This window comes from Streptomyces sp. NPDC107546 (assembly GCF_055639175.1).
In genome coordinates, this window is sequence record NZ_JBVKBA010000014.1 from 111273 (window position 1) to 167373 (window position 56101).

Annotated in this window: 52 protein-coding genes and 5 pseudogenes (1 of these 57 running past the window's edge); 36 read left to right on the forward strand and 21 right to left on the reverse strand. The window is 70.3% G+C overall.

Annotation, left to right across the window (positions count from 1 at the left end; genetic code table 11):
- The first annotated feature begins 42 nt into the window (after window positions 1-42).
- The 5 genes and pseudogenes from ACZ7L1_RS21730 (at window position 43) to ACZ7L1_RS21750 (ending at window position 6260) form a co-directional block, all read left to right on the forward strand.
- The gene (locus ACZ7L1_RS21730) at window positions 43-1590 is read left to right on the forward strand and encodes a cytochrome ubiquinol oxidase subunit I (RefSeq protein WP_471439337.1); all 1548 of its coding nucleotides are present in this window, start codon (window positions 43-45) and stop codon (window positions 1588-1590) included.
- A gap of 21 nt (window positions 1591-1611) precedes the next feature.
- Window positions 1612-2559: pseudogene (gene cydB, locus ACZ7L1_RS21735) on the forward strand (cytochrome d ubiquinol oxidase subunit II); the annotation flags it as partial.
- Between the two features lie 108 nt (window positions 2560-2667).
- Window positions 2668-4005, forward strand: coding sequence for an NAD(P)/FAD-dependent oxidoreductase (locus ACZ7L1_RS21740; protein ID WP_471439478.1), 1338 nt, complete (start codon window positions 2668-2670; stop codon window positions 4003-4005).
- Between the two features lie 45 nt (window positions 4006-4050).
- Window positions 4051-5562 (forward strand): MFS transporter, encoded by a 1512-nt coding sequence (locus ACZ7L1_RS21745; RefSeq protein WP_471439339.1) that lies wholly within the window; start codon window positions 4051-4053, stop codon window positions 5560-5562.
- A gap of 110 nt (window positions 5563-5672) precedes the next feature.
- Complete coding sequence (locus tag ACZ7L1_RS21750) at window positions 5673-6260, forward strand: TetR/AcrR family transcriptional regulator (protein WP_471439341.1); 588 nt, start codon at window positions 5673-5675, stop codon at window positions 6258-6260.
- Here ACZ7L1_RS21750 and ACZ7L1_RS21755 read toward each other — a convergent pair.
- Together ACZ7L1_RS21755 and ACZ7L1_RS21760 are read right to left on the reverse strand one after the other, a co-directional pair.
- Entirely contained in the window at window positions 6257-8041 is a 1785-nt protein-coding gene (locus tag ACZ7L1_RS21755; protein WP_471439342.1) for an FUSC family protein, read from the reverse strand. The genes ACZ7L1_RS21750 and ACZ7L1_RS21755 overlap by 4 nt on opposite strands.
- A gap of 254 nt (window positions 8042-8295) precedes the next feature.
- Window positions 8296-8763, reverse strand: coding sequence for a MarR family winged helix-turn-helix transcriptional regulator (locus ACZ7L1_RS21760; protein ID WP_471439343.1), 468 nt, complete (start codon window positions 8761-8763; stop codon window positions 8296-8298).
- Window positions 8764-9066: 303 nt separating this feature from the next.
- Between ACZ7L1_RS21760 and ACZ7L1_RS21765 the strand changes: the two genes are divergently transcribed.
- The 7 genes from ACZ7L1_RS21765 (at window position 9067) to ACZ7L1_RS21795 (ending at window position 16034) form a co-directional block, all read left to right on the forward strand.
- On the forward strand, window positions 9067-9690 hold the full coding sequence (locus tag ACZ7L1_RS21765; RefSeq protein ID WP_471439344.1) for a hypothetical protein: 624 nt from the start codon (window positions 9067-9069) through the stop codon (window positions 9688-9690).
- 109 nt (window positions 9691-9799) lie between these two features.
- Window positions 9800-11128, forward strand: coding sequence for a Dyp-type peroxidase (locus ACZ7L1_RS21770; RefSeq protein WP_471439346.1), 1329 nt, complete (start codon window positions 9800-9802; stop codon window positions 11126-11128).
- Between the two features lie 27 nt (window positions 11129-11155).
- Window positions 11156-12328, forward strand: a complete 1173-nt coding sequence (locus tag ACZ7L1_RS21775) for a DUF4331 family protein (protein ID WP_471439347.1) — start codon at window positions 11156-11158, stop codon at window positions 12326-12328.
- Window positions 12325-13407: a tetratricopeptide repeat protein gene (locus ACZ7L1_RS21780; protein ID WP_471439349.1), complete on the forward strand. Its 1083-nt coding sequence runs from the start codon at window positions 12325-12327 to the stop codon at window positions 13405-13407. Before ACZ7L1_RS21775 ends, ACZ7L1_RS21780 begins: the two co-directional genes overlap by 4 nt.
- A 224-nt stretch (window positions 13408-13631) precedes the next feature.
- Entirely contained in the window at window positions 13632-14678 is a 1047-nt protein-coding gene (locus ACZ7L1_RS21785; RefSeq protein ID WP_471439350.1) for a zinc-binding dehydrogenase, read from the forward strand.
- A 486-nt stretch (window positions 14679-15164) separates the two neighbouring features.
- Window positions 15165-15869, forward strand: a complete 705-nt coding sequence (locus ACZ7L1_RS21790) for a hypothetical protein (RefSeq protein ID WP_471439351.1) — start codon at window positions 15165-15167, stop codon at window positions 15867-15869.
- 24 nt (window positions 15870-15893) lie between these two features.
- Complete coding sequence (locus tag ACZ7L1_RS21795; RefSeq protein ID WP_471439352.1) at window positions 15894-16034, forward strand: hypothetical protein; 141 nt, start codon at window positions 15894-15896, stop codon at window positions 16032-16034.
- Window positions 16035-16183: 149 nt separating this feature from the next.
- On the opposite strand, the gene ACZ7L1_RS21800 is transcribed toward ACZ7L1_RS21795, so the two are convergent.
- Together ACZ7L1_RS21800 and ACZ7L1_RS21805 are read right to left on the reverse strand one after the other, a co-directional pair.
- Window positions 16184-16909 carry a CBS domain-containing protein gene (locus tag ACZ7L1_RS21800; protein WP_471439354.1) on the reverse strand — a complete coding sequence of 242 codons (726 nt, stop codon included), beginning with the start codon at window positions 16907-16909 and terminating at the stop codon, window positions 16184-16186.
- Between the two features lie 72 nt (window positions 16910-16981).
- Complete coding sequence (locus tag ACZ7L1_RS21805; RefSeq protein WP_471439356.1) at window positions 16982-17971, reverse strand: Acg family FMN-binding oxidoreductase; 990 nt, start codon at window positions 17969-17971, stop codon at window positions 16982-16984.
- A 330-nt stretch (window positions 17972-18301) separates the two neighbouring features.
- Here ACZ7L1_RS21805 and ACZ7L1_RS21810 point away from each other — a divergent pair, with 330 nt between their 5' ends.
- On the forward strand, window positions 18302-18532 hold the full coding sequence (locus ACZ7L1_RS21810; protein WP_471439357.1) for a universal stress protein: 231 nt from the start codon (window positions 18302-18304) through the stop codon (window positions 18530-18532).
- Between the two features lie 4 nt (window positions 18533-18536).
- Here the strand turns inward: ACZ7L1_RS21810 and ACZ7L1_RS21815 are convergent, their stop codons facing one another.
- The 3 genes from ACZ7L1_RS21815 to ACZ7L1_RS21825 form a co-directional block, all read right to left on the reverse strand.
- Window positions 18537-20810 carry a heavy metal translocating P-type ATPase gene (locus ACZ7L1_RS21815; protein ID WP_471439480.1) on the reverse strand — a complete coding sequence of 758 codons (2274 nt, stop codon included), beginning with the start codon at window positions 20808-20810 and terminating at the stop codon, window positions 18537-18539.
- Window positions 20811-20891: 81 nt separating this feature from the next.
- Window positions 20892-21776: a universal stress protein gene (locus ACZ7L1_RS21820; protein WP_471439359.1), complete on the reverse strand. Its 885-nt coding sequence runs from the start codon at window positions 21774-21776 to the stop codon at window positions 20892-20894.
- A gap of 11 nt (window positions 21777-21787) precedes the next feature.
- Window positions 21788-22105 (reverse strand): DUF1918 domain-containing protein, encoded by a 318-nt coding sequence (locus ACZ7L1_RS21825; protein WP_471439360.1) that lies wholly within the window; start codon window positions 22103-22105, stop codon window positions 21788-21790.
- An 18-nt stretch (window positions 22106-22123) separates the two neighbouring features.
- Between ACZ7L1_RS21825 and ACZ7L1_RS21830 the strand changes: the two genes are divergently transcribed.
- From ACZ7L1_RS21830 to ACZ7L1_RS21880, 11 genes are all read left to right on the forward strand, one after another.
- Window positions 22124-22348 carry a hypothetical protein gene (locus ACZ7L1_RS21830; protein ID WP_471439362.1) on the forward strand — a complete coding sequence of 75 codons (225 nt, stop codon included), beginning with the start codon at window positions 22124-22126 and terminating at the stop codon, window positions 22346-22348.
- 4 nt (window positions 22349-22352) lie between these two features.
- Complete coding sequence (locus tag ACZ7L1_RS21835) at window positions 22353-22967, forward strand: CBS domain-containing protein (protein ID WP_471439364.1); 615 nt, start codon at window positions 22353-22355, stop codon at window positions 22965-22967.
- Between the two features lie 243 nt (window positions 22968-23210).
- On the forward strand, window positions 23211-24392 hold the full coding sequence (locus ACZ7L1_RS21840; protein WP_471439366.1) for a 4Fe-4S dicluster domain-containing protein: 1182 nt from the start codon (window positions 23211-23213) through the stop codon (window positions 24390-24392).
- Window positions 24389-24847: a Crp/Fnr family transcriptional regulator gene (locus tag ACZ7L1_RS21845; protein WP_471439368.1), complete on the forward strand. Its 459-nt coding sequence runs from the start codon at window positions 24389-24391 to the stop codon at window positions 24845-24847. Before ACZ7L1_RS21840 ends, ACZ7L1_RS21845 begins: the two co-directional genes overlap by 4 nt.
- Window positions 24844-25662, forward strand: coding sequence for an FAD/NAD(P)-binding protein (locus tag ACZ7L1_RS21850; RefSeq protein ID WP_471439369.1), 819 nt, complete (start codon window positions 24844-24846; stop codon window positions 25660-25662). The genes ACZ7L1_RS21845 and ACZ7L1_RS21850 overlap by 4 nt, the downstream gene beginning before the upstream one ends.
- A 1-nt stretch (window position 25663) precedes the next feature.
- Entirely contained in the window at window positions 25664-26569 is a 906-nt protein-coding gene (locus ACZ7L1_RS21855; protein ID WP_471439371.1) for an NADH-quinone oxidoreductase subunit B family protein, read from the forward strand.
- Entirely contained in the window at window positions 26566-27927 is a 1362-nt protein-coding gene (locus tag ACZ7L1_RS21860) for a Ni/Fe hydrogenase subunit alpha (protein WP_471439373.1), read from the forward strand. Before ACZ7L1_RS21855 ends, ACZ7L1_RS21860 begins: the two co-directional genes overlap by 4 nt.
- Window positions 27924-28397 carry a hydrogenase maturation protease gene (locus tag ACZ7L1_RS21865; RefSeq protein ID WP_471439375.1) on the forward strand — a complete coding sequence of 158 codons (474 nt, stop codon included), beginning with the start codon at window positions 27924-27926 and terminating at the stop codon, window positions 28395-28397. Before ACZ7L1_RS21860 ends, ACZ7L1_RS21865 begins: the two co-directional genes overlap by 4 nt.
- A gap of 284 nt (window positions 28398-28681) precedes the next feature.
- Window positions 28682-31381 carry a magnesium-translocating P-type ATPase gene (gene mgtA / locus ACZ7L1_RS21870; RefSeq protein WP_471439377.1) on the forward strand — a complete coding sequence of 900 codons (2700 nt, stop codon included), beginning with the start codon at window positions 28682-28684 and terminating at the stop codon, window positions 31379-31381.
- Window positions 31382-31560: 179 nt separating this feature from the next.
- Window positions 31561-32430 carry a universal stress protein gene (locus ACZ7L1_RS21875; protein WP_471439482.1) on the forward strand — a complete coding sequence of 290 codons (870 nt, stop codon included), beginning with the start codon at window positions 31561-31563 and terminating at the stop codon, window positions 32428-32430.
- A gap of 124 nt (window positions 32431-32554) precedes the next feature.
- On the forward strand, window positions 32555-34030 hold the full coding sequence (locus tag ACZ7L1_RS21880; RefSeq protein WP_471439378.1) for a bifunctional aminoglycoside phosphotransferase/ATP-binding protein: 1476 nt from the start codon (window positions 32555-32557) through the stop codon (window positions 34028-34030).
- A gap of 141 nt (window positions 34031-34171) precedes the next feature.
- Here ACZ7L1_RS21880 and ACZ7L1_RS21885 read toward each other — a convergent pair whose 3' ends face one another.
- Together ACZ7L1_RS21885 and ACZ7L1_RS21890 are read right to left on the reverse strand one after the other, a co-directional pair.
- Window positions 34172-35275, reverse strand: coding sequence for a baeRF2 domain-containing protein (locus ACZ7L1_RS21885; protein ID WP_471439380.1), 1104 nt, complete (start codon window positions 35273-35275; stop codon window positions 34172-34174).
- Window positions 35276-35379: 104 nt separating this feature from the next.
- Entirely contained in the window at window positions 35380-37749 is a 2370-nt protein-coding gene (locus tag ACZ7L1_RS21890) for a glycoside hydrolase family 65 protein (protein WP_471439381.1), read from the reverse strand.
- A 347-nt stretch (window positions 37750-38096) separates the two neighbouring features.
- Between ACZ7L1_RS21890 and ACZ7L1_RS21895 the strand changes: the two genes are divergently transcribed.
- Window positions 38097-39065 (forward strand): rubrerythrin family protein, encoded by a 969-nt coding sequence (locus ACZ7L1_RS21895; protein ID WP_471439383.1) that lies wholly within the window; start codon window positions 38097-38099, stop codon window positions 39063-39065.
- Window positions 39066-39201: 136 nt separating this feature from the next.
- On the opposite strand, the gene ACZ7L1_RS21900 is transcribed toward ACZ7L1_RS21895, so the two are convergent.
- The 3 genes and pseudogenes from ACZ7L1_RS21900 to ACZ7L1_RS21910 all read right to left on the reverse strand — a co-directional run bounded on the left by ACZ7L1_RS21900 (window position 39202) and on the right by ACZ7L1_RS21910 (window position 42986).
- Window positions 39202-39876 carry a helix-turn-helix domain-containing protein gene (locus tag ACZ7L1_RS21900; RefSeq protein ID WP_471439384.1) on the reverse strand — a complete coding sequence of 225 codons (675 nt, stop codon included), beginning with the start codon at window positions 39874-39876 and terminating at the stop codon, window positions 39202-39204.
- A 6-nt stretch (window positions 39877-39882) separates the two neighbouring features.
- Window positions 39883-40223 (reverse strand): annotated as a pseudogene (locus ACZ7L1_RS21905) (BON domain-containing protein); the annotation flags it as partial.
- Between the two features lie 69 nt (window positions 40224-40292).
- Window positions 40293-42986 carry a bifunctional acetate--CoA ligase family protein/GNAT family N-acetyltransferase gene (locus tag ACZ7L1_RS21910; RefSeq protein WP_471439386.1) on the reverse strand — a complete coding sequence of 898 codons (2694 nt, stop codon included), beginning with the start codon at window positions 42984-42986 and terminating at the stop codon, window positions 40293-40295.
- A gap of 298 nt (window positions 42987-43284) precedes the next feature.
- Between ACZ7L1_RS21910 and ACZ7L1_RS21915 the strand changes: the two genes are divergently transcribed.
- Window positions 43285-43635 (forward strand): cation-transporting P-type ATPase, encoded by a 351-nt coding sequence (locus tag ACZ7L1_RS21915; RefSeq protein WP_471439387.1) that lies wholly within the window; start codon window positions 43285-43287, stop codon window positions 43633-43635.
- A gap of 120 nt (window positions 43636-43755) precedes the next feature.
- Here the strand turns inward: ACZ7L1_RS21915 and ACZ7L1_RS21920 are convergent, their stop codons facing one another.
- The 3 genes from ACZ7L1_RS21920 to ACZ7L1_RS21930 form a co-directional block, all read right to left on the reverse strand.
- Window positions 43756-44181, reverse strand: a complete 426-nt coding sequence (locus tag ACZ7L1_RS21920) for a hypothetical protein (protein ID WP_471439388.1) — start codon at window positions 44179-44181, stop codon at window positions 43756-43758.
- A 236-nt stretch (window positions 44182-44417) separates the two neighbouring features.
- Window positions 44418-44558: a hypothetical protein gene (locus ACZ7L1_RS21925; RefSeq protein WP_471439389.1), complete on the reverse strand. Its 141-nt coding sequence runs from the start codon at window positions 44556-44558 to the stop codon at window positions 44418-44420.
- A 10-nt stretch (window positions 44559-44568) separates the two neighbouring features.
- Entirely contained in the window at window positions 44569-44748 is a 180-nt protein-coding gene (locus tag ACZ7L1_RS21930; RefSeq protein ID WP_471439391.1) for a response regulator, read from the reverse strand.
- Between the two features lie 91 nt (window positions 44749-44839).
- On the opposite strand from ACZ7L1_RS21930, the gene ACZ7L1_RS21935 reads away from it, so the two are divergent.
- The gene (locus ACZ7L1_RS21935) at window positions 44840-45151 is read left to right on the forward strand and encodes a hypothetical protein (RefSeq protein ID WP_471439393.1); all 312 of its coding nucleotides are present in this window, start codon (window positions 44840-44842) and stop codon (window positions 45149-45151) included.
- Window positions 45152-45361: 210 nt separating this feature from the next.
- Here the strand turns inward: ACZ7L1_RS21935 and ACZ7L1_RS21940 are convergent, their stop codons facing one another.
- Window positions 45362-46330: a diacylglycerol/lipid kinase family protein gene (locus ACZ7L1_RS21940; protein WP_471439395.1), complete on the reverse strand. Its 969-nt coding sequence runs from the start codon at window positions 46328-46330 to the stop codon at window positions 45362-45364.
- A gap of 48 nt (window positions 46331-46378) precedes the next feature.
- Between ACZ7L1_RS21940 and ACZ7L1_RS21945 the strand changes: the two genes are divergently transcribed.
- The 3 genes and pseudogenes from ACZ7L1_RS21945 to ACZ7L1_RS21955 all read left to right on the forward strand — a co-directional run.
- Complete coding sequence (locus ACZ7L1_RS21945; RefSeq protein WP_471439397.1) at window positions 46379-46594, forward strand: hypothetical protein; 216 nt, start codon at window positions 46379-46381, stop codon at window positions 46592-46594.
- Between the two features lie 162 nt (window positions 46595-46756).
- Complete coding sequence (locus tag ACZ7L1_RS21950; protein ID WP_471439398.1) at window positions 46757-46879, forward strand: universal stress protein; 123 nt, start codon at window positions 46757-46759, stop codon at window positions 46877-46879.
- 320 nt (window positions 46880-47199) lie between these two features.
- Window positions 47200-47295 (forward strand): annotated as a pseudogene (locus ACZ7L1_RS21955) (archease); the annotation flags it as partial.
- A 35-nt stretch (window positions 47296-47330) separates the two neighbouring features.
- Here the strand turns inward: ACZ7L1_RS21955 and ACZ7L1_RS21960 are convergent.
- The gene (locus ACZ7L1_RS21960) at window positions 47331-48032 is read right to left on the reverse strand and encodes an HdeD family acid-resistance protein (RefSeq protein WP_471439399.1); all 702 of its coding nucleotides are present in this window, start codon (window positions 48030-48032) and stop codon (window positions 47331-47333) included.
- A 129-nt stretch (window positions 48033-48161) separates the two neighbouring features.
- Between ACZ7L1_RS21960 and ACZ7L1_RS21965 the strand changes: the two are divergent.
- Window positions 48162-48428: pseudogene (locus ACZ7L1_RS21965) on the forward strand (helix-turn-helix domain-containing protein); the annotation flags it as partial.
- Between the two features lie 142 nt (window positions 48429-48570).
- Here the strand turns inward: ACZ7L1_RS21965 and ACZ7L1_RS21970 are convergent.
- The 4 genes from ACZ7L1_RS21970 to ACZ7L1_RS21985 are packed head-to-tail and all read right to left on the reverse strand — an operon-like array spanning window position 48571 to window position 52624.
- A complete protein-coding gene (locus ACZ7L1_RS21970; protein ID WP_471439400.1) occupies window positions 48571-49608 on the reverse strand; it encodes a Gfo/Idh/MocA family protein in 1038 nt (345 codons plus the stop codon).
- A gap of 3 nt (window positions 49609-49611) precedes the next feature.
- Complete coding sequence (locus ACZ7L1_RS21975) at window positions 49612-50631, reverse strand: Gfo/Idh/MocA family protein (protein WP_471439402.1); 1020 nt, start codon at window positions 50629-50631, stop codon at window positions 49612-49614.
- Window positions 50632-50687: 56 nt separating this feature from the next.
- Window positions 50688-51449 carry an SDR family oxidoreductase gene (locus tag ACZ7L1_RS21980; protein WP_471439404.1) on the reverse strand — a complete coding sequence of 254 codons (762 nt, stop codon included), beginning with the start codon at window positions 51447-51449 and terminating at the stop codon, window positions 50688-50690.
- Window positions 51450-51460: 11 nt separating this feature from the next.
- Window positions 51461-52624, reverse strand: coding sequence for a phytanoyl-CoA dioxygenase family protein (locus ACZ7L1_RS21985; protein WP_471439406.1), 1164 nt, complete (start codon window positions 52622-52624; stop codon window positions 51461-51463).
- A 141-nt stretch (window positions 52625-52765) separates the two neighbouring features.
- Between ACZ7L1_RS21985 and ACZ7L1_RS21990 the strand changes: the two genes are divergently transcribed.
- From ACZ7L1_RS21990 to ACZ7L1_RS22010, 5 genes and pseudogenes are all read left to right on the forward strand, one after another.
- Complete coding sequence (locus ACZ7L1_RS21990) at window positions 52766-53803, forward strand: LacI family DNA-binding transcriptional regulator (RefSeq protein WP_471439408.1); 1038 nt, start codon at window positions 52766-52768, stop codon at window positions 53801-53803.
- A 163-nt stretch (window positions 53804-53966) separates the two neighbouring features.
- On the forward strand, window positions 53967-54395 hold the full coding sequence (locus ACZ7L1_RS21995; RefSeq protein ID WP_471439410.1) for a hypothetical protein: 429 nt from the start codon (window positions 53967-53969) through the stop codon (window positions 54393-54395).
- 307 nt (window positions 54396-54702) lie between these two features.
- Window positions 54703-54789: pseudogene (locus ACZ7L1_RS22000) on the forward strand (carboxymuconolactone decarboxylase family protein); the annotation flags it as partial.
- A gap of 176 nt (window positions 54790-54965) precedes the next feature.
- Complete coding sequence (locus ACZ7L1_RS22005; protein ID WP_471439484.1) at window positions 54966-55361, forward strand: iron chaperone; 396 nt, start codon at window positions 54966-54968, stop codon at window positions 55359-55361.
- A 99-nt stretch (window positions 55362-55460) separates the two neighbouring features.
- Window positions 55461-56101, forward strand: partial view of an oxygenase MpaB family protein gene (locus ACZ7L1_RS22010; protein WP_471439412.1) — the 5' portion only. The gene runs 247 nt beyond the window's last position; the window shows 641 of its 888 coding nt (coding positions 1-641); the start codon lies at window positions 55461-55463; its stop codon lies off the right edge, out of view.

The window sequence follows — 56101 nt, forward strand, 5'->3', positions numbered from 1 at the left end:
CACTTTCACAAAGTCGCCTGCTGGATTCCCCCTGGAGAGAGTGTGTACACGGCCATGGAACCCGAGACGATAGCCCGCTGGCAGTTCGGAATCACCACCGTCTACCACTATCTCTTCGTGCCGCTGACGATCAGTCTGGCCGGTATCACGGCCGGTCTGGAGACGGCATGGGTGCGCACGAGGCGGGAGAAGTACTTCCACGCCACCAAGTTCTGGGGGAAGCTCTTCCTGATCAACATGGTGATGGGTGTGGTCACCGGCCTCGTCCAGGAGTTCCAGTTCGGCATGAACTGGTCGGCGTACTCCCGCTTCGTGGGCGACATCTTCGGGGTACCGCTGTCGATGGAGGCGATCATCGCCTTCTTCTTCGAGTCCACGTTCATCGGGTTGTGGATGTTCGGCTGGGACCGGCTTCCCCGACGCCTGCACCTCTTCTGCATCTGGATGGTGTCCCTCGGCACTGTGCTGTCGGCGTACTTCATCCTGGCGGCGAACTCGTGGATGCAGCACCCGGTCGGCTACCGGATGGACCACGGCCGGCCCCGGCTGACCGACTTCGCTGAGGTGCTCCTGCAGCCCACGGCGGTGTTCGCCGCCCTGCACGCGCTCACGGCCGCTTTCGTCACCGGGGGAGCGCTCGTGACCGGCATCGCCGCCTGGCACCTGTGGCGCGCAAAGCGCACCCAGGCCCGGGGCGGCGTGGTGGAGTCGGGACGGGTGAGCGTCATGCGGACCTCCCTGCGGGTCGGCCTCGCCGTGCTCGCCGTCGCGGGCTTCGCCACCGTCCTCGACGCCGACGCCCTCGGCAAACTGATGATCGACCAGCAGCCGTTGAAGATGGCTGCCGGTGAAGGTCTGTGGAACACCGCGGCGAACGCCCCGTTCTCGCTGTTCGCCGTCCCGAACGTAGGCAAGCACCAGAACTCCGTCGACATCGACATCCCGTACCTGCTGTCGTTCCTCGCCCACAGCAACCCGCACACTCCCGTCACCGGCATCAACAACGCGGCGTCGGCCATGGCGGCGCAATACGGCGGCGCACCGGGGGACTACCTTCCCAACGTCCCGCTGGAGTACTGGTCGTACCGGTTCATGATCACATTCGGGATGGCGTCTGTCGCCATCGGCGTGGCGGGGCTGTGGCTGACCCGCAACCGGCGCTGGATCGCGCCGTACTTCGTCACCCGGCCGGACGAGGTCCCGCACCTGATGCTCACCAAGAACCGGGCCCTCGGGCCGGTGCTGACCAAGTGGGCCTGGCGGGCCACCGTCTGGACCCTGGGATTCCCGCTGATCGCGAACTCCTTCGGATGGATCTTCACGGAAACGGGCCGCCAACCCTGGGTGGTCTACGGCCTGATGCGCACCTCGGACGCCGTGTCACCGGGGGTGAGCGCCGGGGACATGCTCACCACCTTGATCGGTTTCACCTTCCTGTACGGGATCCTCGCCGTCATCGAAGTCAAGCTGATGGTCAAGTACGCCACGGCCGGGCCCCGGCTCGACGAGCAGCCGCCGCAGCGTGACCCCCGGTTGCGCGGTCCGTCCTCCGCCGAGGACGACGACAAGATCCTCACGTTCGCCTACTGACCAGCCGTCAGGACTATTGCCATGCACCTCCACGACTTCTGGTTCCTGCTCATCGCCTTCTTCTGGACGGGCTACTTCGTCCTGGAGGGCTTCGACTTCGGCGTCGGCGTGCTCACCCAGCTCCTCGCCCGTGACGAGCCCGAACGCCGCGTGCTGCTGAACACCATCGGGCCCGTCTGGGACGGCAACGAGGTCTGGATGATCGCGGCCGGCGCCGCGACCTTCGCCGCCTTCCCGGGCTGGTACGCCACCCTGTTCAGCGGCTTCGACCTTCTCCTGTTCGCCGTCCTGGTCTGCCTGATCGTGCGGGCGGTGGGGTTCGAGTACCGCGCCAAGCGCGACAGCGTCCGCTGGAAACGGAACTGGGAGCACGCCATCTTCTGGTGCTCGCTGCTGGCGCCGCTGCTGTGGGGGCTGGTCTTCGCCAACATCGTCCACGGCGTGGCCATCGACCGGCGGCACGTCTACACCGGCGGCCTCAGCGGCCTGTTCCACCCGTACGCGCTGCTCGGCGCTGTGACCCTGCTGGCCGTCTTCACCGTCCACGGAGCGGTGTTCGTCGCGCTCAAGACGGTCGGCGACATCCGTGACCGTGCCCGAACTCTGGCCCTCAGGCTCGGCGTTCCGGCCACCGCGCCCGCCGCGTCTTTCCTGCTCTGGACGCAAGGGGACCGTGGCAACAGCCGCAGCTTGGTCACGGTGCTCGCCGCGCTGGTGGCCTGGGGCATCGCACTCGCTTGCACCAGGGCTCGCCGGGAGGGGTGGGCGTTCACCTTCTCCGCCGCCACGGTGGCGGCCACGGCAGCCACGTTGTTCCTGACGCTCTATCCCGACGTCATGCCGTCCACGCTGAACCAGGCCTGGAGTCTGACCGTCACCAACGCGTCCTCCTCGGCGTACACGCTGGGGATCATGACGTGGGTGGGCGCCGTCTTCGCGCCGCTGGTCATGGGCTATCAGGCCTGGACGTACTGGGTGTTCCGCAAGCGCATCGGCACCCGGCACATCCCGCGGGCCGACTCATCCGAACCCGCTCCCGCACGCTCTCACGTCCCGTCTCACGCACAAGGAACCGTCATGAGCCTTGCCCCTGTCCCGGACAGGCCGCGCATCCTCATCGCCGGCGGCGGCTACGTCGGCCTCTACACCGCGATGCGCCTGCTGAAGAAGCTGCGCCGCGGCGAGGCGACCGTCACGGTCGTGGACCCCCGCTCGTACATGACCTATCTGCCCTTCCTCCCGGAGGCGGCAGCCGGCAACGTGGCCCCGCGCAACCTGGTCGCCTCGCTGCGCGGCGTTCTGACCGGCGCGGAAGTGGTCACCGGCGATGTCGTCTCCGTCGACCAGGCGGACAAGGTCGCCCACGTCAGCACCGCGGCGGGTGACACGCTCAAGCTGCCCTTCGACCACCTGGTCGTCGCGCTCGGCTCGGTCTCCCGTACCTTCCCGATCCCCGGCCTGGCCGAGCACGCCATCGGCATGAAGTCGGTCGAGGAGGCCATCAGCCTGCGCAACCACGTCCTGGCCCAGCTCGACCGGGCGGACTCGACGTCGGACGAGACGGTGAAGCGCAAGGCGCTGACCTTCGTCTTCGTAGGGGGAGGCTTCGCCGGCGTGGAGACCATCGCGGAGGTCGAGGACATGGCCCGCGACGCCGCCCGTAACTACCGCAATGTCAGTAGGGAGGACATGCGCTTCATCCTGGTCGAGGCCGCCGGTCGCATCCTGCCCGAGATGGGGGCGGACCTCGGTGTCTGGACGATGGAGAAGCTCCAGGCACGCGGCATCGAGGTGTACCTCGAAACCTCCATGGAGTCCTGCGCCGACCAGCACGTGGTACTGGCGAACGGTGTCGAGACGGACGCCTCGACGATCGTGTGGACCGCCGGCGTCCGCCCCAACCCCGCCCTGGCCCACTTCGGCCTGCCGCTCGGCCCGCGCGGCCACGTCGACACCCTGCCCACGCTGCAGGTCAGGGATGTCGATCACGTGTGGGCCGCAGGCGACAACGCCCAGGTCCCCGACCTGGCCGGCGAACAGGGCGCGTGGTGCCCGCCCAACGCGCAGCACGCCGTACGACAGGCCCCTGTGCTGGCCGACAACGTGATCGCCGCTCTGCGCGGACGACCGCTGAAGGAGTACCGGCACAAGAACCTCGGCGCGGTGGCCGGCCTCGGCCTCCACAAAGGCGTCGCGATCCTGTTCAACAAGCTCAAGCTCAAGGGACGGCCGGCGTGGTGGTTCCACCGGCTCTACCACGGCAGCCGTGTCCCGACGCTGAACCGCAAGATACGCGTGTTCGTGGACTGGTTCCTGGCCTCCCTGCTCAAGCGGGACACCGTCGGCCTCATCGAACTGGAGCACCCGCGCGACCCGTTCACCGAAGCGGCCACGCCGCCGCGCAGCCGTACCTGATCCCTTCCCCCCTTTGTGTCTGTCCTTGTCTGGAGGGCTGTCCCCATGTCCCAGAACGCCATCGCCGCAGCTCGCGGCACTGAGGCCGCACCTGAGAATGCGTCTGTCGACCCGTCGCACCAGCGCCGCTGGTGGATCCTGCTGGTTATTTCCCTGTCCATGCTGATGGGTGTCCTCGACGGCACCATCGTGAACATCGCCCTGCCGTCCGCCCAGCACGACCTCGGCTTCTCGGACGCCGACCGGCAGTGGGTGGTCACCGCCTACGCACTGGCCTTCGGCAGCCTGCTGCTGCTGGGTGGCCGGGTCGCGGACCTGGTCGGTCAGAAGGTGACCTTCCTGGTGGGGCTGGCCGGCTTCGCGGCCGCTTCCATGGTGGGAGGTGCGGCGAACGGTTTCGCCATGCTCGTCATCGCGCGCGCCGTCCAAGGCCTGTTCGCCGCCCTGCTGGCCCCGTCCGCGCTGTCGCTCCTGATGACCACCTTCACCGATCCGCGCGAGCGGGCGAAGGCCTTCACCGTCGCGGGATCGGTCGCCGGTGCCGGCGGAGCCATCGGCCTGATCCTCGGCGGGGTGCTGACCCAGTACCTGGACTGGCGCTGGACCATGTACGTCAACGTGGTCTTCGCGGGGGTGGCGTTCGTCGGTGGGGCCGCTCTGCTGCACCGCACGCCGCGCGACACGTCCTCCAAGCTCGATGTCCTCGGCACTCTGCTGGTTTCCATCGGCCTGTTCTGCCTGGTCTACGGGTTCTCGAACGCCGAGACGCACGGCTGGGGTTCGCCGGCGACCTGGGGCATGCTGGCGATCGGTGCCGTACTCGTGGCGGTCTTCGTGTGGTGGCAGACCAGGGCGGCGTATGCGCTGCTGCCCCTGCGGGTCCTGCTGGACCGCAACCGCGGTGCCTCCTTCGCCGCCCTCTTCGTCACCGGCGCGGGCATGTTCGGCGTGTTCCTGTTCCTCACCTACTACCTGCAGCAGAGCCTCGGCTACAGCGCCCTGAAGACGGGCTTCGCCTTCCTGCCCATGATCGTGGCGTCGTCGTCCGCGTCGGCGGTGGCCAACAACGTCCTGGTGCGGCGCATAGGTCCCAAGCCGGTGGTTCCGCTGGGGATGGCCATCGCGGCCGCCGGCCTGGTGTGGATGACCACGCTGGACCTGGGCAGCGGATACATGACGCAGGTGCTGCCCCAGCTGGTGCTCGTCGGCGTCGGACTGGGCACGGTGATCGCGCCCGCGATGAGCCTGGCCACCTCCGGCGTGGCCGCGGCCGATGCCGGAGTCGCGTCCGCGGCCGTGAACACCGTCCAGCAGGTGGGGGGGTCCATCGGCGTCGCCCTGCTCAGCACGATGGCATCGGACGCCGCCACCAACTACCTCTCCGGCCGTGACACCAAGGACCCCGGCGTCCTGGCGCAGGCCGGTCTCGAGGGTTACTCCACTGCGTACTGGTGGTCGGCGGCTGTCTTCGTGGTGGGTCTGGTGGTGACCGTGCTGCTGTACCGCCGTGGCGTGCCGCAGCACGACGAGAGCGCGGCACCCGCCGTTCACATGTGACGCACGCCGCGGGAGTCGTACGGACTTGGGGCTTCTCTTTTCCTTTACTATGAGACAGGATGGCTCATAGTGGGGCTGTAAGACACATCGCCCACAGAAAGGTGGAGTAGATGCAGGTCAGAACTGATCCGCGTCTGTTGCGCAGTCGCGAGGCCATGGTCGCGGCGGCCACCGAGTTGCTCACGGAGGGCGGGCTGGAGGCCGTGACGCATCAAGCGGTCGCCGCCCGGGCCGGCGTCGGCAGGGCCACGGTCTACCGGCACTGGCCCGGCCTTCTCGAGCTTCGCCTGGCCGCGCTGGAGGCCGGCATGCCCCCACTGCCCCCGGTGCCGGAGGAGATTCGGGCCGCTTCGGGCAACGATCCGCGAGCGGAGCTCATCTACCGCCTGAACGTGCTCGCCGAGCGTTGGGACGACGAGCAATCGGGGGCCGTCCTTGCCGCGGTCCTCGGGGGCTCACGGCACGACGAAGGTATGCGCCACCTCCGGGAGTCACTGCTGAACCAGATCGCCGACGCCCTGCGCCCCGCGGTTACCACAGCCGTCGAGCGCGGCCGGCTCCGGCCCGACGTCACCCCCGAGACATTCGCCATGGCCACTGCCGGGCCGCTGTTCTTCGAGCGCTTCTTCGTCGGGAACCGTCTGGGGCGTGACACGGTGGAGATCGTCGTGGATGCCGCTCTGCGGGCCTGGGCCTAGGCACTGTCCGGCGAATGGTCTCCTCCGGAGCCTGCAGTGTTGGCCAGAATCTCGGCTGTAACGGCGTCGCAGACCTGCTCGGCGGCTGTGATCGTTGCCTCCCAGTCCGGAAGGGTGCGCTTGGGCGGGAGAGGTTCGGCGCGGGCCTGAGCCGCCGCGCGCCGGGCGTCGGCCAGGCGGCGGTAGGCGGCGCGGCGCAGTGTCTGGCGCTGGGCGGACGTGGCGTTCGGCGCCAGGTCGCGGTAGCGGCGGACGGCGATCAGAGCGGCTTCGGTCTGCGTCGCGGCCCAACTGCCGGCGGAGTCCGGCCACACCAGGAAGTTCGCCACCAGCACGATGGCCGCGGCCAGGGTGGTGTCCAGGATGCGGGTGCCGTACAGCGTCCGGTGGTCTCCGAGCAGATCGACGAGGACGAAGACGATCCCGGTCAGACCGGTGGTGGCGACGGCATAGTGATGGCGGACGCCTACTGCCATGAGCGCGCCGAAGACCGCCACCGTCCCGACGAGTGCGTACGGGGTGTTGCCGGTCAGCAGGGCAACCGCACCGATCGCGGCGACGCCGACGACCGTGCCGACGCAGCGATGTACCGCCCGGCGCAGGACGGGGCCGAAGTCAGGCTTGTAGATGAAGGCCACGGTCATGGGCAGCCAGTACCCTCGTGGGCCATGCAGCAGGACGGCGCTGATGTGGGCGACGAGGACACAGGCGGAGAGCAGAACGGCGTACCGCTGACGTACGGTCCGACCTGGGCGTGGGCGTGCCGGTACCGACAGGACCACATCCGCGCCGGCTTCCGCGTCGGCTGTCCCGCACAGTTCCACGAGCGCTCGTACCGCGGGTGAGCGCAGGTTGCGCTCGGGTACCGCCTTCTCGGCTGGCAAGAGGCCCTGCCCGGTGGCGGTGCTCCTCCCTGCGGGAAGCAGGCGCTCGGCCATCTTCGATGGGAGGTCGGCCACGCCGGGCGGGAGGGGGCGTCCCTCCCACACGAGCGCCGACACCACCTCGCCGAGGCGAACGGCCAGGCGCAGAGCGTCGAGCAGTCGACTGGTGTCGGGATCTTCCGGCCTATGGCGGGTTGCCGCCGCCAGCTCGGGGGCCAAGACGTCGTGCGCGTCGTTGAGCGCCAGCGTCATGGAGCGTCGTGCGGCCTCGGCGTGCGGGGTGCCGACGGCCGTCAGCGCCTGCGCGGCGGTGCGGTACACGGCGCGCACGGAGTCGGACTCGATCCGGTGCCGCCGCCACAGCCACGGGCTCGTGGACAAGAAGGTGACCAGGAGCACTCCGGACAGCAGTGTCAGGGGCGGCTGCCACCACGATCCGGACAGGGCGATGCCGCTGCCGACGGTGGTTCCGAGGAGCAAGTGCATGCCGGTCACGGAGAGAACGGGGCCACGCAGACTGATCAGTCCCCCGACCACCGCGGTAGAGACCAGACAGCCCGCCACTGCCGCCGTGTGCCCACTGCGCAGCGCCAGTTCCCCGATGAGCAGGCCGAGGGCGCTGGCCAGCCCTACGGCCAGCAGTCGCTGCATGCGCAAGCGGTAGGGGGACGAACCGTCCTGCCCCACACCCCACAGGGCACCGATCCCGGCGAACACGGCCGGAACCATGTGTCCTGTCCACAGCCCGAGCAGGAGGGGAAGAGCCAGAACGACGACACCGCGCAGGGCGGCGGCGAGCGGAAACCCCGCGAGCGCTGTGCTCAGGGCACGGCGCAGCCATGTGGTCGCGGCTGTCCCTGGACGGCGCGACCGCCGGTTCTCTGCTGTGGGTGCCATTGGAGTGGGTCCTGGTTGCCGTAGCGCTGGTCTCATTTCAACGCCCCGCGGTGCGCCCGTCGAGCACGGCCCAGCTCAGTTCGTGACAAGGACGGTCAGCTTGCGGGGCCATGGACCGCCCTGGACACGGATCATCTCGATGTCCGCGGTGGCCGAGGGGCTGGCTTTGGTGTCGTGCCCGCGCCGAGAGCACTCGGGTCGGCTCGTGACCGGCTCTCACCATCCCGCCGATCAGCGCGAGAGCCGTTGCTGAGTCACTCGCTGACAGCCGGATGATCGGTTTGCAGATGGTCAAGAATGGCATGGGAGATCTCAGCGAGATGGTCGATCTGCACCGCTGTGAGACGGTCGAGGACCAGGCGCCGCACCTCCTGGGCATGGCTGGGCGCGGCTCTTCCCAGGGCGGTCCGCCCTTCTGGCGTGATCACCGCGTACATGGCGCGTGACGCGCCGCTCCGGCGCTCCACCAGGCCGCGCTTGCACATGCGGGTGAGCTGGTGGTGGAGGCGGCTCTTCTCCCAGCCCAGCTCGTGGCTGAGCTCATAGGCACGCAACCGTCCGCCCGGGGCTTCGGACAGGGCGACGAGCACTGTGTAATCGGCGTTCGACAGGCCGCTGCCCGCCTGGAGCTGCTGCTCGATACGAGACCGCAGAACCTCCTGCATCTGGAAGAACGCCCGCCAGGCGCGCAGCTCGCGCTCACTCCATGCCTGCTGCTCCATGTCCCCATGATAGCGACGGGTTGACACATCAACTCGCCCGCCGTACGTGGCGCTGTTGAGATGACACATCAACTCGAGGATCTGCTGTTCGCGGTAGTACTGCTCGGCTGAGCGCCCGGCCCCAATACGTCGCCGAGGGTGCACCTTACTTGTGACTCAGGTCACAATGAGACAAGTTGACTCATAGAGGGGTTGTGAGGCAATCTGTCTCACAGAGAGGGTCGCGAAAGCGCAGAACTCGTGACCAACCGCAGATGCCGTAGATGCCACCGCATTCACGCATAAGTCCTATTGGAGGAAACCATGACCGCGACGCTCACGAAGAAGGCGGGCAAGGGCCGCACCGACGGGGTCGTCTCCGAGCTGGCCACCTACTTCCACATCAAGCCGGGACACGAGGAAGAGATCCGGGCGGCGGTCCAGCGGTTCGTGGAGGAGCTGCGCCGCCAGGACCCGGCGCAGACCATCAAGACCGGCCTGCGCGACACCCGGCACGTGGTCTTCGACGGCGGAAGGATGCTGCTGTGGGCCACCACCTTCGAGACCGAGTGGGACCCCTACGTCGACGACGCGATCCTGACCGTCGGCTTCGAGCACTTCGCGGACTGGCTGCAGCACACCACCGAGTGGGACGAGCTGTTCGCCTGGGTCGAGGAGGCCGGCGGCATGAACGCCCTGACCGACATGGACCGCCCGGACTTCGAGGACAACGTCCGCAACTCCACCGCCCGCCTGAAGAAGATCCTCCAGGACGGCCAGGAGCAGGCCGCCTCCTACTTCAACCCCCTGGGCACCCTCACCATGCCCCAGGTCGTCAAGGCACAGAAGCTCGACGCCGCCTTCCAGGAAGTCCTCGACGACCCCACCGCCGAGGAAGCCCTCGCCCACCCCGCCCTCAAGCCCCTCCTCGCCCAGGCCGCCAGCTGACACCGGCCCACCCCCACACCCCTGGGAGGGGGTGGCACCTCCCACCCCCTCCCAGGAGCCCCACCGGGCGTGACGACCGCGCCCTCGCTACACAGTTCTGGAAGGCATCATGACCACGGTCAAGGGCAGCGCCCTAGAACTCGACGACATCCAGGCAGCCGCCCTGGAGCCACGCCCGACGCCCTACGCGGGCTCCTACCTCGCCCTTCGCATCGACGACCGGCGGCAGGGACGCGAGCTGCTGCGGCGACTCACCCCCGTTCTCGACTCGGTCGCCTCGTTCGACCCCCAGCGCCAGGTCTCGCTCGCGGTGGCACTCAGCTTCCCGGGCCTGAAGGCCCTGGGCGTGCCCGCGGAGTCGCTGGCCACCTTCCCGCCCGAGTTCCAGGAGGGCATGGCCGCGCGGGCGGACGAGCTCGGGGATGTCGGGGACAGTGCGCCGGAGAACTGGGAGGGCCCGCTCGGTTCGGAGGACGTGCACATCATCCTGGCCGCACTTGCCCCGGATGAGGCGCGCCTGGAGACGATCGTCCTCCTGGCCCGCGACGCACTGCGCGACCTGCCCGGCGTGGTCCCCGTCTGGCAGCAGGACGTGCACGTCGGACCGGACGAGAAGGAGCCGTTCGGTTTCCGGGACAGCATCGGGCAGCCGGCGATCGAGGGCACGGGGATTCCCGGCACCAATCCGCGTGAAGTCCCGCTCAAGGCAGGCGAGTTCGTCCTTGGATACGAGGACGAGACCGGAGACATCGCACCCGTCCCGCAGCCCGAGGTGCTCGGGCGCAACGGAACGTATGTGGTCTTCCGCAAGCTGCACACGCGCGTGGCCGAGTTCCGTCAGTACATCCGTGACCGCGCCAAGGACCGTGCGGACGAGGAGCTGATCGCGGCCAAGTTCGTCGGCCGCTGGCCCAGTGGCGCCCCGCTGGCACTGACGCCGGACAAGGACGACCCGGAACTCGGTGCCGACCCCGCGCGCAACAACGACTTCATGTACGGCGACGACCCGCAGGGCCTGAAGTGCCCCGTGGGTTCGCACGCCCGCCGGATGAACCCGCGGGACGCGGTCGTCACCGGTGAGGTGCGCCTGCACCGCATGATCAGGCGCGGCACGACCTATGGTCCGCCCCTGCCCAAGGGCGTGCTGGAGGACGACGGCGCCGACCGCGGCATCATGTTCGCCTTCGTCGGCGCCCACCTTGCCCGGCAGTTCGAGTTCGTCCAGCGGCAGTGGTTGAACGACGGCAAGTTCATCGGGGCCCCCGACGAGAAGGACCCGCTGATCGGCGGGAACGAGGACGGCCAGTTCACCGTCCCGCGCGAGCCGATCCGCCGCCGCTTCAAGGGGCTGCCCCCGTTCGTCGTCAACCGGGGCGGCGAGTACTGCTTCATGCCCGGCCTGTCGGCGCTGCGCTGGATCGCCGACCTCGACACCTGACCCACCCACTAGCAAGGAGCGTTTCTCATGGCTGACCACTTCTCCGGGCCGCGCGTCATCGCCGACCCCGCATCCGACATCTGCGACGTGTACGCCTTCCCGAGCCCGGAGCGACCGGGGAACCTGGTGCTCGTTCTCAACGTGCTGCCGGCCTCGGCCCCCACGGCCCTGTTCTCCGACGTGATCACCCACCGTTTCCGCGTCCGGCCGATCACGTCCGTGAGCGAGGGCGCCGCTGCAGCGTTCAACGTCGGCGAAGACGAGTACGTCTTCGACTTCACCTTCGACGCCCCCCACCAGCTTGACGGCGCCGACACCCTGGTGCAGATGGGCACGTGCCAGGCGCCCGACGGCCGGACGGTCGCCTTCCAGGTCGGCAACGAGGTGCCCACCGAGGGCGAGGGACTGAGGATCTTCGCCGGGTCGCGGCTCGACCCGTTCTTCATCGACTTCGTGGGCGTGATCGCCACCGACATGACGGGGAAGCTTTCCCTCAGGCCCGACGCCGACAACGTCCTGGAGGGCCTGAACTGCCTGAGCATCGTCCTGGAGGTCGACGCCGCGGTGCTCGGCCCGGCCGCCGGCTCGCTGGTCGCGGTCGTCGGCGAGACCCTGACCGCCGGTGGTCTGCGCCTGATCCAGCTGGAGCGCATGGGCCGGCCGGAGATCAAGAACGTGGTCCTGTCGAGCCGGAAGTACGACACCGTCAACCGCGATCTGGAGATCCGCGACCTCTACAACGAGGAAGACACCTTCAGCATCCGCCCCGACTACGAGGGCGCCTACCGCGCGCGGTTCAACGCCAACCTGGCCTGGTTCGACGGCCTGGACGGGAAGACCGACTGGCCGCTGGACGAGCAGGGCACCCACCCGCTGACCGAACTGCTGCTGGCGGATTTCCTCGTCGTCGACCTGTCCAAGCCCTTCTCGGAGGACGGCTGGTTCGAGATCGAGACCGCCCTGATCGCCGGCCGCCCGCACACCACGTGCGGTGGCCGCTCCCTCAACGACGACATCGTGGACACCCTCTACACCGTGCTCGTGGGCGGTGTGGACGGCGAGCGTCTCAGCGACGGCGTCGACCAGTCGGCCAAGCCGGCCACCCACACCTTCCCCTACCTGAACGCTCCCAACCCGACCCCGCCGGACCTGGGCGCCCGCCTGGCCGCGATGGTCCCTCCGGGGGAGGCAGCGGCATGACCGGTATGACCGGGGCGTCCACCCAGTTGTGCGAGCCGGTGACGACGAGCGGCACCATAGCCGTGACGAATCTGCACGCGCAGATCGACGGACTGGCCGTACGGCTCAGCCGCGCGGCTACGGGGAAGGCGCAAGGGGCTCCTTCGATGGTGACCCAGGGGGCGGTGCTGGTCGACCTCCTCAACCTCCGAGGCCACCTCCTGGGCCGCGTCGCCGACTACGAACGGGCCGCGGAACTGGCTGAACGGCTGGTGCGCGCCGCACCCGAGGACGGCACGGCCCTGCTTGCCCGCGCACGCACAAAGGCGACCCTGCACCGCTTCGCCGAGGCCGTCGCCGACCTGGGCGCGGCAGGACGGGGCGGTGCGGACGAGGCCGCACTGGACGCGGAAAGGGCCGTCGTCCTGCAGGCCCTCGGCTGCTACGCGGATGCCATGGCTCTGATCCACAAAGCGACGGAGCGGCAGAGCGACTTCACAACGCTCGGCGCGCTCGCCGTACTCCAGGCCGAGCGCGGGGAGGTCACTGAGGCGAAGCGGCTGTTCGATGAGGCACGGCGCCACTACCAGGGTGTCTCGCCCTTCCCGCTCGCCCAGCTGGACTTCCGGCGCGGTGTGATGTGGCACCGCGAGGGCGATCTCGATGCGGCCCGCTCCTGCTATGACGCCGCCCGGCGTCGGGTGCCCCACTATGCGGCCGCACTCGGCCACCTGGCCGAGATCGAGCTCCTGCGTGGAGACCCGAAGGCAGCGGTCGCCCTCCTGCGTCCCCTCACCCGGACCAGCGACGACCCGGAGTACGCCGCCCACCTTGCGGCCGCGTTGCACAGAAGCGGCAGCGTCAGTGAGGCGAACCAGTGGCGCAAGCGCGCGGCAGCGCGATACGACGAACTGGTGCGGTGCCACCCCGAGGCCTACGCCGACCACGCGGCCGACTTCTGGCTGGCCGTGGGAGCCGACGCCTCCAAGGGCCTTGAACTGGCACTGCAGAACCTCGCATTCCGGCAGACGGCCCGTTCCTATGCCCTGTTCCAGCGCGCTGTCCTCGCGCAGAACCGGGTCGCACAAGCTGCCCCATAGCCGCCGAGCGGCGGTGCCGCGGTCATGGGGCACAGACGGGGTCGGCCGGACGTACAGGGGTGCCATTCGGCCGGCCCCGCACCATGCCGCCTGGGGCAACTGGGGCCCGGCGACTTGCACCGGCTGATGCCCTCGCCCCTCGTCCCCTCAAAGCGCCCCTCCACCCCTTTGCGGTCCCACGGACCGCTGCAGTCCCATAACCACTCTCAAGAAGGCTCAGGACGATGGACACCATGCTGGCAGGACGCGTCCACCTGGACACGAAGAAGTTCCTCGTGGAGGAGATTCCGATCCCCGAACCCGGGCCGGGCGAAGTGCTGATCGAGGTGAAGGCCGCGGGCGTGTGTCTTTCCGACCTGCACCTCATCGACGGCAGCATCGCACCGGTGCACCTGAAGTCCGACGTACTCACCCTGGGGCACGAGATCTCCGGTGTCATCCATTCCCCGGGCCCCGGCCTCAGGCGGGATCTGGCGGTCGGCACCCGGGTCGCCCTCCAGGCCGGACAGCCCTGCCGTGAGTGCGCCACCTGCGTCAGGGGCGGCACGTGCACGTCGTTCCGCGGCCGCGGCGTCGACTACGACGGTGGCTGGTCCCAGTACACGATCGCCCGTGAGGACACCGTCGTCCCCATCCCCGACGCACTTCCCTTCGACCAGGCGGCGATCATCCCGGACGCCGTATCCACCTCGTACGCGGCCCTGGTCGACACCGTGCAGGTGCGTTCCGCCCAGGCCGTGGGCATCTGGGGCGTCGGCGGCGTGGGTGCTCACGCCGTCCGGCTGGCCCGCATGATGGGTGCCGCGCCGATCATCGCCGTCGACCCGCTGCCCGGTGCGCGAGAGCGGGCCCTCGCGTTCGGCGCCGACATCGCGCTCGACCCGTCCGACCCCGCTTTCACCGAGGCCGTCCTGCGGGCCACCGACGGACTCGGGCTGGACTACGCGTTCGACTTCGCGGGCGTTCCCCCGGTCCGAGAACAGGCCTCGCCCCTCCTGGGTGACCGCGGCGCGCTGGTCCTGGTGGGTATCACCACCGAGCCGCTGAAGATCTCGGAGCGCATGACCTTCAACCTGAAGAACAAGAAGGTGTACGGGCACTACGGATCCTCGTTCGACCACGTCTACGAACTGATCCGGCTGGCCTCCAGTGGCCGTCTCGACCTGGCCCCGTCCATCACCGACCACATCGCCCTGGCCGACGCCCCCGAGGCGATCCACCGCCTGGAGCGGAAGATCGGCGACCCGATCCGCCTCATCCTCGTTCCCTGACGACTCGACCGAGCGTGTGGGCGTGCCGGCCGTGCACTCGACGAAGGCGTGCGGCCGGCACGTCGCCGTGATGAGCAGGGTCGCGCAGAAGGAGGCCGGATGACAGCGCCGACGGAGCGGCGCGTCACGCTCCATGTATGCGGTGATCACGCCAGAGGGGCGCACAGCGTTGGAGGAAGCGGCCCCCGTCCATGCTCAGGAGGTGCGACGCCTGTTCATCGACCGCCTCACGGCAGAGCAGATCGACCATCTCGCCGAGATCTCCGACGCCATCCTTGACCACCTGCACACGGATGGGCCGACTGCCGGCGGCTGACTCGTCTTCCGGGACCCGTGCACCACGGCCGCAATCGCGAGACGAAAGGGTTTCGGCAGATGGATTTCGACGTTGTATGCAACGCGCGGATATTTCGGGGGTCTCCCGCCGCGGCCCACCTTTACCCAGTGCTGTTAGCGTGCCCGCCCTGAGGCTGGCACACTGAATTTGTGCTTCAGCTGATGGCCGCTGCCGTTCAGAATGCGTCCTCATCGATTCCCGGCACCGGCGTCGTGTCGGTTTGCGCATTGCTCTTCACCGTCTCCTCCTTCTGGTGGATCAACGCCAGGCAGGGGCACCTGAAGTCGTGGGAGCCGCATTCCTTCGCAGCGATTATCCACTGCTCCATGGCTCGCCTGCGGCTTCCGCTCGTCCTGCACAACACCGGTGCCAAGCCGATAGTGGTGCAGGACCTCAGGTTGACCTTCCCTGATGAGCCGGCCTCTCATCTGCCGCTTCTATGGAAGTCGTCACCGATCCGGCTCCGGCCCGGGCCGGACGAGGAGTCGAAGCTGCCAGCCGGATTCGCTGTGGCGGGCAGAGAAGCGCAACAACTCTTCATCGAGTTCGAGGCGCCGTTTCCCGGATTCGTTCCGGAGGCCCGTGATTACAAGGTCCAGATACAGATGAGGGTTGGTCACCGCAAGGGGTGGCGCCCCCTCCTGACGTTCACCTTGAGGACCGCCAACATCATTGATCCCGGCCGGTACAGCGTCTACAGCAATGCACCTCTTGAGCTGACGAAGGAGGACAGGCAGAAGGCGGACGCCGCACTCCTGGAGCTGCTGGGCGAGCAAGAGGACGATTCGGGACCGGGTGAGAGGAAGCAGCGGGACTCTTCGAACGACGACGGCAGCACCGGCACAAACCTCTAGCCGAACGGCGGGTCGTCAGGCCCCTTGTCAGCCTCGGCGCACTGTCTGGTCGACGTGCACGCCCACTTCGTGAGCCCCGCCTACGTGGCGGCGGCCAAAGCAGCCGGGTTCACGCAACCCGACGGCAACCCGGTGAACCTGACCCAGCCGATCCCGGCCCAGTAACGCTGTTCCAGGTGCTTGTGCTGGTCCTGGGCTGCCTGCGGTGGAAGTCATTTGCCCAGTAGGTGGCCTCGATGCTCGTCAAGGCGAGCAGCGCTCGGGGAATCACCCCATTGCCGGGAAGGACTCCCCAGGCCGGGCGGCGTCATCACTCACCCAGGGTGAGCAGATGTCTCGTGGCTGCTGCTTCCCCTGCCGGGTAGCCTCGGCGGCTCGAGGTCCGATCCGAGGTCGTCGTAGGCGTACCCGATCGACTGGTGCACGGTGACCACGCCGTCCACGGAACGGCACAGACGGTCGATGACCGGAATCAGCGTTCTCTCCTCGACCCGGCCCTTCAGCGTCACCACGCCTTCCCGCACGTCGACCTGAACGGCGTCCGAGGGAAGACCCAGGGTCGCGCGCAGCACGTCCTGGTGGATCTCGTCGCTGATCGCCGTGTCGCTGCGCAGGAACGGCCGCAGCAGATCCGAGCGGCTGACGATCCCGACGAGCCTGCCGGTCTCGTCGACCACGGGCAGCCGCTTCACCTTGTGGCGGTACATGGTCCTCGCCGTCTCGACGACGTTCCAGCCAGGACGTGCCATGACCGCGGGTGTGGTCATCATCGCCTCCGCGGTTTCGGCACCGGCGCGTGCCAGCTCGTCCGGGCCCAGCGGGCGTCCGAGCGGCCGTCCCTCCGGGTCCGGCAGGCTCGCCGCCTTGCGGAGCAGGTCCGCCTCGGACACGACACCGACGGGGCGTCCCTCGTCGTCGACGACGGGGAGGGCCGTGACGTCGTTGTCACGCAACAGCTGGGCGATCTGTTTGAAGGACGAGCGGGGGTGTGCCGTGACGACGCTGTGCGTCATGACTTCGGCGACTGTTCGGTGCTGCATGTTTCCACTCCTTCCATGCGTGGTCACAAGCCTCATGGCTGTGGAAAGGGGGCTCGCGGCGAGGGCGAGCCGTCAGACGACGTCGAGCACCTCGGCCACAGGTCGTCGCTGAGTCGGGGTGCCCACGGGGCCGTATCCCAGACGGATCACCATCTGTACGTGCCCCATGGCCGTGGTCGGGTCCCGCACCACCCATCGCAGTTCGGGCCATTCGAGGGGCTGGGAGGTCAGGGACGCGACGAGGCCGTCCAAGGTGGCCTGGAGCCAGACCCGCTCCAGCGCCTGGCCGGCCCGCAGCCAGTCCAGCGGCCGGTCCTGTGCCGTACCCAGCAGAGCGATCTGAGGCCGTTTCTCGAACGGGGCCCAACCGCGCCCGGTAACCTCGCGGCCGACGGCGAAGTCCCGTACGGGGGAGTCGGCTCCCCACTGGCGGGGGCCGAACGCCTCGGCGGGGATCCCGTCCGAAGCCGAGGTCTTATCGGCGGGCTCGGTCCGGGCCCAATGGGCCGTCTCGCCCCGCACACCGGGGTTCCGTGCCTCCCGGCCTTCGGCGTCGCGTACCAGATCCAGGACCGATCGCGCGTGCCAGGCGTCGGGGAAGACCAGCCTGGCGCCTTCGAAGCGGGCCGCTGCGCACAGTCCGTCCTTCAGAGCATCGGGGATGTCGTCCTCACGGAAGGGATTCCGGCTGGTGTGGCGTCGTCGGATCGCGGGGTGGAGAAGGGCGAGATCGTCGTCGGGGCGCGCGTCGCCCATGAGGTCCACCTCGGCCAGCAACTCGGGGACTGACGAGTCGGGCAGGAGCCGCGTCTCGGGCTCCCGGCCTGCCGCCGTCGCGGCGACCCGCAGGTTGAACAGTGCGGCACCGCAGCCCAGGTGCATGCCGCGGCTGTCGGGGTCGGTCTTCGGGAGGGTGCGTTCGGGGTCGGCGTACAGCTGAAGAACGCCGCTGTCACTGAGGAACCGGAATCTCCAGGGCTGTGCGTTGTGCTGGGACGGAGCGGCCGTGGCGTCTTCGACGAACGCGGCGATGACGGACACGTCCAAGGGCGGTGCGGTCACTGAACCCCCTCCGGAGTCGATCCGGATGGTTGATCACCTTCCAGGGTGTGAGGTGCCGGGGACGTCGGGGTAGGGCCGTTCGGACCTCTTGGAGGACCGTGCGGACCGTGTCTTCCGGACGGAGACGTGTGCCTGGCACATCGAGCGGTTTGGGCCAATGCCGCACCGAAGAGGGCAACATGCCGAGGTCCTGCCCGAGGACCCGGTCGATGCGCTTCTGCGCGAGAGTGGCAACGCCGCGGCCGTGGTGACGGGATGCCGTGGCCGTGGCGAGTTGCAGGGGGTGCTCCTCGGCACGGTCAGGAGCGGGCGTCCACGCTGATCGACGCTTTGCTGCAGGACACCACGGTCGACCATCCGGACGTCCGGGTGAACAGGACCACGGTCGAGGGGCCCGCCCACAAGGTGCTGCTGCACCGCTCGGCCGCCGCGGACCTCGTGATCATCGGAGCCCGGCGCGGCCACTGCCCCTGCCCCGGTGAGCTGCGCCTGGGGAGGGTGGGACACACACCGCTGCACCACGCCCAGTGCCCGGTGGCCGTCGTACCGGAGCTGCCGTGAGCCGTCACTGCGCCAGCGAGAAGTAGCTCTCCTCCTCCTGCGCGAAATGGAGGCGCAGGATCGTGTGGAGGCCGTACAGCGAGGCGCGCAGGTCGTCGAGTTGCTCCGGCCGGAGCCCGCCTTCCTCGTCGGCGAGGCGTACGTGGGTGGCGATGCGCTCCGCCAGGCGTTCGATCTCGGCGTGGGCGCGGCTCATGGTGTCGGTGGCCTCCGGGCCGAGTCGCCGGTCCAGCGCGGGGTAGAGCTCGTGTTCCTCCGCGTGCTCGTGGGGAAGCAGGCGGTTTCTGAGCAGGTGATCGATGTCGCGTACGGCGGCCAGGGCGCGGGGGCCGTTGTCTGAGGCGAGGAGGCCGGCGGCTTCCCGGATGGCGTCGAGGGCGTCCCTGAGGTCGTCATGCTCGGTGGCGAACCGGTGGATGAGGCTTTCCGCCTCCGGTTCGAGGGTCGGGCGTACGCCCGATGGCGGCAGCAGGGCCCGCAGCGCGTTGAGGATGACGGTTACGTCGATGGCCTCCTGGAGCAGGGCGCCGGGCGCGGGCGGGAGCAGGCCGAGGAGCGCGGCCGTCATGGCGGCCAGCGACATCGCCATCCCGCCCGCGGCGCTCTGCACCGCGATCCGGCGGGCGCGTGCGGCGATCTCCATCGCGTCGGCCAGGCGCGCCACGCGGTCCGTGGTGAGGACGATGTCGGCGGCCTCCGAGGCCGAGGTGGACCCACGAGCGCCCATGGCGACACCGACGTCGGCCGCAGCGAGGGCGGGGGCGTCGTTGACACCGTCGCCGACCATGACCGTGACGGCCCGTCCGCTCTCCTCGCGCACCGCGGCGATCTTGTCGGTGGGCAGTTGCCCCGCGCGTACGTCGTCCAGGCCCAGGACCGCCCCCACCTCACGGGCCGGTTCGGGACGGTCTCCGGTGAGCATCAGCAGCCGCTCCAGCCCGGCCGCCCTGAGACGGCGGATGGTGCGGGGCGCGTCCGGGCGCAGCGGGTCGCGCAGCAGCAGGGCACCGGACAGCGTGCCGTCCACGGTCAGCCAGACGGTCACGGCGCCGTCCAGCAGGGCCCGGTTGTCCACCGCACGCGCCCAGCCGGGCAGGTCGGCCGGGGACAGCCCCGTCCTTCCCACGGCGATGCGCAGGCCGTCCACGGTGCCCGTGACCCCTCGTCCGGGTTCCTCAGTGACGTCCTGCGGAACCGTCAGGGGCAGGTTGCGCGCCCTGGCCTCGTGGACGATGGCTTCGGCCAGGATGTGGGCCGACACCTGGTCGAGCGAGGCGGCCAGCCGCAGCACCTCCGCCGGAGCCGGGCCGCCCGGAGCGCCCGCCACCTCCAGCACCCGCGGCCGTCCCATGGTCAGCGTGCCCGTCTTGTCGATCACCAGGGTGCGGGCCCGGCCCAGTCGCTCCAGTGCGCCGCCGTCCCGGACCACGACGCCCCGCCGGGCGCACTGTGACAGGCCGGAGACGATGGCGACCGGGGTGGCGAGCAGCAGCGGGCAGGGGGTCGCGACGACAAGGACGGCGACCGCACGGACAGCGGAACCGCTCACCGCCCAGGCGACGGCGGCCACTCCCAGCGACAGGGGCAGGAACCAGGCGGCGTAGTGCTCCGCCAGCCGCACCATGGGAGCCCGTTCCGCCGCCGCCTGCCGGGCCAGGCGCACGATCTCGGCATAGGTGCTGTCGGCGGCGGTGGCCTTCGCCCTCAGCTCGAAGACAGCCCCACCGTTCACAACACCGCTGCGCACCGCATCGCCGACACCACGATCCACCTGGGCGGACTCACCCGTCAGCACCGACTCGTCCAGCGCCGCCGGGCCGACGGTGACCTCGCCGTCCACCGGCACCACCTCGCCCGGGCCCACCACCAGCACATCACCGGGAGCCACCACCTCCAGCGGCACGACCGTGACGGCCGCACCGTCGCGGCGACGGGCCGAACGCGGGGCGTGTTCCAGCAGGGAGCGCAGGTCGTGCGAGGCACGCCGTTCCGCCGCCGTTTCCAGGGACCGCCCGGTCGCCAGCATCAGCCCGATCAGCGCGCCCGCGAGGTACTCGCCCACCGCGAGGGTTCCGGCCAGCGCGAGCACCGCGATCACATCGACGCCGGCCCGTCCCCTGCGCAGATCGGCCACCACCCAGGCGACCGCAGGAACGAGAGCAAGCGCGGTGCCGGCCGCCCAGCAGGCGCTGGAGACGTCGTGACGGCCCAGTAGCCACGCGATGCCGCCGGCGAGCAGAGCGCCCGCGGTCGCCGCCAGCAGTCCGGACTCCGGCAGGTGCCGACCCTGCCGAGCCGATACCGCCCCGAGGTTCGTCTCCTGCCGCCCGCCACGGCCACCGGCCTTTGTCTTCACGGCTCACGCCGAGGTATGGGGGACGGCGATGACGGGACAGCGGGCGTAGTGCAGCACGCCCTGACTCACCGAGCCGAGCAGCATGCCGGTGAAGCCGCCGCGCCCCCGGGTCCCGACCACCAGGCCGAGAGCGTGGGCGGACGCCCCGGTCAGCACCTCCACCGGATGGCCGTTGACGAGTTCGTGATGCACCTCCACGTCCGGGTACGCCGCGCCGCGCCCCGCGACGGTTTCGGAGAGCACCCGTCGGTACTCCTGTTGCTCCGCGTGCTCGTCGAACATCCAGTGCAACCGCCCGGGCTGCCACGCGTACACGGCGCGCAGCGCGGCACCCCGCAGGGCGGCCTCCTGAAAGGCGAAGTCGACGGCGGCGGCGGAATGCGCGCTGCCGTCCACGCCGACGACGAAGTACGCGGGCTGCTGAGTGACGTGCTCCGGCTCGGGGACCACGACCACCGGGCAGCGGGCATGCGCCATGACGGGCACGGCGACGGACGAGGAGCCGATCGCCTCCCGCGCTCGGCTGAGGTGCCACGAGCCCAGCACGACGGCCGCGGCGTCCCGGCTCTGCTCCCGCAGGACCCACGCCGGGTTCCCTTCAGCCAGCAGCCCGGACACCTTCACATGGGGCTGCCGGGTCTCCACGAAGGACACCGCCTCCTTCAGCACACGCTCGCCGGCCCGGTGCATCACCTCGTTCCACGCCTCCCAGGAGGGCGGTACCTCCCACCGAGCGAACCCGACGGTCGGCGTGCTCTCGGCGTGCACCAGGCGCAGCGGCAGTCCGCGCCGCGCCGCCTCGTCGGCCGCCCAGGCCGGCGCCATGCGCTTCGCGGGGTCGGGATCCACACCGACCACGATCGGCAGATGGGCATCGGGTCGTGCCATCGTGATCTCCGTCATGAGTGGCGTTCAGGTGATGCCGTGCGCGTACCCAGGTGCTTGACGTACGCGTCGGGTCCGGAGAAGTACAGCGTCACCCGTCCCGAGTCCCAGCGCACGTCGTACGGCGGGCGCCCGTCTTGATGGCGATGGTGGACACCGATTCCTTCTCTGCGTCTTCGTGAAAGGACCGGCACGCCGGGGTTTCCGGGGCCGTTGGTCCCCGCCCCCGGCACCGGTGGGAAAGGGCCCTTCGGGGCCCCGGTATGGGCCGTTCGCCCTCTGCGATCAAGGAGCGCACGCGGTGGACTGGAGGGGTCGGCAGTCGCACCCACAGTGCAGGAGGTACGGCGATGGCGACACTCTCGCGCAGGCAGAGGTTCCCGTTCCCGCAGATTCCCGAGTGGTTCGAGTCCTTCCCCACGCGGTTCGGGATGCCCACGATGGGCGACCTCTCCGCGATGCGGATCGAGGACTACCTGGAGGGCGACCGGTACGTGATGAGGGCGGAGCTTCCGGGCGTTTCGCCCGAGGGCATCGACGTCGTCATCAGCGAAGGGACGTTGAAGGGGGGGTGAGGCTATGAGACACCGCAGTGTGGGTGATCTGATGACCCCGACCGCCGTCAGCGTGCGACCGGACACCACGTTCAAGGAGATCGCGCGCCTCCTCGATGAATACGACATCACCGCGGTTGCGGTGGTCGATGACGACGGTCGGCCGGTCGGGGTGGTCTCGGAGGCGGACCTGATCCGCAAGCAGACGTCCGCCGGCGTCGGGAGCAGCGCCCGGGAGCTGATGACGAGCCCCGCCGTGGTCGCGGAGCCGGGGTGGAACGCGGTGCGTGCGGCGCGAACCATGGAACAGCGCGGGGTCAAGCGGCTGCCCGTCGTGGACGGCGACGGCCGGCTCATCGGCGTGCTCAGCCGCAGCGACCTGGTGCAGCTCTTCCTCCGCAGGGACCGCGCGATCCAGGAGGAGATCCTCGAAGACGTCATCGTCCGGACGCTCGGCCTGACTCCCTCCTCGCTGACCGTCGAGGTCACCGACGGCAGGGTCACGCTCAGCGGCACCGTGGAGCACAAGAGCATGGTCCCGGTCGTCGTGCGGCTGTGCGAGAGCGTCGACGGCGTGGTGGACGTGGTGGACCGGCTGGGCTTCGACCGGGATGACACCGTGGCCGCGACTGCTCCGTAGGCGACCCCGAGGTGTCCGCCGGCCGCCCCGTGGTCGACGTCGTGGCCGCTCTCCGGATGAGGCAGCCCTGCGGCGTCGTACCGCTTCCTCGTGCTCAGCCTCCTGTGACGCCAGTCGCCTCCGGTACCTCCGTATTTGTACGCTTATGCCGGAAGTTCTGCGTCCGTGGCTCCAGCCGTCCGTGGGCTCCAGGAGGCCGACGGCCGCTGCACCCACTTTCCGCGGTGCTGAGGGAGCAAGGCCATGAACACGTACACCGACGTGAACACCTCGCCACCACCCGTCTGCGACGGGATGGTGATCGGCAGGGACGGGATGGCCGCGCTGGTCGACGTTCTGATCGGGCGCGGTTTCACCGTGGTCGGGCCCACCGTGAGGGACGGCGCGATCGTGCTGGCGGAGCTGGAGTCGGCCGACCAGTTGCCCTACGGATGGGGCGTGGAGCTGGAGGCCGGGCAGTACCGGCTGCGCGAGCGGCCGGACGGTGCCGCGTTCGCGAACGCGGCGGGCCCGCAGTCGTGGAAGACGTTCCTGCACCCGGCGCGGGTACGGCAGTGGAGCGCCGACCGGGTGGGGGACGAGACGGTGTTCACGGCGGACGAGCCCCCGCCTGTCCGGTACGCATTCCTCGGGGTGCGCTCCTGCGACCTGCGGGCCATCGCGATCCAGGACCGGGTGCTCACCGGGGGGCCGCACCGCGACCCCGTCTACCAGGGGCGGCGCACTGGAGCGTTCCTGGTGGCAGTGGAGTGCACGGAGCCCGGGGGCACCTGTTTCTGCGTCTCGATGGGCACGGGACCGGCGGCCGGACCCGGCTATGACCTGGTGATGACCGAGGTGGTCGACGACGAAGGTCACCGCTTCTGGATCCGCGGCGGCAGCGAGGAAGGCGCCGAGATCCTCGCCGAACTGCCCGCCCGCCCGGCGGACCTCGCCACCCGCGAGGCGGCCCGCGCGGGCGTCGCCTCCGCCGCGGACCGTATGGGACGGACGATGCCCGAAGCCGACCTGAGGGAGCTGATGGCCGGCACGCTGGACGCCCCCCGCTGGGACGACGTCGCCGGGCGCTGTCTGACGTGCGGGAACTGCACCATGGTGTGTCCCACCTGCTTCTGCACCACCACCGAGGACGTCACCGACCTCACCGGTGACCACGCGGAGCGGTGGCGGCTGTGGGACTCCTGCTTCGATCTCGACTTCTCCCATCTGCACGACGGCCCGGTCCGTGCGACCGCGCGCAGCCGCTACCGGCAGTGGATGACCCACAAACTGGGCACCTGGTACGACCAGTTCGGCTCCTCCGGTTGCGTGGGCTGCGGCCGCTGCATCGTGTGGTGCCCGGTCGGCATCGACATCACCGAAGAGGCCGCCGCCCTGCACGACTGGACGCAGTCCCGGGAATCGGAGGAGGCGGAGGCCCCGTGACCGCCCTGCCGTCGTCCCTGGACTTCCTCCCTGCCGCACACCGCGAACGGCTGCTGGGCACAGGACTGGACGTCTCGTACCCGGCCGGTATGCGGCTGTTCGACGAGGGCGGGAAAGCCGACCGCTTCTGGCTGCTGCGCTCCGGCGAGGTCGCCCTCGACCTGTACGTGCCTGGCCGGCACCCGGCGCCCGTGGTGGAGACGCTCGGCCCGGGTCAGTTGCTGGGCTGGTCGTGGATCTCCCCGCCATACCGCTGGCACCTGGGGGCGGAGGCGGTGACCGCGGTGGAGGCGACGCAGTTCCCCGCCGGAGAAGTCCTGAAGCTTTGCGCGGCCGACCCGGAACTTGGGTACGCCCTGATGCGCCGCTTCACCGAGGTCGTCGCCGAGCGCCTGCAGGCGACCCGCATCAGGTTGCTGGACCTGTACGCGCCCCACGGAAGCGGCCCGGCATGAGCACGGTGACGCCTCCGCTGCCGTACCGGGTCGTCGGCACCCGGCCGGAGACCGCCGACACCCGTTCGGTGGAACTGGTGCCGGTGGGGCGGGAGCTTCCGCCGTTCTCGCCGGGCCAGTTCGCCGTGATCTACGCGTTCGGCGTCGGCGAGGTGCCCGTCTCGGTCAGCTCCCTGCGCGGTCGGCACGGAGGGCTGGTGCACACCGTGCGCGCGGTGGGCGCAGTCTCCACGGCGCTGTACCGACTGCGCCCGGGGGACACCGTAGGACTGAGCGGGCCGTACGGCGTCGGCTGGGACATGGACGCGGCGGCCGGCCACGACGTACTGGTGATCGCGGGCGGCATCGGGCTGGCGCCGCTGCGGCCGGTGGTGCACACGGTCCTGGAGCGGCCCGCGGCCTACAGCCGGCTCGGGATTCTGGTGGGCGCCCGCACCGCCGGCGATCTGGTCTACCGGGAGGAGATCGAAAGCTGGCGCGGCCCGGCCCGGGTGGCAGTGGCCGTCGATCGCCCCGGCCCGGGCTGGCACGGCGCAGTCGGGGTGGTCACCACACTCCTGGGCCGGTTCGACATCCAGCCCGACCGCACGTGCGCGCTGGTGTGCGGCCCCGAGGCGATGATCCGCCACACCGCACGTGCCCTGACGGACCGGGGCGTGCCCCCGCACTGCGTCCAGGTGTCCCTGGAACGCAACATGCGCTGCGCCACCGGCCACTGCGGCCACTGCCAACTCGGCCCTCTCCTGCTGTGCCGCGACGGCCCGGTCGTCGGCTACGACCTGGCTGAACCACTGCTCGCCGTACGGGAGTTGTGAAATGGTCACCAACACGCGACCGGACACCGGCACCGGACCGGACGCCGATCCCCGGCCGACACTCGCCGTGTGGAAGTTCGCCTCCTGCGACGGCTGCCAGCTGACCCTGCTCGACTGCGAGGACGAACTGCTCGGTCTCACCGAGCGGATACGGATCGAGCACTTCCTGGAGATGTCCGCCGCCGAGGGCCCCGACGGGGAGCGCGCGGAGCTGTCCGGGCGCGGACCGTACGACCTCTCCCTGGTCGAAGGGTCGGTCACAACGGCCGAGGACGCCGAGCGGATCCGGCACATCCGGCGCATCTCCCGGCGCCTGGTCACCATCGGAGCCTGCGCCACCGCGGGCGGCATCCAGGCGCTGCGCAACTTCGGGGACGTCGCCGAGTTCCGTGCCGCGGTCTACGCCCGCCCGGAGTACATCGCCACGCTGGAGACCTCGACGCCGATCTCGGCCCACGTACCCGTCGACTTCGAACTGCGCGGCTGCCCCATCGACCGCCGCCAGCTCCTCGAAGTCATCACCGCCTACCTGGCCGGACGCAAACCGAACATCCCCGATCACAGCGTCTGCTTCGAGTGCAAGAGGCGCGGCACCACCTGCATCACCGTGGCCCACGGCACTCCTTGTCTGGGCCCGGTCACCCACTCCGGCTGCGGCGCGATCTGCCCCGCCTACGGCCGCGGCTGCTACGGCTGCTTCGGGCCGAGCAACAGCCCCAACCTGCGCTCCATGGTCGGGCAACTGCGCCACGACGGGATGAGCGAGCGCGACATCCTGCGTGTCTTCCGCACCTTCAACGCCGCGTCGCCGGAATATGCCCCCGTACCCGATCTCGCGGCTGAGGCAGCCGACGAGCAGGACGACTCCCAGACCAGGACAGACACCACCCCGGAAGGGCCGGTATGAGCCATCGCGGATCCCGCGTCCTGCGGCTGGACGCACTGGCCCGCGTGGAAGGCGAAGGCGCCCTCCACCTGCGCGTTCACGACGGAACGATCGCCGAGGCACGGCTGCGTATCTACGAACCGCCACGGTTCTTCGAGGCCTTCCTGATCGGCCGGGGACACACGGAGCCACCGGACATCACCTCCCGCATCTGCGGCATCTGCCCGGTCGCCTACCAGATGAGCGCCTGCCAGGCGGTCGAGAACGCCTGCGGCGTCACCGTGGACGGCCCCCTCGCCGAGCTGCGCCGCCTGCTGTACTGCGGCGAATGGATCGAGAGCCAGACCCTGCACATCCATCTGCTCCACGCCCCGGACTTCTTCGGCTGCCCGAGCGCGGTCGAACTCGCCCGCGACCACCGCGCCGCCGTCGAGCGCGGCCTGCGGACCAAACAGACCGGCAACGCGATCCTGGAACAGCTGGGGGGCCGCTCCATCCACCCGATCAATGTCCGCGTCGGTGGCTTCTACCGCACGCCGACGGTCCAGGAACTCCGTCCACTGGCGGACCGGCTGCGGCAGGCCCGCGAGGACGCGCTGGAGACCGTGCGCTGGGTGGCCGCGTTCGACTTCCCCGACGCCGTGTGCGACTACGAGCTGCTGGCCCTGCGGGATCCGGGCCGCTACGCCATCGACTCCGGGACACCCACCGTCATGGCCGCTCCCGACGGCAGCGGCACCGAGCGGGGGCCGGCCCTGCGCGAGTTCCCGGTCGCCGACTTCGAGCAGCACGTGCACGAAGAGCAGGTACCGCACTCCACCGCTCTGACCGCCACCCTGGACGGCCGCCGCTACCTGACCGGGTCGCTGGCCCGCTACGCCCTCAACGGCCGGTGGCTGCACCCCGTGGCGGCCGAGGCCGCGCGAGACGCCGGGCTCGGCGACCCGGCCGCGGGCGTGGTCTGCCGCAACCCCTTCCGCAGCATCGTCGTACGCGCCGTGGAGGTTGTGCACGCCGTCGAGGAAGCCCTGCGGATCATCGACGCCTACGCACCACCTCCACGGCCGGCCGTCGACGTCCCGCCCCGCAAGGCGGTCGGAACCGGCGCCACCGAGGCACCTCGCGGACTGCTCTACCACCGCTACGCCCTGGCGGAGGACGGCACGCTCACCGCGGCCCGCATCATTCCGCCCACCGCCCAGAACCAGTCGGCCATCGAGGAGGACCTGCGCCGGGCCGTCCAGGCGCGACTCGACCGGCCGGGCCCCGCCGCCGATGACGAGGAGCTCACCACCGTGTGCGAGCGCGCCATCAGGAACCACGACCCCTGCATCTCCTGCTCCACCCACTTTCTCGACCTGACGGTGGAGCGCACATGACGGGCCGGGTCGTGGTGATCGGTGTGGGCAATCCCTTCCGCCGCGACGACGGAGTCGGCCCGGCGGTGGTGGAGGCACTGCGGGACCAGGTTCCCGACGGCACCGTGCTCGCGGTCAGCGACGGTGAACCCAGCCGGATGCTCGAACTGTGGCACGGCGCCGACACCGTGGTCGTGGTGGAAGCCGTCTGCACGCGCCCCGCCCGGCCTGGCCGGCTGCACACCCTGTCAGGGGCGGAAGCGGCCGCGCACCGGGCGGGCTCGGCGAGCACCCACGCGCTCGGCCTGGGCGAGTGCCTGGCTTTGGCGGAGGCCCTCGACCGGCTACCGCACAAGCTCGTGGTGCACGCCGTGGAGGCGTCCGACGTCGGCCTCGGCACAGGCCTGACCGAACGTGTGCGGTCGTCCCTCCCCGAACTGATCGAGCGCGTTGCCGCATCTGCACGGAAGGCATGCGATCAACACGGTTAGGAGGCGGTGGGCCGCACCAGCGGCCGGCGGCGGGCTGCGCCGCAGGTCCCTGAGACAGGCCCGGATGGCCCCTTGGGGCGGGGGCGCTGCCGGACCGAGGGTGGAGCTGTGACACCGGTATCAGCCTGTCCATACCTCACACGCAGTTGTCGTCAGGGGCCCGTTGGATCTGTGGTCTTGTCCTGGGCCACCGGGCCTGGGCGTGGCGCGGGCGTGTCCCGCTGTGGGAGCGGGCCGGGACACGGGGGCGGTCGGTGATGGTGACCACCGTCCCAGTGCGGCCGATGACCGCGGGGCGTGTCGCCGTGGCGGCCGCCCGGCCCACTGCCGAGGTACTGGACGATCTGGGGGTGACCGGCGGCGGTCTGTCGTCGGATGAGGCGGAACGGCGGCTCGGGCGCTGGGGGCCCAATGCGGTTCACTCGCACCGGGCCCGGGCTTGGCTCGTCCTGTGGCACCAGCTGCGGTCCCCGCTGCTGGGCCTGCTTCTGGCCGCCGCCGTCGTCTCCTACTTCGTCGGCGAGCGCAGCGATGCCCTGATCATCGGTGCGATCGTGGCGCTCTCCGTCGGTTTGGGTTTTGCCAACGAATACCGGGCGGAGAAGACCGCCCAGTCGCTGCACGCGAAGATCCGTCACCGTGCGGTCGTGCTGCGCGACGGGCGACCACAGGAAGTGGAGGTCACCGCCCTGGTTCCGGGTGATGTGGTGGAGTTGCGGCTGGGCGACATCGTGCCCGCGGATCTGCGGCTGCTTGAGGTCACCGGGCTGGAGTGCAGCGAGTCGGTGCTGACCGGTGAGTCGCTGCCGGTCGCAAAGGGGACCGCGCCCGTGCCGGCCGGTACGGCGCTGGCCGAGCTGTCCGGTTGTGCCCTGATGGGCACCGTGGTGCACTCCGGAAGCGGCCGTGGGGTGGTGGTCGCCACCGGCGCGGAGGCCGAGTTCGGGAAGATCGCCGCCGGGCTGAGCGGTCATCAGCTGGAGACCGAGTTCCAGGTGGGGCTGCGGCGGTTCTCGATGCTGCTGGTGTACGTCGCGGGGGCGCTGACCACGTCGATCTTCGTCATCAACGTCGCCCTGCACAAGCCGATGATCGACGCGTTGCTGTTCTCTCTGGCCATCGCGGTCGGCATCACTCCGCAACTGCTGCCCGCCGTGGTCTCCACCAGCCTGGCCGCGGGCTCCCGGCGGATGAGCCAGCGCAAGGTGCTGGTCAAGCGGCTGGTGTGCATCGAGGATCTCGGTGACGTGGAGGTGCTGTTCACCGACAAGACCGGGACGCTGACCCGGGGCCGTATCGACTTCATGCGGGCGGTACCGGCCGACGGTGTGGCACCGGAGGAGGTGCTGCGCTTCGGGCTGCTGTGCACGGAGACGGAGATGGACGACCGGGGCCGGCCGGTCGGCGGCAATCCACTGGACGCCGCCCTGTGGGACTCCCCGGCCACCGCCTCCCGGCGTCCGGCCCTCAGCGGCTGGAAACGCATCGGTGTTTTGCCCTTCGACCATGAGCGGCGGATGGTATCCGTCACGGTCACCGATCCCGACGGTGCGACCACGCTGGTCACCAAAGGCGCCCCCGAAACGGTGCTGGAACGCTGTGTGGACGTGCCCGACAGTTCCCGTCAGGCGCTGGAAACCGAGTTCGCCGCCGGCAACCGCGTGGTGGCCGTGGCGACCCGTCCCGGCCGGGCGGCCACCGCCCTCACAGCCGCCGACGAGCGTGACCTTCGCCTGGCGGGTCTGCTGGTCTTCCTCGATCCGCCCAAACCCGACGCCGCCGAGGCGCTGGGACGGCTGGACACGCTGGGCATCACGGTGAAGGTCGTCACCGGGGACAGCCCTGCGGTGGCCGCCAAGGTCTGCCACGACCTGGGGTTGAGCGATGTCGGAGTGCTGACCGGGAACGACCTCGACGCCATGGACGACGAGCAGCTCATCACCGCCATCCGACACACCACGGTGTTCGCCCGGGTCAGCCCCGAGCACAAGGCCCGCATCGTACGCCTGCAACGGCGGACCGGCGGCGATGTCGCCTTCCTCGGTGACGGGGTCAACGACGCCCTCGCGCTGCACGCCGCCGACGTGGGCATCTCGGTGGATTCGGCCACGGACGTGGCCAAGGACGCGGCCGACGTGATCCTTCTGGAGAAGGACCTCGGAGTCCTGGCGGACGGGGTCACCGAGGGCCGGCGGATCTTCGCCAACACCATCAAATACGTCCTGATGGGGACGTCCAGCAACTTCGGCAACATGTTCAGCGCGGCGGGCGCGTCCCTGTTCCTGCCCTTCCTGCCGATGCTGCCCTCCCAGATCCTGCTCAACAACCTTCTGTACGACACGAGCCAGCTCGCCATCCCCACCGACGAGGTCGACGAGGAGCAGGTACGACGGCCGGCGCACTGGGACATCGCCTTCATCCGGCGCTTCATGGTGTGCTTCGGGCCGATCAGCTCGCTGTTCGACTTCGTGACCTTCGCGGTGATGCTGGGCGTCTTCCACGCCGGCGCCGCCCAGTTCCACACCGGCTGGTTCGTCGAATCCCTGGCCACGCAGACCCTGGTGATCTTCGCCATCCGCACCCGCCGCATCCCCTTCTGGCGAAGCCGCCCCAGCCTTCCCCTGACGCTGACCGCGCTGGGTGTCGTCGCCCTCGGCGCCGCCCTGCCGGCCACCCCGATAGCCCCTGTCCTCGGCTTCCAGCTCCTGCCGTCCGGTTTCTTCGCTGCGGTGGCCGCCATGGTCGTCGTCTACCTCGGCCTCGTGGAGATCGGCAAGCGGATCTTCTACCGCGCCGCACGCGCACCGGTACCGCCCCGACCGACCCTCGGTCATCGGCATCTGCGCCGCCGCGCCGCCCGGTTCAGCACCGTCACCCGACTGCGGCAACCCAGAGCCGCTCGTCGTTCGCCCGCGAGCAGACCGCCCAGGACCAGCACCGCCGGGTCCCGGCAGCCAGAGGCTCGTCAGAGTTCACCACAGTGATCCGCGCAGGTCACAGCGAAGGTCATGGGCGGGACCCGGCGCCTGGTCGGCATGCGCCGCAAGGAGGTATGCGGTAGTCCTCGAATGGGAAGAAGCCGGTGCTCGGCGTGCCGGCGCCGCCTGGACCGACGGACTCCCTCACCGTCATTCCGGCTTCCCACGAGACGGAGGCGGTCGCCATGGATCCGGTCGTCACGGTGGGCCTCGACGGCTCGCCCGAGAGTCTCGCCGCTGCTCGCTGGGGCGCTGACGAGGCCGAACGGCGCAAGCTCACTCTGCGCCTGCTGCATGCGTGGCCGCTGCTGGTGCCGGAACCGACCCGCCTTCCCTGCGAGGTCGACCAGAACTACTGGGCGAAGCGGCTTGTACGCGACGCACGGGCGCAGATCCAGGCGCGCCACCCCGGCCTTACAGTCGTCGGCAGCCTGGTCGCCGACGACGCCGAGCACGCACTGCTTCGAGCGGCGGCCGAGTCCGAGATGACCGTGCTCGGTTCCCGCGGGCTGGAGCCCGTCGAGAGCTACTTCATGGGTGATGTCAGCATGCCCGTCGTGGCACGGGCCGAGCGGCCGGTGGTGCTGGTCCGTGCCGAGACAAGCGAAGAGGTGCCTACGCCCACCTCCCATGGCAGCGTGGTGGTGGCGCTGAAACGGCACGGATCGTGCGACGACCTGCTCGCATTCGCCTTCGGTACCGCCGCGGCGAGGAACGTGGGCCTGCGGGCCGTCCACGGCCGTAGCGTGCCCATCCACGCGCAGTTGCCTTGGGGCATCGACCACGACATCACCGAAGAGATCAGGCAGGACGCGCAGAAGCAGCTGAGCCAGGCGCTCCACCCCTGGCGCGAGAAGTTCCCGCACGTCGACGTCGCCGACACCATCGCTCTGGACAGCCCTGCCAAGGCCGTCGTGCGGGCGGCCGAGGGCGCCGGGATGCTGGTCGTCGGCAGACGCAGGCACCACGCTGCCCTCGCACCCCGCCTGGGCCCCGTGGCCCAGGCCGCCATCCATCACGCGCGCTGCCCTGTCGCCGTCGTACCCCATGACTGAACCGGGTCACCGGAGGGAGCCGAACATGCGAGGGCATCACTCCGACGCGTCGGTGCTGCGGTCGGCCACGGGAGTCAACGCGCCGACTACGGCTCACGATGCTCCGGCGCTCCCTCGCTCAGAAGTGCGCGAGACCCACACCGCCCTCGTGTTCTTCGTCGGTGACCGCGCCTACAAGGTCAAGAAACCGGTCGATCTGGGCTTCCTGGACTACTCGACCGTGGCGGCTCGTCGCGATGCGTGTGAGCGGGAAGTCGCTCTCAACCGCCGCTTCTCACCCGACGTATACCTGGGCCTCGGCGAGATCCGCAGCCCGGAGGAGAAGGCGCCCGAACCGCTCGTGGTGATGCGCCGCATGCCGGCCGACCGGCGCCTGTCCCTGCTGGTACGGGAAGGCACACCGATCGACGATGATCTCCGGGCGATCGCCCGGCAGCTTGCCACCTGTCACGCGGGCGCGTCCCGCAGCCGTGAGGTCGACGAACAAGGCACCAGAGACGCGCTGTCCTCGCGCTGGGAGGCCAGCTTCGCGCAGGTCCGCGCACTGGCCGACGACGGGTCCCTCCCCGACGGGGTGGAGGAGATCGAACGGCTGGTACGCCGCTATCTGGCCGGACGCAAGCAGTTGTTCGACACCCGCATCGAGCAAGGGCGGATCGTGGACGGGCACGGCGACGTGCGCGCCGAGGACGTCTTCTGCCTCGACGACGGGCCGCGCATCCTGGACTGCCTGGAGTTCGACGACCACCTTCGCTACGTCGACGGCCTCGACGACGCCGCGTTCCTCGCCATGGACTTGGAACAGCTCGGCGCACCGGAGGCCGCGGCGTTCTTCCTCGCCCAGTACAGCGAGTATTCGGGCGATCCGGCACCTCCGTCCCTGTGGCACCACTACGTCGCCTACCGCGCGTTCGTCCGTGCCAAGGTCTCCCTGATCCAGGCACAGCAGGGCGCGCCCGACGCGGAGGCGGCATCACGTCGGCTGGTCAGGACAGCCCTGCGCCACCTGCGCGCCTCCGCCGTCGGCCTGACCCTCGTGGGCGGACTGCCGGGCAGCGGTAAGTCCACCCTCGCAGGAGCACTGGCCGACCGCCTGGGCGTCACGCTGCTCAGCAGCGACCGCCTCCGCAAGGAACTGGCAGGCATCCCGGCGGAGCAGCCCGCGGCGGCCGGCTACGGGGAGGGCCTCTACACGGCCGAGTGGACCGCCAGGACCTACGAGGCCCTGCTCGAGCGGGCATCCTCCCTGCTGTCCTGCGGGGAGCCCGTCGTCCTGGACGCCACCTGGTCCGACGCGGGACAGCGCGAAGCGGCCGTGCGTATGGCCGAACGCACGAGCGCCGACCTGGTGGCCCTGCACTGCCAGGTCCCCGGCGACGTGTCGGCGGCCCGCCTGACCAGCCGGGCCCCCGGAGCGTCGGACGCCGGCCTGGAGGTGGCCGCTGCCATGGCGGCCACGGAGCCACCGTGGGCGGAGGCCGTCACGATCGACACGAGCGGCCCCCTGGAGTCCGCAGTGGTCCAGGCGTTGGCAGCCGTGCGCCCATGGGGCCCTGGCCAGGCCCAGGTCTTCCGCCGCTCCTACATGGAGCCGGACTGAGAAGGGGACGCGCGACAGTGGGCCACGCCGTACGGGCCCGACCCTGTTCCCGTGCGGCGGTGTGCGGGTCGACGACGAGCAACCGGTGCGCACCTGCCGCCGCCCGTGCCTCGGCCACTCGGACACCCACGCCGCAGGGTGTCATCGGGGGGATACGGGGTCGGCGTAGCGCAGCAGTACACCCACACCCTCGTGCAGTTGCAACTGCTGCTCGGGGACCACGACCAGTTCGGCCCTCGTGCCGACCAGCGCTCGGGTCAGAGCCGCGTCGGCGCGCTCCTCGCGGACGTCCTGTACGCCGTAGGAGCGCAGTTCCTGTTCGGTGAGGGCGAGTTGTCCGGGTTCCGGGCCGAACCAGAGGCGCAGCGTCGACTCGGGGTGGTTGTTGAGGAACAGGGCCTTGACCCGGCCGCGCTGCAGGGCTGACACGGCGACGGAAAGGCCCTCGGCCGAGGCCCCGTCGCGTGCCTTCTCTGCGAGGAAGGCATCCAGCAGTGCTCGGTCGTGCGCGGCCATGCGCCCGCTGAAGAGGCTTTCGAGCCGCTCCTCCATGAGCGCCCGCCCCGGCTCGGACTCGCCGACTCCTTCGACCGTGATGACCTGGCCGCGCAGGGAAGCGGGGAGCCGGTTGACGAGGATGCCGCGAGCCCAGACGTCTCCCGCCACGATCACCGCTTCTGTGTCGACGCGCCGTGCATGGCCTTCCAGCTCCCGGCCGATCACTTCGGCAGCATGCAGCCAGTCGGCCACGGGGACCTCCTCGTGCAGGCGGTGTCCCGGCGTGACCTTGGTGAGAGGCCAGAGCCCCGACTCGGCGTCGATGCGCACGGTCCCGGTGGCATCCGTCGAGTGACGACCGCCGTAGCGGACCTGAACCGCCAGGTAGGCGATGCCGGGCGCATGCTGGACGATCAGGGGCATGGTGTCCGGCAGTGTCCCGTAGTGCGCCGTGTCCCGTGCGGGCGGGGCGGGCAGCTCGTCCAGCAGGGCCAGCCGGCCGTGTGCCGTGAACACGGCCTGCCCGTGGGTGCCCGGCACGTCGGCGTCGCAGCCCACCATGCGCGCCACCGCGGTGATGGAGTCCTGGTCCGCTCCCTCGGACGTCAGGGCGTCCCGCAGATGCCGCCACCGCAGCTCTACGGCCGCGTCGGGATCCTGGACGGCACTGTCGCGGGACGTGTCCAGATAGACCGACGCGAAGGGACCAGGCTGCTTGTACAGACGTTCCAGAAACGAAAGTCTCATGGGCACTCCCCAGGTCACTTTCCATGGTGGACGTTCCGCCCCAACCGGGCGACTCCGTCACAAGGACCCTGGTGCCTTGCCTGTGGTGAAGGACGACCTTGGCATCACTCCCAGAAAACCAACCGGCCCGTCTCTCCCGGCTGGAGGCATACCGCGCGGTCCGGCAGCCGGATGTCGATGGGGGAACGGTCGGACGGCGGTACCGCGATCTCCAGCAGACCGCGCTCCAGCCGCAGCCGCACGCCCCAGTGCCCCTGGTAGCGGATGGCGAAGCCGTACGACGACAGCTCGGGCAGGGGCACGGGGTCGAGCCACAGCGCGCCCTGGCGGGTCTCGAGGCCGGTCAGTCCGCGCTGGACGAGGTCGAGGGTGCCTGCCATGGCGCCGAGGTGGATGCCTTCCCCGGTGGTGCCGCCCTGCACGTCGGCGATGTCGCCGCGCAGGGTCTCATGGCAGAACGCCCACGCCTCGGCCCGCCGGGTCCGGGCCAGGACCCAGCCGTGGACCAGGCCGCTGAGGGTGGAACCGTGACTGGTGCGGGCGAGGTAGTAGTCGACGGTGCGCCGCCAGGTCTCCTCGTCGAGCCGGTGGCCCAGGCGGGCGAAGAGGGCGCGCAGTTCCGACGGTGCGAACAGGTATCCGAGCATCAGTACGTCGGCCTGCTTGGAGGCGCGGTAGCGGTTGACGGCGTCGCCCTCCGCCTCCAGGATCCGGTCGAGGCGCCGGATGTCGCCGTACCGCTTCCGGTAGCCGTCCCAGTCGAGTTCGGCGAGGTCGCCGTAGCCCTGGAACTGGCTGATGACGTCGTCGTGGAACGGCACGTGGAGCGTGCGGGAGACCTCCTCCCAGCGCTCGAGCTCGCCGTCGTCCAGCTCGGTGCGCTCGGCGAGTTCCAGGCGCCGGGGTTCGGGCAGGACGCGCAGGAGATCCAGGGTGCGGGTGAGCACCCAGGCCGCGGTGACGTTGGTGTACGCGTTGTCGTCGAGGCCGGGCTCCTGGGCGCCGGGGTAGGCGTCGTGGTACTCGTCGGGGCCGACCACGCCGCGGATGCGGTGCCGGCCGATGCCCTCGTCGTAGGTCGCCGAGTCCGCCCAGAAGCGGGCGATCTGCAGCAGCATCTCGGCGCCCTTGGTGTGCAGGAACTCGGCGTCGCCGCTGGCCTCGCAGTACTGCCACACGTTGTAGGCGACCGCCGAGCCGACGTGCCGCTGGAGCCGGCTGTGGTCGGGCAGCCAGCGTCCGGAGCGCGGGTTGAGATGGACCTTCTGGGATTCCTCGCGCCCGTCGCTGCCGCTCTGCCACGGGTACGACGCCCCTCGTCGGCCGATCCCGCGCGCCGCAGCCCGGGCCCGGTCGAGACGACGGTGGCGGTAGTGGAGCAGGGCCCGGGAGACCTCCGGGAAGTGCAGGTTGAGATACGGCAGCACGAACAGCTCGTCCCAGAAGACGTGCCCGCGGTAGGCCTCTCCGGTCAGGCCCCGGGCGGGCACGCCCACGTCCAGGTCCGCGGTGTGCGGCGAGAGGGTCTGCAGGACGTGAAAGAGGTGGAGCCGCAGCACGCGGCCGGCCTCTCCGGGGATGTCGAGGTCGGCCCGCCGCCACAGCAGGCGCCAGGCGGTGCGGTGGCTTTCCAGCAGTGCGTCGAAGCCGGGGGCCTGGCGGACGCGGTCGATCGCGGCCTGCAGCGGGTCGCTGATGGCGGGGTCGCGGGAGGTGTGCAGGGCTACGGTCTTGTCGACGGTGACGGTCCGGTCGGGTGCCAGGTCGAGGCGCAGGCTCTGGACGGCGCGGGGGAACGGGTGCTCGGTGACGACGGGGGCGGCGGCGGTCAGCCGGCCGGCAAGGCCGATCCGGATGTCGGAGGTGAGGGTGCGGCAGCGCAGCCAGACAGTGTCCGGGGCGTCGGTGCCGGTGTGCACATGGGTGAGGTGGCGGCTGTTCAGGTCTCGGTAGCGCGCCACGCCGGCATTCGTGACGCCGCCGTCCAACGCGGCCTCGACATCCAGCTCGACGGCGTCGCCCTCCGCGGTGAACTCGGTGCGCAGGGCGGCGAGATGGGGGTCGGCCATGTGCACCAGGCGCTGCTGGCGCACGGTCAGTGCGCACCCGTCGCCGAGTCCGTACCGGGTGCGGCGCTCCAGCAGGCCCGTGGACAGGTGTAGGACCTGGCGGTGGTCGAGCACGGTGCCCGTGTCCGGTGTCAGCCACTGCTGTCCGGTGAGGCGGAAGCGCAGCGGCAGCCAGTTGGGAAGATTGACCAGGTCTTCGTTCTCGACCCGGCGGCCGGCCACGTGTGAGACGAGCCTGTTGTAGCAGCCGGCGGCATACGTGCCCGGGTAGTGCACGTCGTCCGCGGTGCACTCGGGAAGCGTCCCCCGGGTGGCGAAGTAACCGTTGCCCAGCGTGCACAGGGACTCCCGCAGGCGCTCCTCGGCGGGCTCGTAGCCCTCGTACTGCCAGGTCCAGGCCGTCACGCGGCCCTCCTCCCACCAGCGGTTCTCCGGTGCGTACGACGGGAGTCGGCACCGGCACCAGTCTCGCCCCGGAGCCCAGGCCGGCGGCGCGGTCCACGCCGAGGAAGGAGGGCGCGTCCGGTGCCGGATCCGCTGCTGCACCACCGCGACCGGGCAGTCGGCGTGGTGCGGCAGCCTGTGGCCCACCCGGCCGGCACGGATGCGCGCCCGTGAACGTGGGCCACTCGGCGTCGCATCACGAAAAGTAATCACTCGAGTGGGTTATGTGAGAAGGCAAGGACATGCGCCTCCCGCTCGTATGAGGGAGGGGTCCGCTTCTCTCCAAGAGGCCCCTGAAGGAGGACGTCATGTTCCGCCACTCGATACGTACGCTCCTGGTCGGCCTGTGCACCCTGGGCGCCACGTCGCAGGCAGCTACGGCGCTGGCGCTCGCCGCGTCGGCCGATCCCCACCCGGCAACGCACGCCGACGCGCGGGCTCTGCGCTCGCAGACCCTCGCCGACCTCACCACCGCGATGAAGGGCGAGGCGTTCGCCCACGCGTCCTACAACCTCTTCGGCGCTCAAGCCGACCGCGAGGCCCACCCCGCCATCGGCGGGCTCTTCCGCACCACGGCACAAACCGAGCTGAACGAGCACCTGCGCGAGGCGGCCACCATGGCCGGCGTGGTCGGGACGAACGCTGCCGACCTGCGCCAGGCCATCAACGGCGAGACGTACGAGCACCAGGTCATGTACCGCGGCTTCGCGGACCAGGCACGCAAGGACGGAGACCTGGACGCCGCCAAGCTGTTCACCGAGATCGCCGGGGACGAGGGCCGCCACCGCGACGCCTTCCGCACCGCCCTCACGGTCGTGACCACCGGCCGCGGCACCATCCCGGCGCCGCCGAAGGCCGACATGGTCTCGGTGCCCGCGGGGATGCCGAAGGTGAAGGCCGCCCGCACGAAGGCCAACCTGGACACCGCGATGCACGGCGAAGCACTCGCCCACGCCAAGTACATGCTGTTCGCCGCGCGAGCCAAGCAGACCGGCAGCCCCGCGCTGGCCCGCCTGTTCGAGGGCACAGCCGCAGTGGAACTGCACGAACACTTCGCCGGCGAAGCGGTCCTGGCCGGCCTGGTGCGCAGCACCAAGGAGAACCTGGGCAAGGCCGTCTCCGGGGAGCACAACGAGGCCACCAACCTGTACCCCGGGTTCGCCGCCCAGGCCACCGCCGTCGGCGACACCGCCGCCGCCCGCTACTTCCGCGACACCGCCGCGGACGAAGCCCGCCATGGCACCGCCTTCCAGCAGGCACTCGACCAGCTGCACTGACCGCAATCTCCGCGCTCCGGGACCGGCCGGATCCGCCGCCACGGCACTCGGCCGGTCACCGATTATCGGCGGCATCGCCGGGCTCACGTCTCCTACCGGTCCGATGGGTACCGGGCTGCCAGGGTGGTCGCTGCCGTCACACGGTGATCCGGCGCCCGGTGATGCTCAGAGGCTCGATACGGATCCACAGCTCACGTTGCCCACCCGCCCAGGGTGCGCTGTACGCCTGATCCTCCAGCCGCCGTACGGAGTCCGGATCCGTCACGGCCCTGGCCTGTCCGCGCACCAGGACGCTCCAGCCCTGGCTCAACGCTCCGTCGACGTGGTCGATCTCGAAGGCCATCTGAGAACCCGACGCCTGCGAAGGCACCGCGTGCGGCTGCGTCCTGAAGACGAGCGTCCCCTTCACGACGCTGTAGTTCACAGGGACGACCACCGGTCCCGAGGCGGTGGTCACCGCGAGTCTCCCCACGCCGTGCGTCGAGAGCAGGTCCCGGCACTCCTGCGTGGTCAGCTCCGTGAACTTCGGATGCCGGCCTGCCTGTCCGAGGCCGGATGGAAGATCGACGTCGCCGCCGGCGAGGTCCCGGACGGTGGTCTCGAGTGCTCCGGCCAACCGCAGAAGGGAGGCCGCGCTCGGCGCGACGGTGGACTGCTCCTCCAGATACCGCAGGTAGCCGGCAGCCATACCGGCCCGATCGGCCGCTTCCTCCCGGGTCAAGCCGAGTTCCTCGCGCCGCAGGGCGATCCGGCGCCCGAGGTCACCGGTCGGGTGGCCTCCCGCCGCGTTCGACGATGCGCGTGCGGCCATGGGCCGTCACCTCCGCTCAGAGATTGCGCTGCTTGTCGTGGGCGAGCCGTGCGGTGACCGCTCGCCGGACGACAGGCGGGACTCGTCGAACCGGTAGGTGAGCTGGTCGATCACCGCTACCACGCCGTCGATCTGCCGGGTCATGGAGACGGCGATCTCCGTCTCGCTCTTGCGTTCCAACCGGCCGGTGAGGGTGACCACGCCTTCGACCACGAAGACGTCGATGGTCATGGGTGGCAGCCGCAGTGTGCGGACCAGGACTTCCTCGATCACTTCGTCGCGGATCTCGATGTCGGGCCGCAGGAAGACCTGGAGCAGGTCGCGGCGGTGACGATGCCGACGAGCCGGATTCGGCGCGGACGACATCCGTGGTCATCACGGAGCCGACCTTGTTGTGCTTCATGTCCGTTACCTCCTCAGCGGAGCCGGCGCAAATAGGGATCCGGGGGCCTGCGGGGCAGCAGACGCACGCGTGCGTCGAGCACGGTCACTCCGCCCGGTGCGGCACGGACGGGGTTGAAGTCGGCCTCGGCGAGCTGCGGTAGATCGCTCGCCATACGGGACACGCGCAGGAGCAGCTGTTCCAGGGCCTCGAGGTCGACGGGCTCAGCACCGTGCGCGCCGAACAGGAGCGGAGCGCAGCGCGGGGCCGTGATCAGGTCGTGGACGTCCTGGTCGGTGAGCGGGGTGAGGCGGGCGGCGTGGTCGGCGAGCACCTCGGTCGCGGTGCCGCCCAGACCGAAGAGGACGAGAGGGCCGAAGACCTCGTCCTGGACGACACCGGCGAACAGCTCGGTGCCGCGGGCGGCGAGTGGCTGGACGACCACACCCGTCATCAGGCCGGCGAATCGCGTCTCGAAATCCTTGAAGGCGCCCCGGACTTGCGACTCGCCCTGGAGGTCGAGGTGGACGGCGTGCTGCTCGCTCTTGTGCAGCAGGCCCGGCCAGTGGGCCTTCATGACGATCCGGCCGTCGGGTCCGCGCAGCCGCTCGGCGGCCATCACGGCGTCATCCTCGGTCTCGGCCCAGGCCCACGGCAGCTGCGGGACGCCGTAACAGGCCAGCAGGTCGGCGCAAGTGCGCGGGCCGAGCCAACCCCCGTCCGGGTGCCGGGCGAGGTACACGTCGGCGATCTCGTGGGCCTGCGGGGCATCGATTCCGGAGAGGACCGGGACGGTGCCCACGGGCCGGGAGAGCCACGCCGCTCGGCGCGCGGCGTGGGCCAGGGCCCGCGCAGCCGCCTGGGGATCGGCATACGAAGGAATGGTTCCACCGGCGGTGGCGGGCAGCAGTTTCACCGGGAGGTCCTGTTCGATGCGTACCGCGACGACCGGTCGTGTCCGGTGCGCGGGGTCGCTGGTGAGGGCGCGGGTGAGCTCCTCACCAGTCGCCGCGGCGACCGCCGTGGGTACGAGGGCCACCAGGAGGGCGTCGGTATCCGGGGATTCGAGGAGTCGGTCCAGGCAGTCCCTAAGCCGGTCTTCGGAGACGGCGGCGGTGGTGTCGACGGGATTGCCGGCCGTCGCTCCCTCGGGCAGCACGGCGAGCAGGTCGTCGATCAGGTGCGGGGCGAGCGGCGGCAGGGTGAGCCCCGCCTCCACGCAGGCGTCCGCGGCCAGCACCCCGACACCGCCCGCATTGGCGACGATCGCGACGCGCGCACCGACCGGGAGCGGCTGGGAGTGCATCAGGGCGGCCGTTTCGAGGAGCTCGCCGATCGAGCGGGTGGCGGTGATGCCGGCCTGGGTGAACAGCGCCTGTCGGGTCATGGTGGGCGTGGCGGCCGCCGCGGTGTGGGAGGCGGCGGCGCGGCGGCCGACCTCGGTGCGGCCGGCGTCCACCGTCAGTACCGGGATGCGGCGGGTGACGCGCCGCGCGGTGCGGGAGAACGCCCTCGGATTGCCGAAGGACTCCAGGTGCAACAGGGCGAGATCGGTGCGGCCGTCGCTCTCCCACCACTGGAGCATGTCGTTGCCGCTGACGTCGTACTTGTCACCGAGGGACGCGAACGAGGACGCGCCGATGCCGAGCCGGGACAGCCCGTCGAGCAGGGCGATCCCCACCCCGCCGGACTGCACGGCGACGCCTGCGGTTCCCGGCAGCGGGTGGTCGGCGGCGAAGGTGGCGTCCATGCGCAGCTCGGGGGCGGTGTTGGAGATGCCGAGGCAGTTCGGGCCGACGAGCCGCATCCCGTACGTACGGCATGCGGTCATCAGGCACTGCGCCTGGGCGCGGTCGAGGCCGGCGGTAACGACGACGAGCGCCCGTACCCCAGCCTTGCCGCACTCTTCGGCGGTGGCCGGGACGGCCGCCGCGGGCACGGCGACGACCGCCAGGTCCGGGACCCTGGGCAGGGCAGCGACTGCGGGGTGGCAGGGCACGCCCAGGATCGAGCCGGCGTTCGGGTTCACTGCGAAGAGACGTCGCGTGAAGCCGCCCGCGTGCAGGTGGTGCAGGATGGCCCGCCCCACCGACCCGGGCTTGCGCCCGGCACCGACGACGGCGATCGCGTCTGGCCTCAGCAACGGTTTCAGGCTGGCCACGTCGGCGGCCCGGCCGCGCTCCTCCACCGCTGAGAGGTAGGCGTCGTCCTCGTCGAGCGCGATGGTGCACCGGACCTCGGGCCCCTCGAAGTGACGCCTGGTGCGCAGGCCGAGGTCGGCGAAGAGCCGGAGCACGTCGAGGTTCTCGCTCAGCGCGTCGGCCCTGAACGTGGTGATGCCCTCCGCACGGGCCGCCGAGACCAGATGCTCGACGAGGAGAGTGCCGACACCGCGGTGGTGCAGTCCCTCGGCCACCGCGACGGACACCTCGGCTGCGTCCTTGTCACCCCCGGTGTCGTACTCGGCCAGGCCCACCACCTGGCCCTTGGCCTCGACCAGCAGCGCCCGATGGCCGGGGCGTGCCGGGGCGCACGCGCGGTCAGCGGCCAGGGCGCCCGAAGTAGGGCTCGCCGTGAAGAACCGGAGCCGGAGGTTCTCGGGGGACATCTCCTCGTAGAAGCCCCGCAACCGCTGTTGATCATCCGGTTCCACGGGCCGGATGCAGACGGTGCTGCCGTCCGCGAGCAGGGCGTGGGTCCGGGGGCGGCTGAGTGTGTCGTCCGTCATCGCGGTTTCCTCCGGCCTCTCGACATTTCGAGCGTCCGCGCTTTTGACGGCGATCACATGGGCTGACCGGGGTGGGACGAGGGCCGGTCGGCCCTGAAAGCGAATCGCGATCCCGCCGGTGGTCTCAGACACGGGACGCCCGTGCACGCTCGACGATCAGCTGTGATGAGGGCGGAGCCTGAGGAGGCGGTAGGACCGCACCGGATCCCCCTTCTTGCGGGCTCGGAACGTGGGTTCGGCCAGGCCAGGATGCCTTTGGCTGAGCCTCGACGTGCTCGACATCGTCTGACCGCTTGCGATGGCTCCGCGTGCGTGGTGCTGCTGGGCTGCAGGTGGCGCATATCCGGCGCCCGGATGCGACGCCCGCGTCTTCCCCGCGCTGGGCGGCTCTCCCCGCTGTCTCTCGTCGGCCGAGGTGGCCGCGCGGCAGGCCCGGTACGGTCCCAACGAACTGCCGAGCCCGGGGCGCAGGCACGTGTGGCGGCAACTGGCCGCGCAGTTCACGGACCTCTTCGTGGTGGTGCTGCTCGTCGCGTCGGCGATCACGTTCCTTGGGTACGGTCTGCCTCATCGGCGTGCAGGGCGTTCCGTGGCGGCGGAGCGCCGAACCCTGCGCCGCGTGCCGACAGGCGACGGACGTCCCGCGTAGCCGGAGCCGGGCGAACGCACGCTTCGGCCAGCAGGACACCGGGGCACCCGCGAGTCTGATGTCCACCAGGTGGGTGAGGACCAACGGCCAACGTCGGGACCGCCGTCACACGACCTGGTTCTACTTGTTGGACAGGGCTTCGGCCTCTGAACGAGCCAGCAACGCCTCCAGGGCGGCGGATTCGGCCTCCAGAATCGCGGACGCCGCGAAGTCGATCGCGAATGACGCGTAGTACTCCGCATCGTCCGCGTTGTGCTGGGCGCGTTTCACGTCCAGTTCGGCCTTGCGCTCCTGGAAACGGCTCTTGGTCGTCGCTACATGCTCCTGCCACTTGTTCCTTGCCTCTTCCAGTGACGCAGCAGCAGCGGCCTTCTGCTCGGCTCCCTCACGGCGCAGTTGCTCTGCCCGCTGTTCCGCCTCCCGCTGAGCCTCCTCGACAGCAGCCGACAACTGCTCCCGGTTCTTGGCGATCGCATTCTGCACCTGCTCTTGTGCGTGCTTCGCCCAATCCGTCAGTTGGTTGATGCGGTCCGTCGTCTCCGTCATCACTCATACCTCCCCGAATGCCCAGAAAAGGGTGCTCTCACCAAGTCGAACACACACCGCCGGGGTCCGCTATTCGGGTGATAGAAGCCGCATGCGCTACGCCAGTGGCCCAAGCGGGTAACGCCAAGTCCTGCATCACCTCCCCGAATGCCTGACCGGATGCCGGGTTGGACTTCCCGAGGACTGCGGCGGCATCGGGATACGAGTACCTCGTCGAACTGGACTTTCGCGTTGGCTCAGTACAGGTCACCGGCCGCGGGACCGCCCCATGACCCAAGCCGAGCGCCGCGCGCCGACGCGGTCCCCAACCGGAAGAGCTCCCGCTTCAGTACCTCGTTCTCGGAGATGCCGGGCAGCATGAGGTCCAGCACGACCACGCCGTACGTTCTAGTGGACGGCCGGCCACAGGCCGTCGTTGCCGTCGTGGACGACACGGGTGACGAAGCCCTCTTCGGCGAGCCCGTGAGCGATCGCCGCAGCGAGTCCCCGTTCGCCCTCGATCACCAGCACTCGTCTGGCTGACCTGTTCTCCCACCCTACGGAGACCTGGTTCCTGCCGTGTGCCAAGCCGCTCTCAGCCTCCTCTCAGGCAGTCCGGCGCAACCTGGATGACAACAGGGCAAAAGGGGCTTAGTGCCTGTGACCAAGGAGAGGCACGATGACGATGGTCCGACGCAGGGTCGCACTGATCGCCGGCACGATGCTGCTGGCTGGTGCGGCAGGCAGCGGGGTCGCGATGGCGAGCACCCCGCCAGTGGTGCACCCCTCAGTCCAGACGGACTACTGCGACGGCGGCGGGGGCTGCGGCGACTGGGGTTACGACCACGGCGACCACGGCGACCACGGCTACTGGGACTATGACAGCTACCACTTCGGCGGTGGCGGTGGTGACCACGGAGACCACGGAGACCATGGAGACCACGGAGACCACGGTGGGTACGGAGACCACGGCGACCACGGTGGGTACTGACAACACCTGACCAACCCGGGCCGGTTCGCGTCCCTGGGGCGCGGACCGGCACCGACGTGTCGTGCCAGTGACCACCGGGCCGGGGCAGGAGCACCGCCGCTGATGGACTGATAGCAGCATCACAGTCCCACCATCTGTCCCTCTCCGCTCGCCCCCGGGGGCCCGTCCCGGGCCTCTCGGGACCTGCTTCCAGCACAGGGTCCACGTCGGTCAGTTGGTGTGACGGGCGTGAGCGGCGCGCCCCGCAGCTGAGGCCGCCCGCCGGATGGCCGCCCAGCCCGGTGGCCGCCAGGCGGGCACGACGCCCGGCCGATGGCGGGGAACCCGCACCCGTAGTCCGCCGGGACTGATCCGGCACCGCACGGGAGTCGGCAGGGTGACGGCTTCGCCGTCCAGCCCAACGGGGACGACCGGGATGTCGGCTTCGACGACAACCTCGTCAGAGGTGGCCAGACGGGTCAGGCCTTGCCTCTGCCCGCTGCGGAGCCGGGCGGCCGTATCCGCGGGCGTTTCCGCCCTGGCGGCCAGTACTCCCAGGAGCCCGGAGTCGAGCCGGGCACGCCTGCCGAGCCCGGCCGGGTCGTCGACCTGGTAGGGGTTGTTGCTCACCAGCACGGCGTCCGGCCGGTCCACCGTGATCGGCCCGGCGCGTACCACCAGGTCCGGACCCTCGTGGTGGGCCAGGAATTCCGGGAGGATCCGCAGCATCGTGCCGATCTTGTCCTCCCGATAGGCCGGGTCCTGCACCAGAGCGGCATACGCTCCGAACGACACATTGTTGACGAACGGCCGCTCACCTGCGAAGCCGAGATCCACGCGCAGCTCGACGCCGTCTGCAAGGGCCTTCAGCGCGGCCGGAGGGTCCTCACGGTCCAGACCGAGGTCCATCGCGAAGTGATTACGGGTACCCGTCGGAATGACCATGAAAGGAACACCGCTCTCAGCCGCCACCGCGGCGACAAGCGCCTGAGTGCCGTCTCCGCCGGCCACCCCCAGCAGATCCGCACCGTCATCCACCGCGCGTCGGGCCACCGTCGCAAGGTCCTGGGACCGGGAACGATCGACCAGGAAAACCTCAGCCCCCAGAGCACAGGCTTGGTCCGCGATCCGGAACCGGCTGGCTTTCCCCCCGCCCGAGTACGGATTCACGATCAGACAAGGCCGCCGCGCGGCGGCCACTGGCCTGGGAGCGTTTGCGCTCATGGCAAGAGCCCGGAGGCCTGGTTCATGAGCCTCGCGCACGTCACGGGCGCCGGCAGAGCTGCTGTCACCACGCCCGCTGCCGGCTGCGCCGGACAGCACCGGCTCGATCCAGCGCTCGCGCCGACGGCCACCGCCTTCATGGCATCTCCTCCGACAGTTACGGCCTACGGCACCAGCCTGCGGCTCGGCCCGGGCGTGCGCACCTGGGACGGCACACGGTCGACCCGCCACCGCCGTTGAGGCCACCGGGTCCCGACCGGTACCCGAAACGCCCCGAGGCCCCGTCGCGCTGCGCGTCCCCCACAATGCCGACTACACCGATAACCGGTCCGCCCTGACCTCCGCCACGTCTGTGGCGGTCCCGGCCGCTGCTGTCCGCGTCGGCGCGCGCACCGGCCCTCGATGGTCGTGGGCACACGCGGGCACGGCGGCTTTACCGGCATGCTGATGGGCTCCCTCATCCAGGGCGTACTGCACCACGCACGCTGCCCGGTCATCACCGTCCCGCACGCGCCCGACAAATAGGCTCCGACGCCCCCGAAGGGAGCTCCTCACGCCGGAACACGAACCGGCAGCTCCTGTCCCGGCGCGGACGTGCCCCCGAGGCAGCTCCTTGAGCCCAGGTTCGTCCTCGGCCCTTCCGCGGTGCGACGATCACGCGCCGCACAGTCCAAGGCAGGATCCGCCACAGCCCGACGCACACCAGCAGAGTCCCCGCATCGTTGCGCACGACGCCGGCGTGGCCCATCTGTACCTAGTGCCGTGCCGGGCGTTGCGAGCCGGTGAACCTTTTTCCCGAACGCCGTCATGGTCCACACATCCGTCCACGCCTCCTGGTTCCGACAGTGCCGCACACTGCCGACGTGCGGGTCGAGGCGTGGGGCACGACCCGGGGGCACTGCCTGGCAGAGGCGGCGCTGGACCTGGTGGAGTGCTTCGTCGGCACCTCCGCGGCGTGGACCAAAGGCTCTTCGGATCAGTGCTGGGGGTGCGGGCGGGCATGGAACAGGGGTCGCCGCTCCGTGGTGGTGCCCGCGGCGAGTTGGCTGATTTCGACGCGCGTCCTGATGGCGCGGACCACCTCGGTCAGGCCCAGGACGATGGCCATCACGCCCACCACCAGAGTGAGTGTCGCGATCGAGGCGAACGGCATGATGATCATCACGATGCCGGCCAGGGTGCCGATGATGCCGAAGGCCACGTGCCAGCCGCGCCCGGGCATGTCCTGGACGGAGGCCGCCGCGGCCGTCTCCGTGGTGCCGCGCAGCAGCCAGCTGAAGCCGACCCACAGGGCAAGCAGCAGGATCGACTCCAGGGGGCCCCGGAAGCAGATCAGTCCCAGCAGGATGGAAGCCGCACCGGTGATGAAGTGCAGGACCCGAAGATGCCCAGGGACGTGGGCGCCGAAGGCGGCGGCCACCTGGAAGACGCCGGTGAACAGCAGATAGACGCCGAAAAGGACGCCAGCGACCCGCAGTGTCGCGCCCGGCCAGACCAAGGCGATCACGCCCAGGGCGATGCTGGCGAGGCCCATGGTGAGCAGGATCTGCCAGCCCATGTTCGCCAGGGCGGCCATGCCTCCGGCCAGGGCTGTATCCGGCGTTCGCGATCTTTCCTGTGTGTGCGGCTCCGTGCCGCGCGGGGGAACGGGACCTGGGGAATCGGAGGGAGATGCCATGACGCCGCCTCCTTACTGGGAGCAGCGTGGTCACGTCGGTTACCCGTCCATCGTCACCCGATCGGCCCCATGCCGCTCGGTGGGGATCGGAGAATGCGGCGTGGTCCGCTGCATGCGGGCGGGACGCCCGCGGACCCGGTCCGCGAGGGCCGGCCCTGGAGCCTACCGCTGGAGGACCGGGTCCTGCTGGTCGCCGCGTACTGGCGCACGAACCTCACTCTGCGGCAGCTCGCCCCGCTGTTCGGGATCTCGAAGTCCGCGGCCGACCGCATCATCGACCACCTCGGGCCCTCGCTCGGCCTGCAGCCACGCAAGCGGTTCCGCAAAGAGACGGTGCTGATCGTCGACGGCACCCTGGTGCCCACGCGGGACCACTGCATCGCCGAGCAGTCGCGACGGCGTCCACCACGCCATGCTCGGCATCGCCCGCCTGCACAACCTCGCCCTCACCGGGTGACAGGGAACGAGCAGGTCACCACCGTGCGATAGATCATTTACGGGACAACGCTCAGCGAGCCCAGTCACCCGGCCGGGCGCGTCAGCTGCGCGGCCGGGGCGTGAACCCGGCCTTCTCGTAGGCGGTGTCGATGAGCCGCATCGTCGCCAGCGCGTCGTCCGCGTCGAGCGAAGCGAGATGGGGGTACCCCCGCACGGAGTCCGGGGGAGGCAGCGGCTGCCCGCCCCGCACCCGGGCCGCGAACGCCTCGAGCTGGTAGGTGTACGAGGACCTGCGTCCCAGCTCCTCCGTCCGTTCGCCGCTGTCCGTGCGCACCACGACCCGGTCGTCCTGGTGCGGCAGTACGAAGTCGAGCGCCGTGGCCTCACCCCGGGTGCCTACCAGCCGGCACGTCGCCTGCCAGGTGCCGTGCACCATGGAACTGCGCGCGGTTCCGGTGGCGCCGCCGGGGAAGGCCAGCTCCGCGTCCAGCCAGGCGTCGACGCCCGGAGCCTGCGACCGTTCCCCACCGCGCGCCGAGACCACCTCGGGGGCGCCGCCGGCCCACGGGGCGAGCATCCGCTGGGCGTGCAGGGCGTAGCAGCCCAGGTCCATCACGGCGCCGCCGGCCAGCGCGAGCGACCAGCGCACGTCGTCGTCCGGTGGCGGGGGCATGGCCACCACGGTCTCCACGTGCCGCAGTTCGCCGAGTTCCCCCGAGGCGAGCAGTTCGTGCAGCCGCCGGGTGACGGGGTGGAAGAGGTAGTGGAAGCCCTCCATGAACACCGTGCCCGCCGTCAACGCGGCGTCGCGCACCTCGGCCGCCTCCTCGGCGTTGCTCGCGGACGGCTTCTCGGTCAGCACATGCTTGCCCGCCTTCAGCGCCGCCAGGTTCCAGGGGCCGTGCAGGCCGTTGGCGAGCGGGTTGTAGACGACGTCGACCTCGGGGTCGGCGACGAGATCGGCGTACGAGCCGACGACCCGCTCCACGCCGTGGGCGTCGGCGAACGCCTGCGCCCGGTCCCGGTCACGGGCGGCCACCGCGACGAGCCGGTGCCCGCCCGCGCGGGCCGGGGCCACGAGCGCGAACTCGGTGATGCGGGCCGATCCCAGCAGTCCGATCCGCAGCGATTCGCCCATGCCTCACTTCACCTCGTCCATGCCGTGGCGTACCTCGTCCATCCGCACCGGTCGGTGCTCCGCCAGCGACAACGTGCAGGCCTCGGCGACCCAGCTCGCCTCGATGGCGTCGGCCACCGTACACGGTGAGGGCCTCGATCCCGCCACCATCTCGGTGAACGCGGCGAGTTCGGCGCGGTAGGCGTCCGCGAAGCGGTCCATGAAGAAGTGGTGCGGGGCACCGGCCGGGAAGGTGGCGCCCGGTTCGACGGACCGCAGCGGCAGCTTGTCCTCCAGGCCCACGGCGATGCTGTCCTTCATGCCGTGCAGCTCCAGACGTACGTCGTAACCGCGCGCGTTGTGCCGGGAGTTGGAGACCACCGCCAGGGTGCCGTCGTCCAGGGTGAGGAGCGCGGAGGCGGTGTCGACGTCGCCGGCGGCCGCGATGTACTCCGAGCCGCGGTTGCCGCCGGCCGCGTACACCTCGGTGACCTCCCGCCCGGTCACCCAGCGCACGATGTCGAAGTCGTGCACGGAGCAGTCACGGAAGATGCCCCCGGAGACCGACACGTACGCCTCCGGCGGCGGCGCCGGGTCCAGGGTGGTGGAACGCACGGTGTGCAGCGGGCCGAGGTCACCGGCGAGGACCGCCTCGCGCGCGGCGACACAGCCCGCGTCGAAACGCCGGTTGTACCCGATGTGCACCTCGACGCCGCTGTCCCGCACGGCGCGCAGCACGCCCAGGCTCTCCTCGACGGTCTTCGCCACCGGCTTCTCGCAGAAGACGGGGACGCCCGCCTCGACGGCGGCGAGGATCAGCGCCGGGTGGGCGTTGGTGGCGGCGGCGATCACGACGCCGTCGACCCCGGCGGCGAAGAGCGCCTCGGGAGAGTCGACCGCCCTCGCCCCGAAACGCTCCGCCGCCGATGTGGTGGCAGCGGCCACGGGATCGGTGACCACCAGGGAGTCCACCGCGTCCAGTGCGGCGAGGGTGGCGGCGTGGAAGGCGCCGATCCGGCCGAGGCCCAGGATGCCGATGCGCATGGGAAGTTGCTCCAATGAACGATGTGCGACAGCTGACGGGGGTGAGGGGTGAGGATTCAGTCGAGTCCGCCGAGGACGATCTGGTCCCAGTCGATCACCGAACCGGTCACCACGCCGCTGCGGTCGGAAAGCAGGAAGACGGCGAAGTCGGCGATCTCGTCGACCTGCCCGAGCTTGCCCATCGGCACGGCCTCGGCCGCCTTCTCACGCCAGTCGTCCCCGGCGCCGTGGAAGGCGCGCTGGATCGCGTCCTCGCCCTCGGTGTCCGTCCAGCCGATGTTCAGTCCGTTGATCCGGATGCGGTCCCATCGGTGCGCGTGCGCGGCGTTGCGGGTGAGCCCCACCAGACCGGACTTGGCGGCGACGTACGGGGCGAGGAACGGCTGCCCGCCGTGAGCCGAGGACGTGATGATGTTGACGATGGTGCCCGGCGCCCCGCGGTCCACCATGTTCCGCACGGCCGCCTGCATGGCGAAGAACGGCGCCCGCAGATTGATCGCGACATGCGCGTCGAAGAGTTCCGGAGTGGTGTCCAGCAGCGAACCCCGCGAGGTCAGCCCGGCCGCGTTCACCAGGCAGTCGATCCTGCCGCACAGGTCCACGACCTGTTCCACGCTGCCGCGCGCCTCGGCCGGATCCGCGAGGTCCGCCCGTACGAAGACGGCGCCGGTCGCCTTCGCGAACTCCTCGCCGGCGTCGACCCGGCGCCCGGTGAAGACCACGCGCGCCCCTTCACGCAGGGCCGCCCGGACGATACCGGCGCCGACACCCTGGCTCCCGCCGTTGACGAGGACGACCTTGTCCTGAAGCAGTCCCATGCGATTCCCTGTCAGATCCGGCGGCGCTCGGCGCCCGCCCGCAGTTCCTGCCGCAGCCGCTCCGGGCTCCATTCCTCGGCCACGGCCCGCCACACCGTGGCTGCCTGCGAGGGCGGTGCCAGCCCGTCGACCGGCGGGTCCAGGTCCAGATCGGTCGGGAACGGATAGCCCTCGGCGCAGGCGGCGACCACCCGGCGCAGCCAGTCCTCGTCGGCGCCCCCGGCCTTGCGCCTCAGCAGCACCGGATAGACCGCGTTCGACACCGCCTCGCGGTCGACGGTCTCCATGGCGCGGCCGAAGGCGGAGGAGATCTGCAACAGGTTCGCCATCCGCCGGATGCCCGCGGACCTGTTGTGCCCGGCGGCGTGGAAGAGCGCGGGGTTGAAGAAGACCGCGTCGCCCTTCTGAAGGGGCAGCTGGACGTGGTGCTCGGCGAAGTAGGCGACGAACTCCGGCCGCCGCCAGGCCAGATAGCCGGGCTCGTACTTCTGCGAGTGCGGCAGGTACAGCGTGGGTCCCGACTCCACGGGCATGTCGCAGTGCGCCACCGCGCCCTGCAGGGTCAGCACGGGGGAGAGCCGGTGGACGTGGGCCGGGTAGCGGGTCGCCTGCTCCTGGCGCAGGAACCCGAGGTGGTAGTCGCGGTGCACGCTCTGCGCCGCGCCACCCGGGTTGACCTGGTTGATCTGCGAGGTGATCTGGTAGCCGGGGCCGAGCCAGGCCCCGGCGATCAGCGCCAGCATGTCGTTGCCGTAGTAGTCGGCGAACGCCACCGGGTCGTGGGCGGCCATCTTGTCGAGCGCCCTCCACACCCGGTCGTTGGCGCCGGGCTTGGCGAAGTGGTCACCGCGGGCGGTGCCCGCCGCGCGCTCCCGCTCGATCAACGCGGTGAAGACGGCGCTCGCACGGTCCACCACACGGAGGTCGGGGAACGCGCGCCTGAGCACCACGATCCCGGGCCCGTCCAGCAGGGCACGCACCCACTCCGTCCGTACCTGCTCCGCCCCGGCGGCCCGCAGCCGGTCGCTGTCGTACACGAGGACGTTCTGCTCGACCCCGTCGGCGAGCGGGTATTCGACCGGGTCGGTGCGCTCGTCGACGAGGGAACGGAAGGCGTCGAGGTCACAGTCCTCCTCGCGCAGCCAGATCCCGGGTCCCGCGGTGGTGAGAGACATCCCGGAGTCCTTTCGCAGTGCCGTCGTTTTGGCCAGTCTTGTGAACCCGGGCCCCTCAATCAACAATCAGGAGACCATCAAAAAACCATCATCACAGCCATCCACCCTCTTCCCCTACCTCCTCCACTTCCGGGAACAGCCATGGGACACCCGTACACGGTCCGTGAGATCGCCCGTCAGGCCGGACTGAGCCAGGCCACCGTCGACCGCGTCCTCAACCAGCGGGGTGGAGTGCGGGAGAGCACGGCGCGCGAGGTGCACCAGGCGATCAGGGACCTGGACCGGCAGCGGACACAGGTCCGCATCGGCGGCCGCACCTTCATGATCGACATAGTGATGCAGACCCCGGCCCGGTTCTCCACCGCGGTGCGCGACGCCCTGGAGGCCGAACTGCCCTCCCTGCACCCGGCGGTCGTCCGCTCCCGCTTCCACTTCCGTGAGACCTGCCCGCCCGCGGAGCTCGTCCGCGTTCTCGACCGGATCGCCCGGCGCGGCACCCAGGGCGTGATCCTGAAGGCCCCGGACCTGCCCGAGATCACCGACGCCGTCGGCCGGCTGGTGGCGGCCGGGATCCCCGTGATCACCCTGGTGACGGACCTGCCCGGCAGTGCACGCCGCGCCTACGTCGGCATCGACAACCGCGCCGCGGGAGCCACCGCCGCGTACCTCCTCGACCAGTGGCTGGGAGACCGCCCGGGCCATGTGCTGGTCACCATCAGCCGAGGCTTCTTCCGCGGTGAGGAGGAACGTGAGATGGGCTTCCGCGGCACGCTCCGGACGACCTGCCCCGACCGCACCGTGGTCGAGGTCACCGACAGCGACGGCCTGGACGCCACCCAGCGGGACCTGGTCCTGGCCGCGCTGGAACAGGACCCGGACATCAACGCCGTCTACTCCATCGGCGGCGGCAACGCGGCCACCGTGGAGGCCTTCGCGGCACTCGGCCGAGCCCCGGCCGTCTTCATCGCGCACGACCTCGACCGGGACAATGCGCGCCTGCTGCGGGAACGCCGCATCTCCGCCGTCCTCCACCACGACCTGCGCCAGGACATGCGCCACGCCTGTCAGTCGGTCATGCGGGCGCACGGCGCGCTCCCCGAGGAAGGGCCCCGTCCTTACTCTCCGATCCAGGTGCTCACGCCGTTCAACCTGCCGCCCGGGGTGGCGACGGAGGGGTGATCGGGCCGGGCGGACCCCAGAACTGGCATCGGGCACCATAACCCTCAAAGATCACGTAACATCCAGATCGGAAATCGACCAACTGTCGCAGTCACCCGCCCAGTTGGAGACTTTCTCCACGCCTCGACCAAGGGTGACCGCGCAAGGGGGAAGGAAGAAACCGATGAAGTCATCCGGTCTCCGGCGACGCCTCGCCGGGACGGCGGCCACCGCTGTCATGGTCGGTGCGGGCGTCCTGGCGGGCGCGCCTTCGGCTGCGGCGAAGGCCAACCTGCTGGCCATCGACAAGGTGGCGTTCCACGCTCCGGGCCTGCAGGTGAAGGTCACCTACTCCTGCGACGCCGGCATGGACCACGAGCTCGTGGCCAACGCGACGGCGCTCGGCCGGGGAGGCCACGACGAGTCGATCGCCGCGGGCACCATCAAGAAGGACAAGCTCGTCTGCGACTACGACAACCACATCGCGCAGGTCACGCTGCGCCCGGCCGCGGGTTCGCACTTCGCGAAGGGAGACAAGGTGCAGGTCGCCGTCTTCTACTTCGACACTGACGGGTTCAGCTACGCCCGCCAGGAGACCGTCGCCGTTCTGTGACGCGGCATTCGCCCCGGCGGGCGGCACACGGGCCGTTCGGGAGACCGACTCGGCCTGTCGCCCGCCGGGGCGGTGCGCACGGTCGGAGGCTCCTCGGCAGGACAGCGGCGCCGAGCACGAATCGGTGCCGGTCGATGGACTCCAAGAGCTCCGCTCTAAGCCCTGGGGCCCAGCTCCAGAAGGACGGCCTGCGCCGCCCCACGGTGCTCGGCGGCCTCCGCCGGATCCGTCTGGTCGAGCACGGTCGCGATGCCTTCGTGGGCCGGCACCTCCTCGTAACGGTTTCCCAGCCTCGGGGCCAGCTCCAGCGCCGATCGTCCTGATGATCGGCGTCACCAACCTGTTCAACCGGCTCAACGCCACGACCCGTCAGATCGCCGGGGCGTGGGGCTGACGCCCGCCGTCACCGGCAAGGACGAGCCGGCGAGCGATCTCGACACCGATACTGCGTACATCCATGATCCGCACACCCGGAGGAAACCCGCCGTGAAGGACGCACAGAAGCCCACCAGGAGCACCACCGCGACCGACAAGACGTCCGAAGGATTCACGGACGAGGAGCGAGCCGCGATGAAGGAGCGCGCCAAGGAGTTGAAGGCGTCCGCGCGCCGCGGATCGAAGGGCGCCAAGGCGGCGGAGGACGAGGCCGCCGTGCTCGCGAAGATCGCCGAGATGCAGGAGCCGGACCGGGTCATGGCCGAACGGATCCACGCCGTCGTCAAGGAGAGCGCGCCGGAACTCGCCCCGAAGCTCTGGTACGGGATGCCCGCGTACGCCCTGGACGGCAAGGTCGTCTGCTTCTTCCAGAGCGCGGAGAAGTTCAAGTCCCGCTATGCGACGTTCGGCTTCAGCGACAAGGCCAACCTCGACGACGGCACCATGTGGCCGGCTTCCTACGCCCTGAAGGAGCTGACCTCCGCCGACGAGGCGAGGATCGGAGCACTCGTGAAGCAGGCGGTGAACTGAGGCCTGGGGTCTGGCGTCCGGATCAGGCCTGCCGTGCTGACACGTCAGCACGGCAGGCCCGGTCGCCGAGCCTGCGCAGGGCGGTGGGACGGTGGGTTGATGGAGCCCGGCAGGCGAGGTCACACTGGCCGGGTGGACGCGGATCCGGGGTTCTACGGGCCCTCCTCGGTGACCTGGCAGATGCACGCCGACCCCATGATGTGGGTCGCTGGCATCCGCGCGCTCTACCTCCAGGCCCTGCACCCGCCCACCGTGCGGGGCGTCCTGCAGAACTCGGACTTCCGCCGCGACGCCTGGGGCCGGCTGATGCGCACCGCCGACTTCGTCGGGACGACGACGTACGGCACCACCGAGGCCGCCGAGCGACTGGCGGCGCGGGTGCGGAAGATCCACGGCATGCTCGGCGCCACGCACCCCGACACCGGCGAGCGGTACGCGGTCGACGAGCCCGGGTTGCTGCTGTGGGTGCACTGCGCCGAGATCGACTCCTACCTCCATGTCCTGCGCCGCTCGGGGTTCCGGCTGACCGAGGCACAGGCCGACCGGTACGTCCGTGAGAACCGGGCCGCCGCCGCCCTCGTCGGACTCGACCCCGAGCAAGTGCCCGCGGACCAGGCCGGGCTGGCCGCGTACTTCGAGAAGGTGCGACCCGAACTCGCCGCCGGGCCCGAGGCACGCGAGGTGGACGACTTCCTGCGGCGCCCGCCGATCCACCCGCTGCTGGTCCCGGCGCGCGCCCT

Bases quoted from the DNA above. Each gene is read 5' to 3' on its own strand.
- ACZ7L1_RS21970 (WP_471439400.1), bottom strand. From the start codon at position 49,608: ATGGGCGAATCGCTGCGGATCGGACTGCTGGGATCGGCCCGCATCACC.
- ACZ7L1_RS22005 (WP_471439484.1), top strand. From the start codon at position 54,966: ATGAAGGAGCGCGCCAAGGAGTTGAAGGCGTCCGCGCGCCGCGGATCG.
- ACZ7L1_RS21820 (WP_471439359.1), bottom strand. From the start codon at position 21,776: ATGGCACGACCCGATGCCCATCTGCCGATCGTGGTCGGTGTGGATCCC.
- ACZ7L1_RS21750 (WP_471439341.1), top strand. From the start codon at position 5,673: ATGCAGGTCAGAACTGATCCGCGTCTGTTGCGCAGTCGCGAGGCCATG.
- ACZ7L1_RS21915 (WP_471439387.1), top strand. From the start codon at position 43,285: ATGGCTCCGCGTGCGTGGTGCTGCTGGGCTGCAGGTGGCGCATATCCG.
- ACZ7L1_RS21875 (WP_471439482.1), top strand. From the start codon at position 31,561: ATGGATCCGGTCGTCACGGTGGGCCTCGACGGCTCGCCCGAGAGTCTC.
- ACZ7L1_RS21885 (WP_471439380.1), bottom strand. From the start codon at position 35,275: ATGAGACTTTCGTTTCTGGAACGTCTGTACAAGCAGCCTGGTCCCTTC.
- ACZ7L1_RS21780 (WP_471439349.1), top strand. From the start codon at position 12,325: ATGACCGGTATGACCGGGGCGTCCACCCAGTTGTGCGAGCCGGTGACG.
- ACZ7L1_RS21785 (WP_471439350.1), top strand. From the start codon at position 13,632: ATGGACACCATGCTGGCAGGACGCGTCCACCTGGACACGAAGAAGTTC.
- ACZ7L1_RS21760 (WP_471439343.1), bottom strand. From the start codon at position 8,763: ATGGAGCAGCAGGCATGGAGTGAGCGCGAGCTGCGCGCCTGGCGGGCG.
- ACZ7L1_RS21980 (WP_471439404.1), bottom strand. From the start codon at position 51,449: ATGGGACTGCTTCAGGACAAGGTCGTCCTCGTCAACGGCGGGAGCCAG.
- ACZ7L1_RS21755 (WP_471439342.1), bottom strand. From the start codon at position 8,041: ATGGCACCCACAGCAGAGAACCGGCGGTCGCGCCGTCCAGGGACAGCC.
- ACZ7L1_RS21935 (WP_471439393.1), top strand. From the start codon at position 44,840: ATGACGATGGTCCGACGCAGGGTCGCACTGATCGCCGGCACGATGCTG.
- ACZ7L1_RS21865 (WP_471439375.1), top strand. From the start codon at position 27,924: ATGACGGGCCGGGTCGTGGTGATCGGTGTGGGCAATCCCTTCCGCCGC.
- ACZ7L1_RS21800 (WP_471439354.1), bottom strand. From the start codon at position 16,909: ATGCAGCACCGAACAGTCGCCGAAGTCATGACGCACAGCGTCGTCACG.
- ACZ7L1_RS21985 (WP_471439406.1), bottom strand. From the start codon at position 52,624: ATGTCTCTCACCACCGCGGGACCCGGGATCTGGCTGCGCGAGGAGGAC.
- ACZ7L1_RS21960 (WP_471439399.1), bottom strand. From the start codon at position 48,032: ATGGCATCTCCCTCCGATTCCCCAGGTCCCGTTCCCCCGCGCGGCACG.
- ACZ7L1_RS21950 (WP_471439398.1), top strand. From the start codon at position 46,757: ATGGTCGTGGGCACACGCGGGCACGGCGGCTTTACCGGCATGCTGATG.
- ACZ7L1_RS21840 (WP_471439366.1), top strand. From the start codon at position 23,211: ATGAACACGTACACCGACGTGAACACCTCGCCACCACCCGTCTGCGAC.
- ACZ7L1_RS21850 (WP_471439369.1), top strand. From the start codon at position 24,844: ATGAGCACGGTGACGCCTCCGCTGCCGTACCGGGTCGTCGGCACCCGG.
- ACZ7L1_RS21770 (WP_471439346.1), top strand. From the start codon at position 9,800: ATGACCACGGTCAAGGGCAGCGCCCTAGAACTCGACGACATCCAGGCA.
- ACZ7L1_RS21900 (WP_471439384.1), bottom strand. From the start codon at position 39,876: ATGGCCGCACGCGCATCGTCGAACGCGGCGGGAGGCCACCCGACCGGT.
- ACZ7L1_RS21860 (WP_471439373.1), top strand. From the start codon at position 26,566: ATGAGCCATCGCGGATCCCGCGTCCTGCGGCTGGACGCACTGGCCCGC.
- ACZ7L1_RS21775 (WP_471439347.1), top strand. From the start codon at position 11,156: ATGGCTGACCACTTCTCCGGGCCGCGCGTCATCGCCGACCCCGCATCC.
- ACZ7L1_RS21765 (WP_471439344.1), top strand. From the start codon at position 9,067: ATGACCGCGACGCTCACGAAGAAGGCGGGCAAGGGCCGCACCGACGGG.
- mgtA (WP_471439377.1), top strand. From the start codon at position 28,682: ATGACCGCGGGGCGTGTCGCCGTGGCGGCCGCCCGGCCCACTGCCGAG.
- ACZ7L1_RS21995 (WP_471439410.1), top strand. From the start codon at position 53,967: ATGAAGTCATCCGGTCTCCGGCGACGCCTCGCCGGGACGGCGGCCACC.
- ACZ7L1_RS21740 (WP_471439478.1), top strand. From the start codon at position 2,668: ATGAGCCTTGCCCCTGTCCCGGACAGGCCGCGCATCCTCATCGCCGGC.
- ACZ7L1_RS21990 (WP_471439408.1), top strand. From the start codon at position 52,766: ATGGGACACCCGTACACGGTCCGTGAGATCGCCCGTCAGGCCGGACTG.
- ACZ7L1_RS21855 (WP_471439371.1), top strand. From the start codon at position 25,664: ATGGTCACCAACACGCGACCGGACACCGGCACCGGACCGGACGCCGAT.
- ACZ7L1_RS21910 (WP_471439386.1), bottom strand. From the start codon at position 42,986: ATGACGGACGACACACTCAGCCGCCCCCGGACCCACGCCCTGCTCGCG.
- ACZ7L1_RS21975 (WP_471439402.1), bottom strand. From the start codon at position 50,631: ATGCGCATCGGCATCCTGGGCCTCGGCCGGATCGGCGCCTTCCACGCC.
- ACZ7L1_RS21835 (WP_471439364.1), top strand. From the start codon at position 22,353: ATGAGACACCGCAGTGTGGGTGATCTGATGACCCCGACCGCCGTCAGC.
- ACZ7L1_RS21895 (WP_471439383.1), top strand. From the start codon at position 38,097: ATGTTCCGCCACTCGATACGTACGCTCCTGGTCGGCCTGTGCACCCTG.
- ACZ7L1_RS21920 (WP_471439388.1), bottom strand. From the start codon at position 44,181: ATGACGGAGACGACGGACCGCATCAACCAACTGACGGATTGGGCGAAG.
- ACZ7L1_RS21830 (WP_471439362.1), top strand. From the start codon at position 22,124: ATGGCGACACTCTCGCGCAGGCAGAGGTTCCCGTTCCCGCAGATTCCC.
- ACZ7L1_RS21945 (WP_471439397.1), top strand. From the start codon at position 46,379: ATGAGCCTCGCGCACGTCACGGGCGCCGGCAGAGCTGCTGTCACCACG.
- ACZ7L1_RS21745 (WP_471439339.1), top strand. From the start codon at position 4,051: ATGTCCCAGAACGCCATCGCCGCAGCTCGCGGCACTGAGGCCGCACCT.